This is a genomic window from Streptosporangium sp. NPDC049376 (assembly GCF_044466505.1).
Classification (GTDB): Bacteria; Actinomycetota; Actinomycetes; order Streptosporangiales; family Streptosporangiaceae; genus Streptosporangium.
This window is the reverse complement of the sequence record NZ_JBITMT010000033.1, coordinates 1-56,399: the sequence shown is the minus strand read 5'-3', so window position 1 is coordinate 56,399 and position 56,399 is coordinate 1. Positions and strand designations below refer to the sequence as shown.

The window sequence follows — 56,399 nt, the reverse complement described above, 5'->3', positions numbered from 1 at the left end:
TGGAACCGCGGCGACGACTTCTCCCACGGAGAGGAGACCAGGTCGGCCCGTCCGATGGAGCCGCTGACCTCACCCGGGGCGCGGGTGTCGGGGTCCTGCCAGCGCACGGTCGCGGTGGCGAGCTGGCCGGAGGCGCCCTGGCGCAGCCGTACCTCGTACAGGGCCGTCACCGTGTGACCGGGGCCGACCTCGCCGCCGTCCTTGCTGTCGTCACGGAAGTCCTCGGCCGCGATCCGCCTGTTCTCGTAGCCGATCAGGTTGTAGGACTCGACCGTGGCGGGGTTGAACACGACCTGCGCCTTGGCGTCGCGGGCCCGCAGGTCGAGGGTGGCGGCGAGTTGCTCGACGAACACCTTGCGCGCGTCGTCGACCGAGCTGACATAGACGGCGGCGCCGTCCCCGTTGTCGGCGAGCTGCTCCATCAGCTGGTCCCCGTAGTCACGGCCGACCCCGACGCACAGCAGGGTGATCTGCTTGCCCGCGTACTCCTCGACCCGGTCCAGGATGCCCTGCCAGCTGGTGTCGCCGTTGTTGGCCAGGCCGTCGGAGAGCAGGATGACCCGGTTGGTCGCCACCGGCCTGAAGGCCTTCGCCGCCTCCTGATACCCGGTGGTCAGCCCCGCCTCCAGGTTCGTCGAGGCCTGTACGGCCAGCCGCTCGACGGCCGCGTCCAGCTCCTGCCGTTCGGTCGCGGGGGTCATGGACAGCACGACCTGGGCCTGGTCGCTGAAGGCGACGATGGAGATCTTGTCCCCGGGCCCGAGCTGTCCGATGAGCCGGTGCAGCGCCTCACGGACCAGGTCGAGTCTGCCGGGTTCGCCCATCGAGCCGGAGACGTCGACCACGAAGGTCAGGTTCGCCGGGCGTCGTTCCCGTGACTGCGCCTGACGGGTGCGCAGACCGACCCTGAGCAGCGCCGTACCGTTGCCGGGCATCCGTGCGCCGTCCAGCTGTACGGAGAAACCGTCGTCCTCGGGTTCCCGGTAGTCCTGGCGGAAGGAGTTGACGAACTCCTCCGGTCTCACCCTGTCCCGCTCCGGGAGTCTGCCCTCCCCGATGGCGCGTCTGGCGTAGTCGTAGGAGGCGGTGTCCACGTCGAGGGCGAAGGTGGAGATCTGGTCGACGGTGGTGTCGTTCATGTCCTTGGACGTGCCGGTGTCGTTCTCGCGTTCCTCGGGTGCCTGGGCGTTCGCGTCGCCCCTGGGCTGGGTGCTGGGCGACCTATTCGCCGAGCTCCCGCAGGCGGCCGTGACCCACAGGGCGAGGACGGCCAGGACGACGGCGAGCGTGCGTGGTTTCATGTTCGCCTCCACAGAGATTCACAGGGATTCGCCGTGATTTATCTGGATTTGCATGGATTCACGGAGGTTCGCGGGATTCGCGCGCCATCCCGTACGACGACCCCCTCATGACCTGGGCCTGGCGCTTGACCCAAGCGAGCGCAAACCGTGCCCGGCGCGTGATCGGCCTCTCCCCGCTCGACACCTCAAGTGACCACACGTTTTCCTCATTAATCAGGCTTCGTGCGGAAAAAAGGGGACATAGGATTCGGGATCATGCGCGTGTATCTCGGACTGGCGGCCAAGCGTCCCGAAGCCGGAATTCCCGAGGTGGTGCTGCACACCGTGCGCGCCTCGATCGAGACCGCCTTCCCCGTCCCGGCCGAGGTCATCAGGCCCCGCGAGTGGCACAGGCCCGGCGTCAGCCTGTTCGCCTGGACCAACGAGCCCGACGACTCCCGGACTCCCCCGCTGCTGGCCACCGGCCACGACAGGGTGACCGGGGTCAACGGCAACCTGGCCGTGCCCGGCGACGTCGACCGGCTCGCGGGCGCCCCCGAACTGAGCGCCGAGGCGGTCGGCGGCTGCTTCTCGGTCTTCCGCGCGACCGGTACCGAACTGGCCGCCGCGACCGCGATCCACCGGGTCTGCCCGGTCTACTACGCCGAGGCCCCGGACGTGCACGTGATCGGCAGCAGGGCTCTGCTGGTCAGCCTGGCCGCCTTCGGCGAGCGGATCGAGTGGGACGTGCTCGCCCTGCAGTCGATGATCCGGCAGGGCTACTTCCTGTCCGACGAGACGCCCTACCGGGGGGTCAGCGCGCTGCCGCCCTCCTCGACCGTCACCGTCAGGGGCGGCAGCCGCACGGTCACCGAGGCGCCGCTGCCGGTCGCCGTCGCCGCGCCGTCCTCGGCCAGGCGGCGCAGGGCCCTCATCGGGGGGCTGGCCGACGCCCTGCTGACCTCGGTCGAGCCGCTGCGCGCGGCCGGCGAGCCGGTCAACCTCGCCCTCACCGGCGGCCGGGACAGCAGGCTGGCCGCCGCGGTGCTGCACGCGGCGGGGATTCCGCTGCGCGCGACCACGAACGGCCTCGACAGCCACCCGGACGTGATCCTCGCCGGGCGGATCGCCGGGGCACTCGGCGTCGAGCACACGGTCATCCCCCCGGCGCGCACCGAGCGCAGGGACGCCGTCCTGGTCGAGCACCCGCTCGCCAGGACCTACGAGACACTGCGGACCTGCGAGGGGATGACCTCGGCCTACGAGTCGATCGTCGGCTACCTGCCGTACAACGCCAGGCCGACCATGTCGGGGCAGAGCGGGGAGGTGTTGCGCGCGGGCAGCTTCCTGCTGCTCCAGAGCGACCTGAGTCCCAAGGCGCTGCGGCGCCGGATCGACACCACCTTCATGCGGGACAAGGCCCTGTTCAGCGCCGAGGCCAACGACCACGCCCGTGAACTGGCCCGCCCCTGGCAGGAGCGCGAGGGGGTCGAGGCCCTCGACCAGATGTACGTCTTCTACCGGATCGGCCGCTGGCAGGCCGGTTCAAGGGCGGGATCGCAGCGCCGGGGCGACCCGGTCTGGCCCTTCCTCGACAACCGGGTGGTGCGCGCGGCCCTCGGGCTCGACCAGGCGTGGCGGCTGTCGGAGGAGGTCGTCCACGAGCTCATCACGACCTTCGCCCCGAAACTTCGCCACATCCCCATCGAGGGCAAGCCGTGGCGCTTCACCGCCGACAGGCGCTACTACCCCTGGCAGCGTAAGCCGGGATTCCTGACGGCTCCGAAGACCGGGGGCGGCTGGAGCTGGCGCACCAGCCCGGGTGAGGCGCTGAGCGGCGTGCTGCGCGACCACATCCTGGAGCACCTCGACCTGCTGGCCCCGATCGTCTCCCCCGACGAGGTCCGCAAGCTGTTCGCCGCGCCCGTGGTCACCAAGCCCGCCCAGGTCTGGCATCTCTACACGGTGGCCACGATGCTGTCGGGCGCGTACCCGGGCAAGGCCCCCGAGGGACTCGACGAGATCCACGTCCAGGTCCCCTCCTGACCCGGCTACGTAAAATCACCCCTAGACAGCGGAGAGTTTTCCTACAACATTAGTGGGATATTGATCTCGGCCTAGGAGTTCCCGTGGCACTCATTCAGCCCGATCCCACCTTCTATCCGTCGGCCCGTGACGCCATGCAGGCGCCTCGGGAGGAGCTCGCCTACGTCGCCCTGCTGGACGCCGAAGGGCAGGGCCGTCCCGACGGGCTCGCCACGATCGACCTGTCGGACGGGTCGATCGTCAGCGTCGGCGACATGCCCCACGCGGGCGACGAGCTCCACCACTTCGGGTGGAACGTCTGCAGCGCCGCCCTGTGCCCGTACGCCCCGCACCCGCACGTCGAGCGGCGCTACCTGGTCCTGCCGGGACTGCGCTCCAGCAGGATCTACGTGTTCGACGTCAAGGACGACCCCCGGCGGCCCAGGCTCGTCAAGACGATCGAGCCGGAGACCGTATTCGACAAGACCGGCTACAGCCGCCCGCACACCGTCCACTGCGGCACCGACGCGATCTACGTCAGCGCGCTCGGCAACGTGGACGGCGACGCGCCCGGCGGCGTCTTCACCCTCGACCACGACACCTTCGAGCCCAAGGGCCGCTGGGAGGTCGACCGGGGCCCGCAGGAGCTGCACTACGACTTCTGGTGGCACCTCGGCCACGACACGATGATCACCAGTGAGTGGGGCACCCCCAACCAGATCGAGGCGGGCCCCTCGCTCGACCTGCTGGTCGGCAGGAAGTACGGCCACAAGCTGCACGTCTGGGACCTGACCAAGCGCAGGCACCTGCAGGAGATCGACCTCGGGGACCAGCACCAGATGGCCCTCGAACTGCGTCCCGCGCACGACCCGTCCAAGACCCACGGCTTCGTCAACACGGTCATCAGCGTCGAGGACCTGTCGGCCGGCATCTTCACGTGGTACCAGGACAACGGGGTCTGGAAGGCGGAGAAGGTCATCACCATCCCCGCCGAGCCCGCCGACCCCGAGCTGCTGCCCGAGCCGCTCAAGCAGTTCGGAGCGGTTCCGCCGCTGGTGACCGACATCTCGCTGACCCTCGACGACCGCATCCTGCTGGTCTCCTGCTGGGGCACGGGCGAGTTGAAGGCCTACGACGTCTCCGACCCGTTCTCCCCCCGCGAGACCGGTTCGGTGCGCCTCGGCGGCATCGTCGGCAGGACCCCGCACCCGGCGCGCCAGGGACGGGCGCTGAACGGCGGCCCGCAGATGGTCGAGGCCAGCAGGGACGGCCGGCGGGTCTACTTCTCCAACTCGCTCTACCGCTCCTGGGACGACGTCTTCTACCCCGACGGCATCTCCAGCTGGATCGCCAAGGTGGACATCGGCGACGACGGCTCGCTCTCCCTCGACGAGGGCTTCTTCGTCGACTTCGCCGCCGACGGCCGCCGGGCACACCAGATCAGGCTGCAGGGAGGCGACTCCTCCTCCGACTCCTACTGCTTCCCCTCCTGATCCCGCGACGACCGCAGAAAGGAGTCGGCCTCCTCCATGAACGCTCTTGCGGGCCCCGCCCCGAAGAACAGGACGGAGCGCGCGAGATGGACCTGACGTCCGTGCTGGTCCTGGCCGGTCTCGGCGCCTTCCACGGCCTGAACCCGGCCATGGGCTGGCTGTTCGCCGTCGCCCTCGGCCTGCAGGAACGCTCGCGCTCCGCGGTGCTGCGCGCCCTGCCGCCCATCGTGCTCGGCCACGCGGGCTCGGTGCTGGTCACGCTCGCGCTGGTGTCCCTCGCGCGGCTGGCCGTGCCTCCCAGGGCCGTCTCCTACGGCGTGGCGGCCGTGGTGTGCGGGTTCGGGATCTGGCGGATCGTACGGCGGCGCCACCCCCGCTGGGTCGGCATGCGGGTGAACCGGTGGCAGCTCGCCGGGTGGTCGTTCCTGATGGCCACCGCGCACGGGGCGGGCCTGATGGTGCTCCCGGTCACCCTGCGCGGTGGCCACGGCGCCGCCGTACTGGCCTCGCAGAGTCTGCTGGCCACGGCGGTCCACACCCTTGCGATGCTGACGACGGTCACGGCCGTCGCCCTGCTGGTCTACGAGAAACTGGGGGTGGCGGTGCTGCGCAAGGCGTGGTTCAACCTCGACCTCGCCTGGGCCGTGGCCCTCGTCGGCGCCGGGGCCTTCGCCGCCCTCACCTGACACGTTTGACCCTGACACCGTGTGAGCCCGTACACCTGGAACCATCATGTTCAGCATCGGAGACTTCGCCCAGCTCGGCCGCGTTTCGGTACGCATGCTGCGCCACTACGACGCGCTCGGGCTGCTGCGGCCCGCCCACGTCGATCCGGCCAGCGGCTACCGCTTCTACCACGCGGCGCAGCTCTCGCGCCTCAACCGCGTCATCGCGTTGAAGGACCTGGGCCTCACCCTGCAGCAGGTGAGCTCGATCCTCGACGAGAAGGTGACCGTGGCCGAACTCCACGGCATGGTACGGCTGCGCCGTGCGGAGCTTGAGGAGCGGATCGCCGCGGACACCGCGCGGCTGCTGCGGATCGAGGCGAGGCTCCGGACGATGGAGAGGGAGGGCCACATGGCCGTCGAAGAGGTCGTCGTCAAGCATGTCCCGCCGGTGCGGCTGGCGGAGGTCAGCGCCGTCGCGGCGAGCTACGACAGTGAGGAGATCGGCCCCGTCATCAAGCCCCTGTACGAGGAGTTGTTCCAGCGCCTCGAAAGGGCGGGGGTCGCACCGTCCGGGTACGGCATCGCCCACTACGAACCCACCCAGGACGGCTCGGTGGTCGTGCACGCCGGAGTCGAGGTGACGGCCCAGCCGTCCCCGGGACACGACTTCGAGATCGTGGACCTGCCCGAGATCGGGACGGCCGCGACCATCGTCCACCGGGGGTCGATGGACCACGTCGACTCGACCTACCAGATCCTGGCCCACTGGGTCGAGGAGCACGGCTACCGCAGTCTGGGCCTGGCCAGGGAGATCAGCCTTGAGTGCCCGGCCGACCACGAGAAATGGGTGACGGAGATCCAGCTCGCCGTGACGGCCGGGTAGCCCTGACCCGGTTCGTCCAAGGAGGGGATTCGTCGCTCACCTGGACGGATCCCCTTCTCCACGGTGACGCCGATCCCGGTCCTAGATCCACGCGCCCGCGGCGACCAGCGGCGCCAGCGCCAGGACGGTCCAGGCGAACCAGCGCCGGATCCGGTCGGCGGGCAGCCGCGTGGCCAGGCGCCCGGCGACCAGCGAGGTGAGCAGCGCCCCACCGGCGAAGAGCAGCACCAGGCCGTAGTCCAGCCGCGTGCCCACGTGCCCGGCGAACCCCGCCACCGAGTTGACCGCGACGACGACCAGCGAGGTCCCCACCGCATCGGTCGCGGTCAGGCCGAGCAGCAGGGTCAGGGCGGGGACGACGGCGAACCCCCCTCCGACGCCGAACACCCCGGTCAGCACCCCGACACCGCCTCCCGCGGCCAGCGCCCTCGGCAGGCACCGACGGCGGTTCACCCGCCCCGCCGTGGTACGGCAGGCACCGCCGGTCGACTCCACGTCGCGCAGCATCCGCACGGCGACCACGACCATGATGACCGCGAACGCGGGCAGCAGCAGTTCGCCGGGCAGCCCACGGCCGAGTACCGCCCCGGCGAGGGCGGCAGGCACGCCTCCCGCGGCGAACACCGCCGCGACGCTCCAGCGGACCTGTCCCCGGCGCAGGCGTGGGACGAGCGCCCCCACGCTGGAGATCGCCACAACCGCCAGCGAGGTCGGGACGGCCACCGCCACCGGCTGGCCCGCGCCGTAGACCAGCACCGGCACGGCCAGCACCGAGCCACCCGCGCCGAGCAGTCCCAGGCTGACGCCCACGACCACCGCGCCGGCCAGCACCAGGGCCACGGTGAGAGTCATCGCCGACAGGCCCGCGCGAGCGCGGCGGCGGGATCACCGGCACCGGCCCTGTTGTACGGCAGGCGGGCCAGCAGCATGCCCATCATGCAGTTGTCACTGGCTCCCGCGTAGCCGAGCCCTGCGCCGACGAACGCCGTGACGAACAGGGCCGGTGCCCACCAGAGGCTCAGCGTGACGGAGCCGAGGACCAGCAGCCCCGCGACCAGGCGGACCTGCCTCTCCAGGCTCCAGCGGCGCCGTCCCCGGTTGACGGGCGCCCCCGAGGTGATCCAGGCGTTCAGCCCGCCGGTCATGACGGCCGTCCCGCGCAGCCCGGCGGCGGTGAGCTTGTCCTGGGCCGTCCTGGCTCGTCCGCCGGACTGGCAGACGAGCACGCTCCGGCCGGTCATCGCGCCGGCCAGTTGCGGCAGATACGCCTCCAGCCGGTCGAGGGGCACGTTGACGGACCCGTCGATGTGCGCGCTCTCGAACTCGGCGGGGGTTCGCACGTCCAGCAGCAGCACGGCGCCTTCGGTCTCCCGGGCCGCGGTCAGCGCCCGGACGGTGGCCACGTCGACGGCGTTCACCGCGCCTCCCCCTTTCCGGCCAGGGCCGCCGCCACCTGCGAGGCGCCCGCGTCGCCGAGCACGACCGGGTGCAGGCCGTGGCGGGTGAGGACGGTGGCGGCGATCGAGGCCCGGCGGCCCGAGCCGCAGACGACCAGCACCTGCCGCTCGCCCCGCAGCTGTTCGGGGACACCCTGGGTGAGCAGGTCCGGCAGGAATCGCTCGACGGCGCCGGGCAACGGGTCGGCCCGCCGTTCGCCGGGCATGCGCACGTCCAGCACCCGGGCTCCGGGCATCCTTTCGAGGAAGTCGGTCAGGCCGAGCAGCTCGAAGCCGGCGCTCGCGTGCCCGCCGAGGTCGCGGACGACGCCGCGCACGTCGTCGACGCCGATCCTGGCCAGCTGGGTGAGGGCCTCGGTGACGTCCTGATCGGGTTCCGCCACCAGCACGATCGGTTCTCCGTACGGCACCAGCCAGCCCGCCCAGCTGCCGAAGTCGTCGCCGGGCGCAATGCCGGTCGATCCCGGCAGGAACCCCGCCGCCTGCACCGCACGCGGGCGGACGTCCACGACGTGCGCGTCTTCGGGGATCTCCTCGACCGTTGTCTCCGGCGGACGCAGGGCCGGCATGGCGGGCGCTCCGAGAAGGTTGGCCGGTCCCATGTGGGCGTAGAAGGCCGGGATGGGCATCGGCGCGGCCAGCAGTTCGTCGGCGAAGGCCTCGGCGTCGGGCAGCGCGAGCAACGGGTTGTCCCGTCGCTCGTCGGCGATCGTGGAGGTGTGGCGGCCGACGCCCGACACGCTGCAGAAGGATCCCTCGCCGTGCGTCGGGAACAGGCCCACCTCACCGGGCAGCGCGGCCAGCCGGTGCAGCGAGCCGTACTGCAGCCTGGCCAGGGTGCGGGCGCGCTCGGGTCCGAGCAGGTCAGGCCGCCCCGCGGAGGAGACCAGCAGGCTGCCGCCGGAGAAGACCGCGACGGGCTCGCCGTCGATCAGCACCAGGTAGCCGGTGTGCTCCGGCGTGTGGCCGGGCGTGTGCATCGGGCGGATGGTCAGGCCGCCCCCACCGTCGATGTCCTCCAGATGGAAGGCCGGGGTGTGCGGGTACGCCGCCGCGGCGGCCGCCGGGAGCACCAGTTCGGCGCCGGTGCGCAGCGCCGCCTGTCCGCCTCCCGAGACGTAGTCGTTGTGCAGGTGGGTCTCCAGCACGAAGCGCAGCTCGACGTCGCGTTCGGCGGCCACGTCCAGGAAGCGGCCGATGTCGCGTTGTGGATCGACCAGGACACCGCGCCCCTCGTGGACGAGCAGGTGACTCTGGTCGCCGAGACCGGGCGTGCGGAACGAGATGACCTCCATCGTGGTCCTTCCTTTGGCAAATACCCCGGGGGGTATCAGTGAGACATGAGCAGGGACTGGGTACCCCGGGGGGTATACATGGGACACACGGCGAGCGGGTGTCCCCACCGCTCGCCGCCCTTCGGTTCAGGCCAGGGCCAGGAAGAGCTTCTCCAGTTCCTCGACCCTCATCGGGGCCTCCTCACCACGGGCCTGGGCGTCCTGGCAGCATTTCAGGCCGCTGGCCACGATCTTGAACCCCGCCCGGTCGAGCGCCTTGGACACGGCCGCGAGCTGGGTCAGGACCTTCACGCAGTCCTCCCCCGCCTCGATCATCGAGATCACACCCGCGAGTTGCCCATGGGCACGGCGCAGCCGTGTCACGGCGTCGCCCACCATCGATTCCGTCAGCTCCATACCCCCTAGGGTATGTATGGGTGTCCGTTTCGGCAAATCAGCGCATGTCAACGGCCGAAACTCCCGCTAGGAACGGCGTGGGTCGTAGTTCCGGAACTCGATCAGGCGGACATTGCTCTCCGGCAGCAGGGGCACCCCGCTGCCGGAGTCCAGCACCACCCGGCGCCCCAGGGGCTCGCGCAACGTGACGTCGATCCGGCCGGCCCTGCCGACGTCGGGGCAGATCCTCACGTCGTCGTCGTCCCGGACGTCGACGTCCACGACCACCGCCTCGGGCGTCTCGTGGACACGCGAGCCGTACGTCGTGTCGCAGTCGCCGTGCAGGTAGCTCAGCCGGAGCTCGGTCGGCGCGCTCGCCTCGTAGGTGTCCACCTCCTGGATCCCGTCGTCCAGCGGCCGGGGCGGCCCGCCCATCGCGGCCGGGTCGACCGCCACCCGCCGGAACGGCTCCGGCACGCCCCGCACGGTGAAGTCCCACGTCGGAACCCGTACCTCTCCCCTGCCGCTGGGCACCGTGGCCTCGCCCCGCGCCACCGCGACCACGCTCAACGGCCGGCAGCCCTCGGCCGGGCACTTCTCGTCGGCGAAGGACTTGGGCTTGCTCAGCCCCGCGTAGGCGGCATCCGCCGTCAGGACCGGCACCTCCAGCGAGCCTCCGTCGGCCCAGCGCAACCTCGCCGGGGCGGGCGTCCCGGACGGCAGTTCGGTCTCCAGCCTCCAGACGCTGTTGATCGCGCTCCGTCCGACCCAGCGGGGTGTGTGCCTCCAGTCCGGCTCCAGGGTCAGGTTCCGCAGCGGGACGAACCCCGAGACCCAGGCCTCCCGCTCCGCCGAGCCCCGCCAGTGTTCGACGACCTCGCGGGCACGGGCGGCGAACTCGTCGTCGGTGACCGGCGCGCGTCCGGGACCGCAGGCCGTCACGAGCACGACGAGCAGCGCGACCGGGAGCAATCTCATGATCAGTAGACGCGCGACTGGGATGACCGGTTCGCCCCGCGAACGACTGTTACGGTGCTCCCCATGACGCACCCCGACCCCCTGATCGGCCTCATCCACCGCACTCCGGCCGCCGCCGAACTGCTGACCTGGCCGTTCGACTTCGACGTCTCCCGCACCGACCACGTCGAGAAGGTGACGCTGCAGTCCGGAGAGGCCCTTGAGGCGGTCGCCGGTGACGGCGCGGGCGGGACGTACTTCCTCTGCGGGGACGCGGCCGGGCGGCGGCCCGTGCTCTACGCCGACTCCGAGGGGCAGGCCGGGCTGATCGGCGGTGACCTGACCTCCGCGATCCAGCTGATCGTGCGGGTCCCGTACTGGAGGGACTGTGTCTGGCGCGTCTCCGGCGGGCTCGAAGCGATGTCGTCGGTGGTTCCGGAGCTGGAGGAGGAGTACGCCGACCACGACATCGACCTCGACGCGTGCCGTACCTCGCTGACCGGACTGCTCGGGCTGCGCCTCCCGTCGACGACGGACGCGCTGACCCTCCTCATGGAGACGGTGGCATCGCCCGGCTTCGTCCTGCTCAACGAGTGGGGAGGCGCCTACGAACCGATCAGCGGGTGACCCCGGACCCCGTCAGTCCCTTCGAACCGCCCTGGGCCGAGGCTGAACACGGCCCGACCGGGTCCTACCGGCTCACGCTTGGCGGAGCGATCCGTGAGATCGTCCCCGGGATGCGCGGTGGTCCAGCGAGACGGCGGCCCCGGCGCACCGGCCTCCTTGTTCGGCTCGCCTCCGAAACCGCGCCGGTTGAGCGCCCGGCGGTCCCGAACCCCCCGGTGCCCGGCCTGCGGCCGCTGTGACGGCCTTTCGCACACGCCCTGCCGGACGTCGTCACCACCGCACGATTGCTCGAAATCGACCATATGACCGCTCCCCCGCCCGGCTACGGCCGGAGAAATCCTTCGGGTTCGGATTTGGCAGCCGACCGCCCATGTGTGGCAGAAAAGCTCCTGGATCGGCCGGTCGCACATAATTATGATTTCGATAAATCACCGACCCGAGGGAAGCGAAATGGTTCGTATGTTCAGAGCCGCGGGCGATCTTATGCTCATGATGGCGGCGCCGCGGGCCGAGGCGTCCGCCGACCCGACATATCTGCAGTGTTACTGCAATGACACGTGCGGGCTGATGCAGCGGATCTGCGGCCCCAGCGGCTGCAGCGACTGGTACCTCGCCGGAGGGTGCACCAAGCCGACCGGCGTCTACTCCTGCTGAGGTTTCCCCAGCTCAAACCCCTGGAGGTTCACATGACTCGTCTGCTGAACAGGGTCGGGGACACGCTCCTCTCCCTGACCGCCCCCCGGGCCGAGGCGTCCGCCGACCCGACATATCTGCGGTGCACCTGCAAGAACTGCGAACTCTGGCAGCAGATCTGCGGCCCCGGCGGCTGCAGCGACTGGTATCGCATCGGAACGTGTACCGCCGGAGGCTGCGATCACGGACCGTGGTTCTGCTGAACGGCGAATCCCGTGACGGCACGCATTTCCTCTGAAATGTTCCCGCAATCACACCGCCCCCGTTCAGCGGGAGGCTCGTGACATCGGTGGCATATTTGAGTTTCATATGCCGCCTGTCTCTCACCCTGGTTTTCCTCGCCGCCGTCGCCGGTAAGTTACGCGGGCGAGGTGATCTGGCGCGGTTCCGCGCCGCGGTCGGTGAGTTCGGTGTGGCCCCGCGCTGGAGTTCCGCCGTCTCGGGTGCGGTGATCGCGGGCGAACTGGTCTCCGCGTCGCTGATGCTGATCGACGCCACCGCTCCCGTGGGCCTGGGACTCGCCGCGATGTTGCTGGCGGCCTTCACAGGAGCGATCGGCTCGGCCGTACGGCGGGGCGCGACGACGAGCTGCCGGTGCTTCGGCGCGTCCGATCAGCCCTTGGGTGTGCGGCACGTGGTGCGCAACGTGATCCTCCTGTCCGTCGCGGCGGCGGGCATGGCAGGGACCCTCCTGGCTTCCGGCGGACTCGACGTGACCGCCATGCTCCTCTCCGGTTTCGTGGCCGTCGTCCTGGCCACGCTGGTCATCGCCTACGACGACCTCGTGGCGCTGATCCTTGTCCGCTGAACGTCCGCTGAATTCTCTTGCAGGTCCTCTCAGGCTGGGAGTGTCGATGGATGCCGTACTGATCGCCGCTGTGGTCGTCGTCGGTTTTCTGGGCTTGCTCAACTTGCTGCTGTCGCTCGCGGTCCTGCGCCGGTTACGGGACCACGAGGCGAAATGGGCACGGGCCGGCCTCGACCGGCTCGTGGAGCGCAGGTCGTCGCCGGAGTCCGGATACCGCGTCGCCGACTTCGAGGCGACGGCGCTCGACGGCGCCACCGTGTCCCTGCGCGATCTGAGAACTCCCCTGTTCACGGGCTTCTTCTCCACGGGGTGCCCGTCCTGCCGGGAAGAGGTTCCCCGTTTCGTCGAGTACGCCGCCGCCATGCCCGGCGGCCCGGAGCGGAAACTGGTGGTCGTCTCCGGCACCCTGGAACAGGGCGCCGACATCATCGACGCCGTAGGCCGGGTGGCGCGGGTGGTCGTGGAGCCGCAGGACGGTCCGGTGACCGGCGCGTTCGGCGTACAGGGCTCACCCACGTTCGTCCTGCTCGACCGGGACGGCACCGTGCGCACGAGCGCGGTGAGCGTCCGCGAGCTGGCCTCACCCCAGGTCCCCGCGCGGTGACGAGCGGACTCGGCCTCACCGCCGGCCACGTCGGCGGTGAGGCGACCTGGCGGGAGAGAGCGGTCGCCGCCCTGGGCGTCGCGTGGCACGCCGGACCGGCCCTGCTGCTGACCTATCTGGCCGCCGCGCTCGTCACGGGCGCCGCGCCGGTCGGCGTCGCCTGGCTGACCAAGTACGTTCTGGACGGGCTGTCGGCCGAGCGGGTGCCCGTCGGCCGGTTGGTGACGCAGGCCGTCCTGCTGGCGTGCCTGGGACTGCTCACGGCGACGCTGCCGTTCCTCTCCCGGTACGTGCAGGCGGATCTTGGCCGGAGCATCCGGTTCCGCACCCGGGACCGGCTGTATGAGGCGCTGTCTCGTTTCGAGGGTATGGCCCGGTTCGAGGATCCCGAGTTCCACGACCGCATCGGCCTGGCACGGCAGGCGAGCGGGACGGCGCCGCAGATCGTCCTCGACGCGGCGCTGGGAGGCGTACGCGCCGCCGTCACCATGATCGGGTTCGCCGGAACGCTACTGGCGGTGCGTCCCGTCATGGTGGGGTTCGTGGTGCTCTCGGCCGTGCCCGCCGTGGTCTCCGAGCTGGCCCTGAGCCGCAGGCGCGGTGAGATGCTCTGGACGACCAGCCCCAACGCGCGCCGGGAGTTGTTCTACTCCCAGCTCATGACCGACCGCGCGGCGGCCAAGGAGATCCGGCTGTTCGGCCTGGGCGACTTCATGCGGAAACGGATGCTGGCCGAACTACGACAGGTCAACGGCGCGGAGCACGAACTCGACCGGCGGACCTTCCGCGCTCAGGTGGGCCTGGCCGCGCTCGCCGCCGCGGTGTCCGGCGGCGGGCTGGTCTGGGCCGTCCAGCTGGCCCGGGTGGGCGAGCTGACCCCGGGCGACGTGGTCGTCTTCGTCGCGGCGGTCGCGGGTGTGCAGTCCGGGCTGTCCGGGCTGATCACGTTACTGGCGAGCGGGCACCAGGGGCTCCTGCAGTTCGGCCACTATCTCGCCGTCCTGAACGCGGGGCCCGACCTGACGAGGCCGGACTCCCCGCTGCCCGCCCTGCCGCTGAGGGACGCGATCGAGCTGAAGGACGTCTGGTTCCGCTACGACGCCGACAAGCCGTGGGTGCTGCGCGGCGTCGATCTGCGCATCCCCCGCGGTGCCCTGCTCGCCGTGGTCGGCGTGAACGGCGCCGGCAAGAGCACCCTGGTGAAGCTGCTGTGCCGGCTGTACGAGCCCACGCGCGGGACGATCACCTGGGACGGGGTGGACATCCGTCTCATTCCGGTGGCGGAACTGCGTGACCGGATCGGCACGGTCTTCCAGGACCACATGAACTACGACTTCACCGCCGCCGAGAACATCGGCATCGGCGACCTGACGGCGCTGGAGGACCGCGACAGGATCCGCGCCGCCGCGACCGCCGCGGAGGCCCACGAGACCGTCTCGGGCCTGCCGTACGGATATGACACGCTCCTGAGCAGGATTTTCTTCATGAACTCCCGGTCGGACGGCAGGACGGCGGGTGTGACACTGTCCGGCGGCCAGTGGCAGCGGCTCGCCCTCGCGCGCGGCCTCATGCGGGGCAGGCGGGATCTGCTCGTCCTCGACGAGCCCAGCTCGGGCCTGGACGCCGAGGCGGAGCACACGATCCACCGGCGGCTGGTCGAGCACCGGCACGGCACCACCAGCGTGATCATCTCTCACCGGCTGAACGCCGTCCGGATGGCCGACCGCATCGTCGTCCTCGCCGACGGCCGGATCACCGAACAGGGAACGCACGAGGAACTGATGGCCGTGGACGGCGACTACGCCCGGCTCTTCCTCCTGCAGGCGCTGGGTTACGACACCGGGCAGGAACCGCAGGCGGTCTCCTCGTGATCGGACTTCTCACCTCGGTCTCCGTCCTCGCCGCGTCCGCCGTCCTTCTCGCCCGTCTGCGGCGGCGCTGGGTGCTGGTGACCGTGAGCGGCACCAGCATGACGCCCACCCTCCAGCCGGGAGACCGGCTCCTGGTACGGCGGTGCCGCATCACCGGATTGAAGGTCGGCGACATCGTGGTCCTGGAGCCGCCCCGCCCGGTTCACCCAAGGGGCGTCGTCGTCGTCGCGCCCGCACGACCGCGTACACGGTGGAAGGTCAAACGGGTGGTGGCGCTGCCCGGCGACCGGATCCCGGTGTCGGCGCGCGCCGCGTCGGACGGCCGGGAGACCGTCCCGGAGAACTCGCTGATCGTGTTCGGCGACGCCGGCGAGAGTCACGACTCACGTCAGGTCGGCCTGTACTCCGGCGACCGGATCCTCGGCGTGGCCGTCCGCAGGAGAGCCGGGCGGCTCCCGCGGCCGTGATCGGAGGCGGACCGTCACCACCGGACCGCGAAACGCCCCTCGACGGCCTCGCCGTCCCGGAAAGCGAAGATCCCACCCGATCGGACCGATCAGGCGGGATCTTCGTCGACCACTTCGCTGTGGAGCTATGGGGATTCGAACCCCAGACCTCCTCCATGCCATGGAGGCGCGCTACCAGCTGCGCCATAGCCCCTTGTGTGGTGCAGAAGAAATCTTAGCCGACTTCCGGGACCCCTCGTGCCATCGCGGCGGCGACGAGGGCGACCAGGACGGAGGCGACGGCGCTCACCGCGACGATCGTGAAGGACAGCACGTAGGCGCCGCGGGCGGGGACGGCCGTGCCCGCGACGGTGATCGAGGTCAGCAGCGCGGCCGTCACCGCCCCCGAGGCGCTGCCTCCGATGGAGCGGACCAGGGAGTTGACCCCGCTGGCGATGCCGCTCTGGTCCATCGGCACATGCTGTACGGCCAGCGCCCCGAGGGCCGCGTAGGCGACCCCGAACCCGAGCCCCTGCAGCGTGTTGGCGACGATCAGGTCCGAGACCGAGGCGTTGAAGATCGCGAACCAGCCGAAGGCCGCCGCTGTGATGGCCGCGCCGACGGCCAGGGAACGCGCCGGGCCGAGGCGTCCGGAGATCCGTCCCGCCATGAAGGACGACACCAGCATGGTGACGGTGCTCGGCAGGGCGTAGAGGCCGACGTCGAGGACCGATCCGCCGAAGCCGTACCCGGCCGAGGAGGGGGTCTGGACGAAGCTGGAGACCAGCGTGAAGGAGCCGAACATCGCGAAGCCGAGCAGCAGCGCGGCCAGGTTGGCCGGCAGCGACCGGCGGCCGACGAGCAGGTCGAGACGGACCATCGGCGCCCTGAGCCTGAGCTGGCTGAACACCCACACCGCGCAGACGACCGCGGTGGCCGCGAACAGGGCGACCACCTGGGGGGATCCCCATCCCCAGTCGTTTCCCTTGGACACCGCGAGCAGCAGGCAGACCAGCCAGATCGACAACAGCAACGCGCCGACGAGGTCGAGGCGGCCCCCGGCGCGGGCTCCGCTGTCGTGGGCGCTCAGGGCGATGAGAACCATCGCGACCACGCCGAGTCCGGCGGTGATCCAGAAGACCGGGTGGTGGCTGGGCGTCCGGTCGGCGATGACGCCGGTGACGATCATGCCGAGGTTGCCGCCGATGCCCATGGTCGCGCTGACCACGCCGATCGCGGTCATCACCTTCTGGGCCGGGAAGCTGTCCCTGATCATGCCGATGGCCAAGGGGATCAGCGCCGCGGAGGCTCCCTGCAGAGCACGGCCCACGATCAGCACCGGCAGCGTGAGCGAGACGGCGCAGATCACGGAGCCCAGGACGAGCAGGCCGACGGTGAACAGGATCATCCGCTTCTTGCCGTACATGTCCCCCAGGCGGGACAGCAGTGGCGTGGCCACCGCGCCGACGAGCAGCGATGCGGTGAAGACCCAGGCGACCTCGTCGACCGAGACACCGAAGCCGGCCATCATCCTCGGCAGCAGCGGAATGACCACGGTCTGCTGGACGGAGACGACCATCCCCGCCATGGAGAGGGCGAGCAGGGTGAGCCAGAGCTGTCTGCTCCGGATCGCGGCACCGGGTCCGGCGACGGCCACTCCTGCCATGCTCCCCCTCTTTTCCCATCGGCTTGCGGCAATGAGATGGTAAATGCTCGTCAGAAAACGTCATCTACTGGGTCATGTCGCGTCACAGGTGGCGTGATACGCCTTGGGCGCCATGTCCGTGGACTCCCGGGAGCGCCGCCTTCAGCCCGCGGTGGTGCGCATGGTGAGCTCGGTGCCGTCCTGGGACAGTTCGAAGGACACGGTGACGGCGCCGAGCCGGGAGGTGCTCGGCAGGTGGGTGCCGCCGCACGGAATGGTCACCTCTCCCTCGGGCAGGCCACAGCGCCAGGTACGGCGCGCGGTCAGTTCGCGCCCGGGGCTCTCGATCCGGACCTCGGCGTCGGCCGCGACCCACTCCTTCAGCGTGTCGCAGACCTTCCCGGTGATCTCCGGAAGGCTCTCCTGCAGCCCTTCCGTGACGAAGCCCTTGCGACGCAGCGACTTGCCGAGGCGATAGACGTCGAGGCTGCCCCCGGGCAGGATTCGCGAGGAGGCGATGGCCGTCTGGTCGAAGTCGGGGTTGCCCAGGCCGTCCGCGGAGATCTCCTTGCGCCACCGGTCTGCCAGCGCCGCGTTGAGCGCGAGCGCGGCGAGGTGGCAGGCGGTGTGCCCCGTGGAGAGCGCGTGACGGTACTCGGCGTCGACGGCGAGTTCGACCTCCCCGTCGGGGACCGGCTCCCGGGTGACGTGGACGACCAGCCAGCTCCACCCGGAGCTGCCGCGCCGTACCGGGATGTCCTCGCCGAGGTGGATCCGCTGCTCGCCGTCGGCCACCGCCCCGGTCACGCAGTCGGTCACCGCGATCCCGGCGATGGTCCCCCGGTCCGCGGGCTGGTCGGGCCAGGTGTGGTCGAGCGGATGGAAGGGGGTCTCGGCCACGACCGTCCCGTGCTCCTCCCCCACGGGGACCCTCGCCACGACTGTGGAGCGGCCCCCGGTCTCCCCCGCCGGATAGCTGACAAGCGTCGATCCCTCGATCACCGTTTCCCCCTTCTGCCCCTGTTGGTTCCTTCATCATCTCAGCCAAACGAGTATGGCCCGCGCCACCCCTGAGGAGGCACGGGCCATACGGCGGAGGGAGGGGGGGATCAGAGGGCGGGGACGCCCTTCTCGTCCTCCAGATAGCGCGCCCTGCCCGCGTACCAGCCGGTGGCCAGCTGCACGCCGACGACCGCGAACAGCAGCAGGAACGACAGCGTCCAGCCTCCGCTGGCCTCGTGCATCACACCGACGACCAGAGGACCCGCGCCCGCGATGAGGTATCCGGCGCTCTGTCCGAAGGCGGACAGAGCGGCGGTGGCCTCGGGGGTCCGGGTGCGCAGGGCCAGCATGGTCAGCGCCAGCGGGAACGATCCCATCCCGATCCCGACCAGTACGGCGAACAGCCAGGCCAGGTTGACGGGAGCGAGCCACAGGCCGAGGAAGCCGATCGTGTAGAAGACCACGAAGGCCGTCACGACGGGCCGCTGGTCGGCGAACTTCGAGGCGATCCACGGCACCACCATGGAGACCGGGATGCCGATCGCGGTGAAGACGCCCAGCGTCAGCCCGGCCTGTCCGGGGGTGTAGCCACCGTCGATGAGCATCTTCGGCAGGAAGCCGAACATGATGTAGGCGACCATGCTCTGCGTGCCGAAGTAGGCGGCGACGGCCCAGGCGAGCCTGCTCCTGACCAGGCTCCGGGGACCGAGATCGCTGCTGCCCGTGTCCCGCTCCGGCTCACTGCGCGACAGCGCAAGCCACGGAATGGCGGCGACAGCGGCCAGCGCCGCCCACACCCCGAGGGCAACGTGCCAGTTGCCGTCGGCGGCCCGTTCGATCGGGACGGTCGCGGCGGCCGCGAGCATCGTGCCGGCCGCGAGGGCGGTGGTGTAGACGGTGGTCATGGTCCCGGCCCGGCCGGGGAAGTGGCGCTTGATCAGGGTGGGGATGAGCACGTTGCCCACGGCGCCGCCGGACAGCGCCAGCGCGCTGCTGAACAGGAAGACCTCGGCCGAGCCGACCATCGCGCGGATGAGCAGTCCGGAGCCCAGGGCGACCAGGGCGGTCAGCAGCAGCCGGTGTTCGCCGATCCTCCTGGCCAGGGCCGGTGTCACGGCGCCGACCGAGGCGAAGATGAGAACGGGTAGTGTGGTGAGGAGCCCGACTCCGACGCCCGACATGCCGAGGCCGGAGGAGATGCGGTCGAGCACCGGTCCCACACTGGTGACCGCGGTGCGCAGGTTCAGTGCGGCGAGGACGATTCCCAGCACGAGCAACCAGGCGAGAGATCCCGTCGTTCCACCGGTGCGGCCCCGAGTCTGATGGGTTAGCACGCTCATGCGGGGTTCAGTCCTCCTTCAATCGATTCACCCAATCGTAGGATGATTGGCTGACTCCAACTGTAACAGGACCTAAAACTTGGTTTGTTCCTGGCAATGCGCGCCCCGCCCAAAGCCCTGACACTGTGAAAGCCGGATCACGCCCTCCTTTACAGGGCGTGATCCGGCTTCCTTCCCGTCAGTTCAGGGCGATGACCGGCTCAGACGCGCGGGCCCGGCATGGCGGGCGGCTCCTCGCCCGGCCGCCTGCCCGCCCCGGGCAGCGGGCCGCCACCGGGAGGGGCGAGCGGGGAGGACGGCGGATACTCCCTGCCGACCGTGCGCGGCGGAACCGGATCGTCGTATCCGTAACCGCCGTTCCCAGCGCCGCCCTCCGGCCTGTCGGTGACGGTCGCGCCACCGTCGGCGCCGTAACCGGCCGGACGGTCGTGCGGCGCGGGGACCTCACCGCGCCAGGAGCCGCTCTCCCCGCCGCGCGACTCGATGAACGTCTTGAAGCGTTCCAGGTCGCCCCGGACCCGGAGCCGGACGAGCTGCAGCCAGTCACCCGCGGTCTCGACGAAGCCCTCCGGCTCGTACTCCATCTGGAGCGTGACACGGGCGGTCTCCGGGGACAGGTGGTGGAAGGTCACCACCCCCGCCTGGTGCGGGCCGTCCAGGGACTTCCACGCCACCCGCTCGTCCGGGTGCTGCTCGGTGATCTCGGCCTCGAACTCACGGTGGACGCCCGCGATCTCCACGGCCCAGGCCGTACGGGTGTCACTCAGCTGCCTGACCGATTCGACGCCTTCCATGAACTCGGGAAAGGTCTCGAACTGGGTCCACTGGTTGTAGGCCGTCCTGATCGGGACGTTCACATCGACGGACTGTTCGATCGTGCTCACAGGTCTGCCTCCCTCTCGTGGGTTCGGTAGGCCGACCTGCCCGACGATCCGCGGACATAACTACTTACGCCGCAAAAGCCAGTAAAGGCCCACAAGCGGCAGCACGAGGGGGATGAACACGTAACCGCTGCCGTAGCCTGACCAGACCGTCGCGTGCGGGAAGGCCTCGGGGTCGGCCAGGCTCAGCGTGCCGACGACCAGCACGCCCGCCAGCTCGACGCCGCAGGCCGTCAGGGCGAGGCCCCGCCTCCCCCTGACCAGCGCCACGGCCAGCACGAGGTAGACCAGCGCGGCGAACGCCGACAGCGAGTAGGCCAGCGGCGCCTCACCGAAACGGGTCGCGATCTGCACCGCGGCACGCGCGCCCGCGGCCAGGGCGAAGACACCGTAGACCGCGACCAGCGCGCGTCCCGGCCCCGAGCCGATCACCGGTTCGCTCATGCCGTCCCCTGCCAGATCTGCAGCAGCCGTCCCACCATGACGCAGACCGCGAAGGCGCCGACCGCGACCACCGCCGACCCCCAGCGCGAACGCTCGGCGAGGCCGAGGAAGACCGCCCCGGGCGGGATCACCAGCGTCCCCGCGAGGTAGCCGATCAGGGTCGCCGTCTCCGCCGGCCCCCTGCCCCCGATCACCCCGGCGACCGCGAGGCCCGCCTGGACGAGCAGGCCGAGTTCGAGCAGCGCGAGCATGACGAGCAGCACGGTGCCCATCGGCCTGTTCCGGCCCGCGGCCACGATGGCGGACAGCACGATGACCAGGGCAAGGATGATCAGGGCGGTCGCGAGCGGGCCGATCATCGGGACATCACCGTGGCAGGAGGCATGGGCAGTAGGTTACTGCCCGGTGCCGCCGCCCTCCTCTCCGCTTCCGCATACCCTGGACACGTGGAGACGATCCTGGTCAGCGCCTGTCTCATGGGACGGCGGGTCCGCTACGACGGGGCCGCCAAGACCAGCGGTGACGCGCTGCTGGCCGCCTGGCGGGCCGAGGGACGGCTGGTGCCGTTCTGCCCCGAGGTCGAGGGCGGCCTGCCCGTGCCGCGTCCTCCCGCCGAGATCGAGGGCGGGGCGGGCGGCGCGGCCGTGCTCGCCGGGGCGGCCCGGGTGCTCACGGCTGACGGCACCGACGTCACCCAGGCCTTCCTCACCGGGGCGCGGGCGGCGCTCGCCGCCGCGCTCTCCTGCGGCGCCCGGGTGGCGATCCTGAAGGAGGCAAGCCCCTCCTGCGGAAGCCTGACCATCCACGACGGCACCTTCGGCGGCGGGCGGCTGGCCGGTGCCGGGGTCACGACCGCCCTGCTCGAACAGCACGGCGTCTCGGTGTTCGGCGAGGACAGGATTCCCGCCGCCGCCGTACGGCTGCGCGAGTTGTCGCGATCCTGAGGCGTTCTCAGTACTCCCACACGTCGGTGCGGCTCTCCCCTCCGACGCAGTAGATCGCCGAACCGTGCTCCCCCTGGACCAGGTCCACCCTGATCCATCCCTCGGCCTGGGTCACCTTGGCCTCGTAGCCCGGGTTGGGGTTGGCGGAGACCACCCGGCACACGCCCCCCTCGATGCTGAAGGCGACGGAGCCGTTCTTTGAGCTCACCGTCTTGGTCCCGCCCTCGGCCGCGAGGTGGGGCGTGGGGCTGGGAGTGGCGGAGGCCTTCTCCGGCTCGGGCGTGGCGGTCGGCGCCTTGGCCGGGGGCTTGGTCGTGGTCCGGGTCGGGGTTCCGGTCGCGGTCGGCTTGGCCGGGGAGTCGTCCGTCTGGCGCTCGTGGCCGGAGATCCGCCTGGATCCGACCGACCCCTTCGTGTCGCCCCTCGGCAGACCGGTGGCCCGCGGGTGGGAGGTGCCGCGGCGGCCCAGGGGGGAGACGTAGGCCCCCGGGGTGCGCCTGCCCTGGGGAGAGGCGCTCGGCGGGCCCGTCACGACGGCCGTGCCGGTCGGCGGCTTCGAGGGAATCGCGACGGCCCCTATCCGGGACAGCTCCGCGTCCAGGGACTCGACCCTCGCGTCGTCGAAAACCTGGCTGGTCAGCACGTCACGGACACCAAGCCAGGTGATCCCGGCAGCCAGGACCGTGGCAGCACACCAGACCACAACGAATCCCCAGGTTTGCCTCATGCGGTGAATTATTACCTCATGTGCTTCTTTGTTCACTACGGTTACGTCGTATGGCGACGGTTCTCGTGGTAGAAGACGACGAGTACGTGCGCTCCGCGATGATCCAGGAACTGGGCAGGCGCCAACACGCCGTGCGCAGCGCGGGACGTGCGCTCGACGCGTTGCGGGAGATCACCCAGAATCCCCCCGACGCGGTGATCCTCGATCTCGGCCTGCCCGACCTGGACGGGTCGGAGGCGCTGAAGATGGTCCGCAGCGTCTCCAGCGTTCCGGTCATCGTGGCCACGGCCAGGGACGACGAGGCGGAGATCGTCCGCCTGCTGGAGGCGGGCGCGGACGACTACCTGGTCAAGCCGTTCTCCGGCGACCACCTCAACGCGCGGCTCGACGCGGTGCTGCGCAGGGCCCGGGCCGCGGGGCCGCCCCCGGTGCTGCGCGTCGGCGCGCTCTCGGTCGACCTCAACCGGCGTGAGGCCTCCCTGGGCGGGGAGCCTCTCTCGCTGACCCGGCGGGAGTTCGACCTGCTCGCCTACCTCGCGGCCCGCGCCGACCGGGTCGTCCCGCGCAAGGAGCTGCTCACCGAGGTGTGGCAGCAGTCCTACGGTGACGACCAGACCATCGACGTCCACCTGTCGTGGCTGCGGCGCAAGCTCGGTGAGAGCGCCTCCGCCCCCCGCTATCTGCACACCGTGCGCGGCGTCGGCGTCATGCTGATCACACCGTCGTGAGACGCACCCTGGCCCTGCTCGCCCTCGCCGGCGCCTCGATGATCGCCCTGGCCTTCCTGGTCCCGTTCGGGATCATCGTCAGGGACATCGCGCACGACCGGGCGATCGCCGAGGCGGAACGGCAGGCCTCGGCGCTGGTCCCGGTACTGGCCATCACCACCACGCCGGCCCGGCTGGCCCGCGCGGTCGCCAGCACGGGCCAGCCGGAGCGCATCGCGCTCCACCTGCCCGACGGAAGGAAGATCGGCACCCCCAGGGCCTCGGCGCTGACCGTCGCCACGGCGGTCCGGCTGACCCGCGCCGCGACCTCGGACGAGCTGGGCGACGACTCCCTGCTGCTTCGCCCCGTCACCCTGGAGAACGGCAGGACCGCGGTCATCGAGATCTTCGTACCCGTCCAGGAACTCACCAGAGGGGTCGCCGTCTCCTGGGCGGTGCTGACCGGGGTGGCGCTGGTGCTGATGGCGGGCTCCGTGCTCGTCGCCGACCGGCTGGGGGCCCGGCTGGTGCGCGCCTCCCAGCGTCTCGGCAACGCGGCGACCTCCCTGGGAGCCGGTGACCTCACCGTCAGGATCGCCCCCGAGGGGCCCACGGAGCTGGTCGCGGTCGGCGAGGCGTTCAACGCCATGGCCGACCGGGTGATCCAGTTGCTCGCCGCGGAACGGGAGATGGCGGCCGACCTCTCGCACCGGCTCCGCACGCCGCTGACCGCGTTACGTCTCAGCCTGGACCACCTGGGCCCGGAGGCCGAACAGAGCCGCCGGGCCCTGGGCCGTCTCGAAGCCGAGGTCGACGAGATCATCGCGGCCGCCAGGCAGCCCTCACGGGCCCCCGCCCTCGTCCACTGCGACGCGGCCCACGTACTGCGTGAGCGGCTGACCTTCTGGTCGGCGCTGGCCGACGACCAGCAACGGCCCTGGCAGCTGATCGGCGCCACGGAGCCGGTCAGAATCCCGGTCGCGGCGACCGAGCTCAGCGCGGTCGTCGACGCGCTGCTCGGCAACGTCTTCCGGCACACCCCCCAGGGCACCGCGTTCACGGTGACGCTGCACCAGGGACCGGACGCGGTCGGCATCCTGATCGCCGACGCGGGCCCCGGGATCGCCGACCCCGAGGCGGCGCTGCGGCGCGGGGCCAGCGGCGCGGGCTCGACCGGCCTCGGCCTGGACATCGCCCGCAGGCTCGCCGAGGGCTCGGGTGGCGCGCTGCGGATCGACTCCTCGGTCCTCGGCGGCGCCCATGTGCAGCTGTGGCTGCGCACCGATCAGTACGAGCCCCTCTTCCGTACGGCCCGGCGCCCCCAAGCCAGACGCTGGCCGCGCAGGAAGGACGCCACGCAGGACGCCCAGGACTGACCCGCGCCGTCAGGCGGGTTCTCCGGAAACACCGGCCCCGGTCATCGCCAACGCCTCCTCACGTGTCATACGGGCGCCCTGGCCGTACGCCTCCTCGTAGGCCCGGTCGCCGAGCGCGCGTCTGGCGGCCCCGGCGAGCCGGACCACGTCCACGTCACCGGCCGACGCGGTTCCACGCACCGCCGTACCCGCGCCCAGCAGCAGGGCGGCCCTGGCCGGGTCGCCCTCAAGCAGCGCGACCCCGGACATCAGCTCGACGACCAGGGCCGTCATCGTCACGTTGTGCAGGTCCGCCGTGGAGGCCAGCGCCCGGCGGTACCACGCCAGCGCCTCCCCCGCGACGCCCTCCGCCTCGGCGGTCAGCCCGAGACCGATCATGATCGTGGCCCGGGCCTCCTCGCCGCCGAACCACCCGGAGGGGCACCCGGCGAGCGCCTCCTCGGCCAGGCTCCTGGCCCGTGCCGTCTCGCCCCGCGCCCTGGCGACGGTGCTCAGCACGTGACGGGTGAGGGCGAACACCTCGGAGGCCCCCGTACGGCGCGCCAGCACGGCGGCCCGTTCCGCGTCCTCCGCGGCCCCCCGGAGATCCCCCGTCTGCAGGCGCACACCGGCCCGCTGGCACAGGATCCCGGCGACGTCCTCCTCGGCTCCGAGCTCACGGGCCGTCCGCAGGGCCTCGTCGCACAACGCCCACGCCCGTTCGGCCTCTCCGCGCCAGGAGGCCAGTTTGGCGAGCTCGGACAGCGCGACCGACGTCCCCCACCGCTCTCCGACCGCCCGGAAACCGGCCAGCGCGGCGGACAGGCTGTCCTCCGCCTCACCGAGCCGTCCGGTGTAGGCCGCCACGAGCCCCTCGCCGAGGTGGTTCAGGGCCCGGCTCCACGGGTCGGTGCCGACCAGCCCGTACCACCGGTCGTCCAGGTTCGCGGTGTGCGCCTCCGGGATGCCCATGGCCATGCCGAGCAACATGGTCATGAAGGGCTGCCTGGGCGGACGGCCGCCGGCCAGCATCGTCGCGACGGCGTTGCCCAGATGGGCGTCGAACTCGCCGCGCGGCCCGCCGGAGGCGATGCTCAGGACGCCCACGGTGTACTCCTCCTCCAGCCCCTCCGGAGGATGCGGGCCGATCCCGCGCAGGAGCTCCTCGGCCCGCGCCGCCCCCTGGCTGCGCAGTCCCCGCAGCCACCAGTAGGTCGTCAGGCGCGCCAGCAGCCGCAGCGCCGTCCCCCGCTCCGCCTCCCCCGCCTCGGTGGCGTGGCGGAGCGCGGCGTGCAGGTTGTCGCGCTCGGCGTCCAGCGCGGCCAGGCACTCCAGTTGCTCGGCGGTGATCAGGCGTGGCTCGACCCGTACCGCCAGGCCGAGGAAGTACTCCGCGTGCGCGCGCCGCGTCCGCCGGGTCTCCCCCGCCTCAGCGAGCCGTTCCGCGCAGAACGCCCTGATCGTGTTGAGCATGCGGTAGCGGGTTCCCGAGACCTCCACAAGAGACTTGTCCACCAGGCCGGTGAGCGCCTCGACCGTGCCGCCGTCCGGCAGCCCGCACACCGCGCGGATCGCCTCAAGCGTCGCGCCCCCGGCGAAGACGGTCAGCCGCCCGGCCAGCGCCCGCTCCTCCGCCCCCAGCAGGTCCCAGCTCCACTCGACCACCGCCCTGAGCGTGCGGTGCCTCGGCTGCGCGGTACGGCTGCCGCGCGACAGCAGCCCGAACAGGTCGTCCAGCCTGGCGGCGACCTCGCCGACCGGCAGGGAACGCAGCCTGGCCGCGGCCAGCTCGATCGCCAGGGGCTGACCGTCGAGTGCCCGGCAGATCCGTCCCACGGCCTCGGCGTTGTCCTCCCCGACGGTGAACCCGGGCAGCACGGCGGCGGCCCGGTCGGCGAACAGTTCGACAGCCGGGTAACCGGGCATCTCCCGCGCCGGGGTTCCCCTCGGCGGCACCGCGAGCGCGGGGATCGGGCACAGGCTCTCGCCGGTGATGCCCAGCGCCTCCCTGCTCGTGGCGAGGACCCGCAGCCGGGGACAGGCGCCGAGCAGCCGCCCGGCGAGCGCCGCGACGGCCTCGACGAGGTGCTCGCAGTTGTCGAAGATCAGCAGGACGCTCCGTGCGGCGAGCGCCGCGACCATCCGCTCGACCGCGTCGCCTCCCGGTCTGCCGAGTCCGGGGGTGAGCCACGCCTCGCGCAGCCCGAGGGCGTCGAAGACCGCCTGGGGCACCTCCGCGTCCCGGCTCAACGGCGCGAGGTCGACGAACCGGACCTCCCCCGGGTGCCGGGTGGCCACCTCGACCGCCAGCCGGGTCTTGCCCGCCCCTCCCGGCCCGGTGACGGTGACCAGGCGTGCCCGTTCGAGCAGCGCGCCGACCCGCTCAAGCTCCCGCCCTCTGCCCACGAAGCTGGTGAGCTGGGCCGTGAGCGCGTGCCTCTCCGGAGCGGCGGGCACCACCGGCCCGGAGAGAAGGGAGAGGTCCGCCCTCAGCACGGCCAGGTGCGTGGCGGCCAGCTCCGCCGACGGATCGGCGCCGAGTTCCTCGGCGAGGAGTCCTCTGGCCTCCTCGTAGACGGCCAGGGCCTCGGCCTGCCTGCCACCGCCGTACAGCGCCCGCATCAGCTGACCCCGCAGCCGCTCCCGCAACGGGTGCGCGGCCACCAGGCCGGTCAGCTCGGCCACCAGCGCCCGGTGCCCGCCCATGGCGAGCTCCGCCTCGACCCGCTCCTCCACGGCCGAGAGCCGCAGTTCCTCAAGCCGTACGGCCTGCCCGCGCGCGAACGGGGCACCGTCCACGTCGGACAGCGCGGGCCCCCGCCACAGGGCCAGCGCCTCGCGCAGGAGGCCGGCCGCGCGCGGGGCGTCCCCCTCCTCCAGGGCTCGCCGTCCCCGGGCGGCCAGTGCCTCGAACCGGTGAACGTCCACCTTCTGCGGGCTCACCGCGAGCCGGTAACCGGCGGGGGTGAACTCGACCGTCCCGGCGTGCCCGAGCAGTCTCCTGAGCCGGGAGACCTGAGCCTGCAGTGCGTTGGCGGCGTTGCCACGCGTCTCCTGACCGTAGAGGCCGTCGATCAGCCGCTCGACGGTCACCACCCGGCCCGCGTCGAGGGCCAGCAGCGCCAGCAGCGCGCGCGTCCTGGGCCCGCCGACGGGGACCGGGCCGCCCTCGGCGTCCCTGATCTCCGTCGCGCCGAGCAAGCCGAACCACATGTCATCGATTATCGTGCGCCGGCCCCGCCCCACGGATCAGGGCGTCTCAGGCCTGTCTGCCCACTGCCGAAGAACTGCAGAAAACACGAGATCCCGCCCGATCAGCTGATCGGACGGGATCTCGCCGGTCCTGTGGAGCTATGGGGATTCGAACCCCAGACCTCCTCCATGCCATGGAGGCGCGCTACCAGCTGCGCCATAGCCCCTGGTCACCGCTCCGAGTGCTCTCGTTGCGGCGCTTGGGAAGCATACAAGGACACCCGGGGGTTCACCTAATCGACGACCGTACGGCTCTCGCCCTTCACCGGGCGTGAGCCGTACGAGGGGTCAGCTCTGCGTCACCTCGGGGCTGTCGTCGCTCTGGACGGGCTCGGGGAGGGTTCCGGCGTTGTGCTCCATCAGGCGCCAGCCCCTGCGTCCCTCCTCCAGCACCGACCAGGAGCAGTTGCCCAGGCCGCCGAGGGCGGACCAGAGATCCTCAGGCAGGCCGAGCAGGTGGGCGATGCCGAGCCGGATCGCCGCTCCGTGAGAGGCGACGACCAGCAGGCCGTCTTCGTCGAGCCGTTCGGCCCATCTGCGGATGGAGGTCGAGACACGCGCGGCGACGTCGGCGACCTCCTCACCGCCGGGGGCCTCCCAGGCGGCGTACTGCTCGGGCCACCCGGCGGAGATCTCCTCGCGGGTGAGCCCCTCCCACTCACCGCCGCCCCGCTCCCTCAGGTCCTTGTCGACCGACACGCTCAGACCGGTGAGACGGCCGAGCGCGGAGGCGGTGTCGTAGGCCCGCTGGAGATCGGAGGCAACGATCATGGTGGGGCGGAGCGCGGCGAGCAGCGAGGCGGCCCTGGCCGCCTGGGCGACGCCGGTCTCGTCGAGCGGGATGTCGCTGTGGCCCTGGAAGCGGTGTTCGACGTTCCACAGCGTCTGGCCGTGTCTCAGGCAGACGACACGGCGGCTCACTCAGTTACCGCCGGGCGGGCACGCTGGGCGGCGGCCTGCGCGACGCTGTCGGGCAGGGCGATGGCGGGGCAGTCCTTCCACAGCCGCTCCAGGGCGTAGAAGGTGCGGTCCTCCTCGTGCTGGACGTGCACGACGATGTCGACGTAGTCGAGGAGAACCCAGCGGCCCTCACGCTCTCCCTCACGGCGGACGGGCTTGGCGTGGGCCTCGACGCGCAGCCGCTCCTCGATCTCGTCGACGATGGAGCGGACCTGACGGTCGTTGGTGGCGGAGCAGAGCAGGAAGGCGTCGGTGATGACGAGCTGGTCGCTCACGTCATAGGCGAGGATGTCGTCGGCCAGCTTGTCGGCCGCGGCCTCGGCGGCGATCCTGATGAGCTGGACGGATCTGTCGGTTGCGGTCACGGTTTCGGTTAGTCCTCCAGTAGTCGGCGCTGTCACCTATCAGGGTGCCCGATCGAACGCCTGTCGAAGAGCCGCCTTCGGGTACAACGCCTATCGTGTGCCACCCGATTCCACGTCGCAAACGGATTGATGGTCCGGCGAAGAGCGCACATGACGGTAAAGGCCGCGTTTGTTGATGTACTGCACAATACCGTCAGGGACCAGATACCAGATGGGTTGTCCGGAAGAGACACGTTCTCTGCACTCCGACGACGAGATGGCCAGCGCCGGAATCTCCAGCAGGCTCACCTTGCCCTCGGGCAGCCCGGGGTCGCGCAGGATGTGACCGGGCCGGGTGGCCCCGACGAAGTGCGCGATGGTGAAGAGCTCGTCGGCGTCGTGCCAGCCCAGGATCTGCGACAGCGCGTCGGCCCCGGTGATGAAGTACAGCTCGACGTCGGCTCCCCCCGCCGCGGCGATCTCCCTGAGGGTGTCGATGGTGTAGGTGGGCCCGGGGCGGTCGATGTCCACCCGGCTCACCGAGAAACTCGGGTTCGAGGCGGTCGCGATGACCGTCATCAGATAGCGGTCCTCCGCGGCCGAGACGGTCCTGTCGGCCTTCTGCCACGGCCACCCCGTCGGCACGAAGATCACCTCGTCGAGGTGGAAGTGATGCGCGACCTCACTGGCGGCGACGAGGTGCCCGTGATGGATGGGGTCGAAGGTGCCGCCCATGACTCCCAGGCGTCTCTTCCCCGTGCCGTTGGCCGCTTTCATCATGAAACGGACCATACGCGTAAGCCGTACCCGGCTTTTAATCACCCCCCGCGCATGCCCGGCGGGCCCGACGTAGCATGCCGGACATGACCACCACCCCGGATCGCAATCGCGTGCAGCTTCCCGGCGTAAGCTCACGTGCCTACGAACATCCCGCCGACCGGTCCGCGCTGGTAGCCCTGCGCTCGCTCAGTGGGTTCGACACGGTTCTCAAGCAGATGTCCGGCCTGATCAGTGAGCGCCGCCTGCGCCTGATCTACCTCGCCTCCGCGGTGCGCACCGGCGAGACCCAGTTCCGCACACTGCACGACATGGGCCGTGACGCGGCCTACACCCTGGACCTGCACCGCATTCCCGAGGTGTACGTCCAGCAGAGCCCGCAGGTGCAGGCCATGGCGATCGGGTTCGACGACCCGTTCATCGTCGTCACCACCGGCCTGCTCGACCTCATGGACGACGAGGAGCTGCGTTTCGTCGTCGGCCACGAGACCGCGCACATCCTGTCCGGCCACGCGGTCTACCGCACCATGCTGGACATCCTGACCCGTCTGGCCACCCGCGTCGCCTGGATCCCGCTCGGCTACATCGGGCTGCGCGCGATCGTCGCCGGCCTTGAGGAGTGGCACCGCAAGTCGGAGCTGTCGGCCGACCGCGGCGGTCTGCTCTGCGGCCAGGACCCGGAGGCCGCGCTGCGCGCGCTGATGAAGCTCGCCGGCGGCTCCCGCCTGCACGAGATGAACATCGAGGCCTTCCTCGACCAGGCCCGCGAGTACGACACGGCCGGTGACGTCCGCGACGGCCTGCTCAAGGTCCTCAACCTGCTCGGCACGACCCACCCGTTCGCCGTCTCCCGGGTGGCCGAGCTGGACAAGTGGCGCCGCAGCGGCGAGTACGAGACCATCCTCTCCGGCGACTACCCCCGCCGGGCCGACGACGCGAACGCCAAGATCTCCGAGGAGGTCAGGGCCGCCGCCCGCTCCTACCGCGAGTCCTGGTCCCAGTCGCAGGACCCCTTCATCGGCGTCCTTCGCGACGTCGCCGAGGGCGCGGTCAACGCGGGTGAGCGCATCTTCAACCGCTTCGCCCGCCGCGACGGCAACTGAGGGCGTGGCTCCCTGAAAAGGTCTGGAAGGCCGCCTTCCGGGCCTTTTCCGAAGGCCACCCCTTCCGGAGGCCCCGTGAGGCGCTCCGGAGGCTAGATCAGGAACGCGAGCGCGCGCACCGCGGCCGCGCACAGGGCGACGAACCCGCCCAGCAACGCGAGCATGCGCAGCCCCTCCTTGTGAAGCTCGGGGAACCTCGCGCCGACCCGCTCCACCTCCCGGTTGACGATCATGCCGCAGAGGACGCCGAACACGACGCCCGCGAGGATCACCGGGGCAGGCTGCAACCACCACTCAGGCGGCGGTGAACCCCCGCAGGCCAGCCACAGGGTCACCCAGGCCGCCGCGGCGGCGGGAACCCCCGGCCAGGCGAGCACGGTCAGCAGCGAGATCGCGAAGACCGGCGGGAAGGACGCGGCCCGCAGGACACCCCGCGACCTGGCCGTCCTGCGTCCGCGCGCCAGCCGGTGCCCGGCCCAGACCGAACGGACCAGCGCGGCGCAGGCCCCCGTCACGGCGAAGGTGGCCACCGGCCAGATCACGGTCGCCACGACACACGGCACGGCCAGTACGGCCAGCAGCAACCCCAGCGCCGCACTGCCCTTCTGGGACGGCCTGCCGGGCGCGGAGTCCTCTGCTGTGCTTCCCGCCCGCGGCCTCCTGACCATCCGCCGGACGGGCCTGTCCCCGGACGGCTCACCGGTCACGGGCTGACGCGTGACCCCCTCGTGCCCCTGGACGGGCCGTCCGGCCCGCGGCGGCTCCTCCGTCCTGGTGCCCGTCCCACGCGGGCGTGCCTCCGCTCTGCGCGCCGCACCCGCCGCGGCGGCCACCGGAACCTGCCGCGTCGCGCCGCGCGGCCGCTGCTCCGCTCCCGCGGCCCTGGCCAGGCGGCTGAGACGGGCGGTGAGAAGGGCCGCGGTCGGGCGCTTGGCCGCCTCCCGGTGCAGGGCCGCCCGCACCAGTGGGAGCAGCGCCGCCGGGACACCGGCCAGGTCGGCCTGGCCGTTGAGGATGGCGTACATCTGCGCCTCGGCGGGTCCCCTGCCGAAGGTGGGGCGCCCCGTCGCCGCGAAGGCGACGGTCGCCGCCCAGGCGTGCACGTCCGCGGGCTCGCCGACGGGCTCGTCGGCGAACACCTCGGGAGCGGCGTAGCTGGGGGTGCCCAGGAAGGTTCCGGTCAGGGTGAGCCGGGTGGCGTCCAGCACCTGGGCGATGCCGAAGTCGATCAGGACCGGGTCGTTCTCCACGTTGATCAGGACGTTGGCGGGCTTGAGGTCACGATGGACGATCCCGGCCGCGTGGGTGATCGACAGGGCGGTGGCCAGGCCGTGGGCCAGGTTGATCAGCGCCGTCCCTCCGAGCGGGCCGCCGCGCCGTACGCGGTCGAGGAGGGTGTCTCCCTCGATGTACTCCATGACGAGGTAGGGGCGTTCACAGGCGAGGTCGGCGTCGAGGACCCGCGCGACGTAGGGGCTCTCGACCCGGCGCAGCGCGCGCACCTCGCGTTCGAGGCGTATCCGCGACTCCGCGTCGGCGTCGACGGCGTCGTGGAGCATCTTGAGGGCGACGCTCTCACCACGCTTGTTGGTCGCGTGGTAGACCTCACCCATGCCGCCCCGGCCTAAGCGCTCAACCAACGTGTAGGAGCCGACGCGCCCGAGACGACCCACGTGACCTCCTGCGTCGGCCACATGGCCCTGGGGGGACCGCTGTGCCTACCGGGTCGCACGTTCGCCCGTGCTTCCCTGCTCTCCAGCCATAGGAGTCCTCACCCTAGCGGGCGAATATGACGATTTTCCGGAGGCGCGCCGTACGAGGGGAAAGATCCGTGCCGATTCAGGGGCGGGAGTCCTCCAGGAGGCTGTCCAGCTCCGCCGTCGGCTCGGCCGACAGGTCCCGCCTTCCGGTACGGCGCCAGCGCACATGCCCCCTGCCCTCAAGCCACAGCATCAGGCGGTCGAGGCACACCAGCACGACGACGACGAACAGGAACGCGATCACGGTCTCCATGGGGCCCAGTCAAACCATCCTGGGCCCCGATCACCCGGAGCGACACGCTCTAACCGTTCGTAGCACCCGAGGAGGCGATGACCGTGCCCGCACCGGTGCGCAGATGCCCCTCACCGGTGTAGACCCACTTGGTGGAGGTCAGCTCCGGCAGGCCCATGGGCCCGCGCGCGTGCAGCTTCTGGGTGGAGATGCCGATCTCGGCACCGAACCCGAACTCGCCGCCGTCGGTGAACCTGGTCGAGGCGTTGACCGCGACCGCGGCCGAGTCGACCAGGGCGACGAACCGCCGGGAGGCCGTGACGGAGCGGGTGACGATGGCGTCGGTGTGGCCCGAGCCGTACCTCCTGATGTGCGCGACCGCCTCCTCCAGGGAGTCCACGACGGCCGCGGCGATGTCCAGCGAGAGATACTCGGCCAGGAAGTCCTCCTCCCCTGCGGGCACCACGCCGTCACCGTGGGCGGCGATCCTGGCGTCGCCGTGCACCGTCACGCCCTCGGCCGCCAGCGCGGCCAGTGCGCGCGGCACGAAGGCGTCCGCGACGTCGGCGTGCACCAGGAACGTCTCGGCGGCGTTGCACACCGAGGGGCGCTGCGCCTTGGCGTTGACCAGGATCTCCAGGGCGAGGTCGAGGTCGGCCTCGGCGTCCACGTAGACGTGGCAGTTGCCGACACCGGTCTCGATGACCGGGACCGTCGACTCCTCGACCACCGAGTTGATCAGTGAGGCCCCGCCGCGCGGGATCAGCACGTCGACCAGGCCACGGGCCCGCATGAGCTCCTTGGCCGACTCCCTGGACTGCCCGGGCACCAGCTGTACGGCCCCGGCCGGGACGTCGGTGCCCGCCAGCGCCTCCTGCATGATCCTCACCAGGACCGTGTTCGACTCGTAGGCGCTCGACGAGCCGCGCAGCAGGGTCGCGTTGCCACTCTTCAGGCAGAGCGCGGCGGCGTCCACGGTCACGTTGGGACGGCCCTCGTAGATGATGCCGATCACGCCGAGCGGCACCCTGAGCTGGCGCAGTTCGAGGCCGTTGGGCAGCGTGCCGCCCCGGATCACCTCACCGACCGGGTCGGGCAGGTCGGCGACCTGGCGTACGGCGTCCGCGATGGCGGCGACCCGTCCCTCGTCGAGCCTGAGCCGGTCGATCATGTAGGCCTGGACGCCGTTCTGTTCCGCCCGCTCGACGTCGAGCGCGTTCGCGGCGACGATCTCGGCCGACCTGGCGACCAGGGCGTCGGCGATCGCGCGGAGCGCGACGTCCTTCGGGGCCCGCGGCAGCGGGGCCAGCTCGGCGGCGGCCTCCTTAGCCGCCAGGGCTACCTTCAGGAAGTCCTCGGACATGTCGCGCTCCAAAAGAACTAGTGGTGGGACTCCAGTATGACGATGTCGTCACGGTGGATGAGCTCGCGTTCATATTCCGGACCCAGGCTGGCGCCCAGCTCACGCGTCGAACGGCCGAGCAGGTCCGGGATCTCCACGGCGTCGAAGTTGACCAGTCCCCTGGCGACCACCCCGCCGAGCGGCCCGCACAGATCGACCGGGTCACCCGCGGCGAAGTCTCCCTCGACGGCGGTGACCCCGGCGGGCAGCAGCGACTTGCGGCGCCCGACCACGGCGTCCACCGCACCCGAGTCCAGGTGGAGCCTGCCCCGCCCGGTGGTCGCGTGCGCCAGCCAGAGCAGGCGGGTGCCCGGATGACGGCCGTCGGGGTGGAAGCAGGTGCCGATGTCGGCGCCCGCGAGGGCCTGCGCGGCGTGCGCGGCCGCGGTCAGCACCACCGGCACGCCCGCACCGGTGGCGATCCTGGCTGCCTGCACCTTGGTGACCATCCCACCGGTGCCGACGGCGCCGCCCTTGCCCAGCTCGACCCCGACCAGGTCCTGCGGGCCGCGCACCTCCCGCAGCCTGCTGGCACCGGGACGGCGCGGGTCGCCGTCGTAGAGCGCGTCCACGTCGGACAGCAGCACCAGGGCGTCGGCCCGCGTCAGATGGGCGACCAGGGCGGCGAGCCGGTCGTTGTCGCCGAAGCGGATCTCGTCGGTGGCCACGGTGTCGTTCTCGTTGACCACCGGGACGATGCCGAGTTCGAGCAGCCTGCTCAGCGTGCGCTGGGCGTTGACGTGGTGCGAGCGGCGCATCATGTCGTCGGCGGTCAGCAGCACCTGGCCGACCCGCAGGCCGTAGCGGGCGAAGGAGGAGGTGTAGCGGGCGACCAGCACCCCCTGGCCGACCGAGGCCGCGGCCTGCTGGGTGGCCAGGTCACGCGGCCTGGCCGAGAGACCGAGCGGGCCGAGGCCCGCCGCGATCGCCCCGGAGGAGACCAGCACGACCTGCGTCCCCGCCGTACGGCGCGCGGCGAGCACGTCGACCAGGGCGTCGACCCGGTCGACGTCGATCGTTCCCTGCGGGGTCGTGAGCGACGACGAACCCACCTTCACGACGAGGCGCGAGGCCGTACGGATTCGATCGCGCACAGAGTCCACGAAACGCTCACCTTTCCCGGAGTCGGAGGGGCCGCGGAGATCACCGCTGGACAGCAGGCTATCCGAGCCTGTTGTCCGTACCGCGCGGCCCCTGGTGCACGGCCTCGGCGTTGAGGGTCGGCTGCCAGTCGAAGATGTAGCCGCTCTCCATGGAGCCGATGATCACCTCGGCACCCGCCTTCGCACCGGCCTTGGTGAGCTCCTCCTCGACCCCGAGCCGTTCGAGACGGTCGGCCAGGTAACCGACGGCCTCGTCGTTGGTGAAGTCGGTCTGGCGGATCCACCGCTCCGGCTTCGCCCCGGTGACCTGGAAGGTGTTGTCGTCGACCCGGCGCACCGTGAAACCCGTGTCGCCGAGCTGCTTGGGCTTGAGGACCAGGCGGGTCGGCTCGACCACCGGCGCGGCCTTCCGCGCGGCGTCGACCATCTCGCCCATCGCGTAGGTCAGCTCCTTGAGGCCCTCGTGGGTGGCCGCGGAGATCGTGAAGACCCGCATGCCCCGCTCCTCAAGCATCGGCCTGACGATGTCGGCCAGCTCGCGGGCGTCGGGGACGTCGGCCTTGTTGAGCACGGCCAGACGTGGCCGGTCCTCCAGCTTGCCGTACGCCCTCAGCTCCGCCTCGATCGCCTCGTAGTCGCTGATCGGGTCGCGGTCCGGCTCCATGGTCGCGCAGTCGATCACGTGCACGAGGGTGTTGCAGCGTTCGACGTGCCGCAGGAACTCGTGCCCCAGCCCCTTGCCCTCGGACGCCCCCGGGATCAGGCCGGGCACGTCGGCCACGGTGAAGATCGTGTCGCCCGCGGTGACCACGCCGAGGTTGGGGATCAGCGTGGTGAACGGGTAGTCGGCGATCTTGGGTCGGGCCGCGGAGAGGGCGGCGATGAGCGAGGACTTGCCCGCGCTGGGGAAGCCGACGAGGGCGACGTCGGCGACGCTCTTCATCTCCAGCATCACGTCGAGCTCGTCGCCGGCCTCGCCGAGCAGCGCGAAACCGGGGGCCTTGCGCTTGGTCGAGGCCAGGGCGGCGTTGCCGAGCCCGCCGTGGCCGCCCTCGGCGATCACGTAGCGGGTGCCGGCGCCGATCATGTCGACCAGGACCTCGCCGGTCGTCGCGTTCCTGACGACGGTGCCGTCGGGGACGGGCAGCACGACGTCGTCGCCGTTCGCCCCGTCACGGTTGGACCCCTGGCCCTGCTTGCCGTTGGCCGCCTTGCGGTGCGGGCGGCGGTGGTAGTCCAGCAGCGTCGCGGTGTTGGCGTCGACCTCAAGGATCACGTCGCCGCCGCGGCCTCCGTTGCCTCCGTCGGGGCCACCGAGCGGCTTGAACTTCTCCCGATGGACAGAGGCGCAGCCATGTCCCCCGTCACCGGCCTTGATGTGCAGGACCACTTGGTCCACAAAGTCCGGCATGCCTGCTCCCTACCCCCATATGCGGAAATACCCGTTTTAAAACGCGAACAGGGGTGGACCGCCTATGCGATCCACCCCTGCCGTTGACGTCTGTCGGTGCGGATCTACTCCGCGACCGGGACGATGCTCACTGCGCGGCGACCGCGCTTGACGCCGAACTTCACGTGACCCGCGGCCAGCGCGAACAGCGTGTCGTCGCCACCACGGCCGACGTTGTCGCCGGGGTGGAAGTGGGTGCCACGCTGGCGAACGATGATCTCACCGGCGTTGACCAGCTGGCCGCCGAAGCGCTTCACACCGAGCCGCTGGGCGTTGGAGTCACGGCCGTTCCGAGTGGACGACGCGCCCTTCTTGTGTGCCATCTCGCAAAACTCCCGAAACTCAGGCCTGGTTGATGCCGGTGATCTTCACCTGCGTGTAACGCTGGCGGTGACCCTGGCGCTTCTTGTAGCCGGACTTGTTCTTGTACTTGAGAATCCGGATCTTCGGACCCTTGGTCTCGCCGAGGATCTCGGCGGCGACGGTGAACTTGCCCGCCTCGGTGGTCACATCGCCATCGTTGACGACGAGCACCGTCGGCAGCGAAACCGTGGAACCGACCTCGCCGGCGACCTTGTCCACCTCAAGGACGTCACCGACGGAGACCTTCTGCTGCCTGCCGCCGCAACGAACGATCGCGTACACCGCGGAACCCTTCTTCTGACTGTTTGCTCGCTGGATGCTGCGCCCCGCATCCGGCCGTGGGCATTGATTGTGACCGACGAACCAGGTAGGCGCGCGAACAGGGCACGCCATGAGCGCACCGGTTCACCAGGGTACCGGATTACCGGTCTCCTGGTCGAACCGGGCGGAACGTCGGTAGGCCGGGCCAGGCCCGTCCCTCGTGGAAATCCTGTGGAACGGGTCTAGTCGGCCGTCTTGGCCTTACGGGAGCGTCGCCGCCCCCGGCCCGAAGCCTGTACGGCTTGCGCGTCCTCACCTCGGACGTCATCAAGCGCATCGGTCACCGTATCACGGCCGGACACCTCGCTGGCCGCGACGGCGTGGCCGTCCTTGACGAGCTTCTCCGCGACGGCCTTCTCCACGGCCATCTTGCCCTGGGTGCCACGCGGCTCGGGCTTGCTCTCCACCGGCTCGGTCGAGACGTGCAGGCCACGGCCGTTGCAGCACTCACAGACGGTCGAGAAGGCCTCGAGCAGCCCCTGCCCGACCCGCTTACGGGTCATCTGGACCAGGCCGAGCGAGGTGACCTCCGCCACCTGGTGCTTGGTCCGGTCGCGGGCCAGGCACTCAAGCAGGCGCCGCAGCACCAGGTCCCGGTTGTTCTCCAGCACCATGTCGATGAAGTCGATGACGATGATGCCGCCGATGTCCCGCAGCCTGAGCTGACGGACGATCTCCTCGGCCGCCTCCAGGTTGTTGCGGGTGACGGTCTCCTCAAGGTTGCCGCCCTGGCCGGTGAACTTGCCGGTGTTGACGTCGACGACCGTCATGGCCTCGGTCCTGTCGATCACCAGCGAGCCACCGCTGGGCAGCCAGACCTTGCGCTCCATCGCCTTGGCGATCTGCTCGTCGATCCGGTAGGCCGCGAAGACGTCGCCCTGCTCCTGCCACCTGACGAGCCGGTCGGCCAGGTGCGGCGCCACGTAGTGGACGTACTCGTCGACCGTCTCCCACACGTCGTCACCCGCGACGACCAGTGAGGTGAAGTCCTCGTTGAACACGTCGCGGACCACCCGGACCGTCAGGTCGGGCTCGGACGACAGCAACTCGGGCGCGCTGGCCGACTTGGCCTTGCGCTGGATGTTCTCCCACTGGGCCGACAGCCTGGCCACGTCGCGGCCGAGCTCCTCCTCGGAGGCCCCCTCGGCGGCGGTGCGGACGATGACGCCCGCGTTCTCCGGCATCACCTTCTTCAGGATGCCCTTGAGCCGGGTGCGCTCCTTGTCGGGGAGCTTGCGGCTGATACCGGTCATCGAGCCGTCGGGCACGTAGACCAGGTAACGGCCGGGAAGGCTGATCTGTGAGGTGAGCCGCGCGCCCTTGTGCCCGATGGGGTCCTTGGTGACCTGCACCAGCACCGACTGGCCCGACTTCAGCGCCACCTCGATCCGCTTCGGCTGGCCCTCCAGGCCCACGGTGTCGAAGTTGACCTCACCGGCGTAGAGCACCGCGTTACGGCCCTTGCCGATGTCGACGAAGGCCGCCTCCATGCTGGGCAGGACGTTCTGCACCTTGCCGAGGTAGACGTTGCCCACGTAGGACTGGCTCGCCTCACGGTTGACGTAGTGCTCGACCAGCACGCCGTCCTCAAGGACCGCGATCTGGGTACGGCCACCGGTGCGGCGCACGACCATGACGCGCTCGACCGACTCCCTGCGGGCCAGGAACTCCGACTCGGTGATGATCGGCGGACGCCGCCTGCCGAGTTCCCTGCCCTCCCTGCGGCGCTGCTTCTTGGCCTCCAGGCGGGTCGAGCCGCGCACACTCTGCACCTCGTCGGCGGAGGTGCTGCGACCGGCCCTGGGCGCGCGGATGCGCACGACCGTGTTCGGCGGGTCGTCGTTGAGCTCACCCGCGTCGTCGGCGCCCCTGCGGCGGCGACGGCGGCGACGGCGGGAGGTGCCGCCGCTGTCCTGCTCCTCCTCCTGGACGGCCTCTGCGGAGGTCTCCTCCTCCTGCGGCTGCCGCTGCTCGGAGTCGTCCTCGTCGGCCTCGTCGAGCTCACGCGTCTTGCCCCGGCCGCGGCCGCCCCTGCGGCGGCGGCGGCGACGGCTGCCCTCGAACTCGTCCCCCTCCGAGTCGTCGTCCTCGGGCTCCTCGGCGCCCTCCGCCTCATCCTCCACGGCCTCGGGCTCAGACTGCGGCGGCTCGGGCGGCTGCGGCGCGGCGGGGCGGGCGGGCGGTTCCGCACGGTAGGGGTCGGGCGCCTGGAACAGCGGCTGGAACACCGCGGCGGGCGCCTGGAAGGTGACGGTGGGAACCTCGAAACGTTCCTGTGCGGCCAGGCCGAACGGGTCGGCGAACAGACCGGGACGCTCCTCGGCGACGTCCTCGCCCGCGGGCTCGTCGTCCAGCGGCTCGTCGGCGGGCATCGCGAGCAGGAGCCCCTCGGCGACCTCCTCGGCCTCCTCAGCCGGAACCGACTCGGCGACCGGCTCGGGGAGCGTCTCCTCCTGGACGGCCTTCTTCCGCGTACGGCTGCGCCTGGCGGGCGCGGGAGCCTCCTGCGCCGGTTCCTGGGCGCTCTCCTCAGCCGCGGCGACCGGCTCCGCCGTCTCCTCGGCCGTCTTCTTCGTACGGCTCCGCCGCGTGGTCGTACCCGTCGCCGCGGTCGTCCTTCGTCTGGTGGCGCGCTTGGGCGCCTCCTCCTGAGCCGGCTCGGGCGCCGTCACCTCAGGCGTCGCCGTGGCGACCGGCTCCCCTACGGGCTCGGGCTCCGGTTCGGGTCTGGTGACCACGACCACCGGCGGGGCGGTCTCCGGCTCCTCCGGCGGAGGGCCCGCCGGCCTGCTCGCGGCCCGCCTGCGCGGTGCCTGCTTCGGCTGTTCCTCTGTGTCCCCGCCAGGGCCTGTGGCCCCGGTTCCGGGCTCGTTGTCGAGCATGCGGGCGTTCTCCCGTCAGCTCCCGGGCGCGTCTCCGCGCCGCGCGGGAGCTCTCGTCTCTCGCTGTACGCCGGGCCCGCGGGTCCGGCGCCAAGTCCTATAGGTCGCCGCCGACGTGCCCGCCCACCGGTTCCGTTTCGCCGCCGCGCGTGGTGTCGCGGTCCAGGCCGAAGGGATCGGCGGGCTCACCGGTCATCACGTCGAGCGGTCCCTGCGCCAGCCTGGTCACCTCGGGGGGCACCGGCGGCGCGAAGCCAGCCACAAGACGCAGTCCGGTAAGAACGTCGTCGGGTCGAACGGCAGGAGTAGCGTGCCGTACAACCATGCGAAGTATGACACATGGCTGACTGGACCCCTGACCTGCTGTTGTCCCAATTCCCTCAGTTGCCTCACGGGTCTCAAGACCCAGCACCGCCTCCCGGGCGTCGAAGCGGCGCAGCCCCTTCTTCGTCAGGCGCTCGACCTCGACGCGCTCGGCGGCCTTGAACTCCTCGACCGCGACGGCCGCGAGGGCGGCATCCGCCTGCGGCAGCCGTACCTCCCACGCGGAGCATTCGAGCCGGTCGGACAGGTTCTCCCCGGCCGCCTCGACGACCGCCAGCACGTCGAGGCCCGGCGGGAGCGAGTCGTCCAGGGCGGCGCGCAGCCGGTCGGGGTCGCATCGCCGGGTCACGGCGATCTCAAGGTATTCGGCCTCGCTCGCGACTCCGGTCGGCGCGGCGGCGCCCACGTAGGAGATCCTGGGGTGGGGTGAGAAGCCCGCGCTGAACGCCACCGGCACGTCGGCGCGGCGGACGGCACGTTCCACCGCCCGGGAGATGTCACGGTGACTGGTGAAGCGCAGACGGCCGCGCTTGGCGTATCGGACGCGTAGACGCTGCGCGACCGGCGCGGGCGCCGGCCCATCGGGAACGGGTTTCAGAGTGGTTTCGTCCTTCCCAAGTCGTGATGGTCGCCTTTGTCAGCGGGCCGTGCTCACGCACGGCCTATCTCAGACAACCGTCAGTGGCAGCAGCTTCTTCCCCGTGGGCCCGATCTGGATCTCGGTGCCCATGGTCGGGCACACGCCGCAGTCGTAACACGGGCTCCAGCGGCAGTCCTCGACCTCGACGTCGTTGACGGCGTCCTGCCAGTCCTGCCAGAGCCATTCGCGGTCGAGGCCCGCGTCGAGGTGGTCCCAGGGGAGCACCTCGTTCTCCTCGCGCTCCCGCGTGGTGTACCAGTCGACGTCGATGCCGACCTTGGTGGCGGCGTCCATCCAGCGCTGGTAGGAGAAGTGCTCGCTCCAGCCGTCGAACCGGCCGCCGTCCTGCCACACCGCGCGGATGACCTCACCGACCCTGCGGTCGCCTCGGGACAGCAGCCCCTCGACGATCGAGGGTTTGCCGTCGTGGTAGCGCATGCCGATGGCGCGGCCGTACTCCTTGTCGCCGCGCAGGGCGTCCTTCAACGCCTTGAGCCTGTGGTCGACCACCTCGTGGGAGGCCTGGGCCGCCCACTGGAAGGGGGTGTGCGGCTTGGGCACGAACCCGCCGATGGAGACCGTGCAGCGCACGTCACGCGACCCGGTGGCCTCGCGACCGGCCTTGATGACCTTTCTGGCCAGGTCGGCGATGCCCAGGACGTCGATGTCCTCCTCGGTCGGCAGGCCGCACATGAAGTAGAGCTTCACCTGCCGCCAGCCCTGGCTGTAGGCCGTGGTGACGGTCCTGATCAGGTCTTCCTCGGTGACCATCTTGTTGATCACCTTGCGCATCCGCTCCGATCCGCCCTCGGGGGCGAACGTCAGGCCGGAACGGCGGCCGTTGCGGGAGAACTCGTTGGCCAGGTCGATGTTGAAGGCGTCGACCCGGGTCGAGGGCAGCGACAGCGAGGTGTTGGTGCCCTCGTAGCGGTCGGCCAGTCCCTTGGCGACCTCGCCGATCTCGGAGTGGTCGGCCGACGACAGTGAGAGCAGGCCGACCTCGTTGAAGCCCGAGGCCTTGATCCCGGCCTCGACCATGTCGCCGATCGTGGTGATCGAACGCTCCCTGACCGGGCGGGTGATCATCCCTGCCTGGCAGAAGCGGCAGCCGCGTGTGCAGCCGCGGAAGATCTCGACGCTGAACCGCTCGTGCACGGTCTCGGCCAGCGGGACCAGCGGCTTCTTCGGATAGGGCCACTCGTCGAGGTCCATGACCGTGTGCTTGTGGATGCGCCAGGGCACGCCCGAGCGGTTCGGCGCCACCCGCTGGATCCTGCCGTCGGGGTGGTATTCGACGTCGTAGAAGCGGGGCACGTAGACCCCGCCGGACTCGGCCAGGCGCATGAGCAGCTCGTCGCGCCCGCCGGGCGAGCCCTCGGCCTTCCACTCGCGGATCACCTCGGTGATCGCGATGGCGACCTGCTCGCCGTCCCCGAGCACCGCGGCGTCGATGAAGTCGGCGATCGGCTCGGGGTTGAAGGCCGCGTGACCTCCGGCGAGGACGATCGGGTCGTCCTCGCCCCGGTCGGCGGCGTCGAGCGGGATGCCGGCGAGGTCGAGCGCGGTGAGCATGTTGGTGTAGCCGAGCTCGGTGGAGAAGGAGATCCCGAACACGTCGAACGCCCGCACGGGGCGGTGCGCGTCGACGGTGAACTGGGGCACCCCCTCGGCCCGCATGAGCGCCTCCAGGTCGGGCCAGACCGCGTAGGTCCGCTCGGCCAGGGTCTCCGGCATCTCGTTGAGGATCTCGTAGAGGATCTGCACGCCTTGGTTGGGCAGGCCCACCTCGTAGGCGTCCGGATACATCAGAGCCCAGCGGACCGTCGCCTCGTCCCAGCTTTTGACGGTCGAGTTGAGCTCACCTCCGACGTACTGGATCGGCTTCTGCACCCTGGGCAGGAGCGCTTCCAGGCGGGGAAACAACGACTCGACAGGCATAGGCCAAGACTATCCGCCTAGAAAGGGTGCCACTGGCGATCGTCGCCCGCCCTCAGCGAGTCGAGGCGGTGCCGAAGCTCGGCGAAGGCGGTCTCGTCGCGGTGCGCGTTGCGCAGCACGGCGGTGAGGGTCTGCAGCTCGCGCATGTCGCGCAGCACCGGATACCCCTCCCACCTGGTCGCGTCGTAGCCGTAGGCCTGGCTGAAATTGCTCCGCTGGCGCTCGGTCAGCCCGAAGCGCACGCCCGCGAGCGTGGGAATCAGGTCGATCTCCCTCGGCCCGGCGCACACCCCGTCCCAGTCGCACAGCAGGAACCCGTCACGGGTGCGGATCATGTTCCCCCGATGGGCGTCCCCGTGCACCAGCCCGTACGGCAGCGCGAACTCAAGCCGCTCGTAGTAGGTCTCGGCCAGCGCCTCGCAACGTTCCAGGAGCCAGGCGCGGTCGGCCTCCCCGAGGGCGAGACCGGCCAGGATCGACCTGCGCACGGTGCCGAACGGGTCGTGGGTCGGCAGTTCGAACGGCACCGGCGGAAGGTCGTGCAGCCGCCGCAGCAGCGGCCCGAGCTGAGCCGGGTCCGGCGGGGGGCCGATGTGCTCCTCGTGGTGCCAGAAGGTGGCCAGGAACCCCTCGGCGACGATCGGCTGCTTGATCTCAAGCGGCCTGATCGTGGGGAAGCCCTGTTCGACCAGCCAGCGCGTGACCTTCACCGAGGTCACCAGGCGGTCGAACTTCCCGGGGGTGTTCGCCTGCGCCAGCCGTACGACGACGCGCTCGGCTGGCAGGTGGTAGACGGTGTTGGCGAAGTCACGCAGCAGCGTGACCCCGTCCGCGTCCAGATCGGCCTTCCGGCATGCCTCGTTGAGTGCCATGGCTGCCCTGGTGAGGAGCGAGCCCTCCGCGGCAATCGTCATCGTCCACTCCTGTCTGAAATGGCGTGGCGGGCCCGCTGGGGCAGACCCACCGCGCAGAAACTCTCGATCTGCCTGGCCAGCTGCTGCCCGCCGGGCCGGGATGCCAGCAGCTCACGACCTGTGCTGAGGGTCGCGCCCAGGCTGCTGATGCGTCTGTCCGGCGCGAGCGCGAGAATCGGCTCCATCGCCTGTTCGGCTCCCGCGGCGTCGCCCTCCATGATGTGGGCGACCGTCAGGTGCGCGCTGGCCATGGACTCACATCCGTAGGAGCGGTTCTCCGGCTCCCCCGCGGCGTACAGCGCCAGCGACTCGCGGGCCGCCTCGATGGCCGAGGCGGGCGCGTCGAGGTGCAGGTGGGTGACCGCCGCGTAGTAGCGCTCCTTGGCCGGGCGGAAGGCGAACTCCCCGCCGATCTCGTCGTGCAGCTCGTCGGAGCCCGCCGCCCTGGCGTCCTCGGCCCTGCGCAGCTGGTCGGCGGCCTCCCTCCTGCGGCCGAGCATGGCGTAGGAGCGGGCGCACAGCATGTGCAGGCGGGCCGCGCCCGACCCCGCACGCAGGTAGCTCAGGCCCTCCTCGGCGTATCTGGCGGCGTCGCCGTAGCGTCTGTCCCACAGCGCGACGGAGGACTGCATGCCACGCGCCCAGCCCATGAGCGCGATGTGCCCGGCCACCTTGCCGTAGGTCCACGCGGCCCGGGCGAGGGTGTCGGCGGGGATACGGCGGTCCATGTCCATGCTGACGTTGGCCATCAGCCCGCACAGCGCGCCGGTGAGGAAGTACAGCTCCCTGGCCTGCCCGGGGTGGATGCGCTTGTCCAGCGCCTTCCTGGTGCGCTCCTGCAACTCGCGCATCTCGACGAACAGCGGCAGCGGCGCCTCGGCGACGTAGCGCTTGCCGACCCAGATGACCTGTGTCCGCAGCCGTTCCAGCGCACCCGTGCCCAACTCGCTCGCCTCCGCCTCCTCCGCGTGCGCACCGGCCTCGTCGGCCGCGACCGTGATCATGTCGAAGGCGGGCGGCGCCGACGGCACGGCCCGAAGCCCCTCAGGTGTGTAGTCGTTGGCGAAGCCGAGCTGGACGGGGCCGGTCTCGAAGAGCCTGCACAGCAGATCGGTGTAGTCACGGTCGGGTCGCGCGCCCGCCTCCCACTCCCGCCACGAACGCTCGGTCAGGCCTCGTCGCTTGATGCCCTCCCTGTCGCACAGGGCGTGGAAGTGCTCTATGGCCTCCTCGACGGTCCACCCGTGGGCGAGCCTGCGGCATTTGAACAGGCTCTGCTGCGGGCAGCAACTGTGGATCTCCTCGACCATCTGCTGTATGACGGCCGCGGACGGCGGTCCCGGCAGAGCGGCGAGCGTACGGTTGCGGATGATGGTGGCGCAGGCGAGGGCGGCACGGTCTCCGCCCCTCGAACTCTGGGTCATAGGCTTTTTCGGCCCTTTCCCGATGGGGTCGCCCCCACGCTAGTGGTCTGATCGACATCGGGTGGACCTGAGAGCATTTCGCCGGTTAAGGGGAGTTTCTCCCTCATGAACCGTTACCGCCGAAGGGAACCACCGTCCCACCGTTGCGCAGCTGAGCCTGGAACAGCTGCCCGCACAGGCTGCTCGGAGTTTCGGCGAACCATACCGCAGGTGGGTTCCCGGCCGAAACAGCGGCCCAGCGACCCTTGCTGAACACGATCCGATAATCGGGGAACGCGGTACGTAGCAGTTCCAGTGCCCGTTGCCGCTCGGCGAGCTCCGATGTCACGGCCCCTCCGTCATCGCGAGTTCCGTCATCGTTCCCAGAATGTTCGCTTGACGCACGGAAATCCAGTGAGAATCCAGGGGTGCGAACATGCGGACGGCTCTCATGTTCGCCGATTCAGAATGGTTGCTCGCGAATGTGGATGGCCTGGAGCAGGCCTATGGCGATCATATTGGCGAAGGTCGCAGTACCACCATACGAGACAAACGGCAGCGGAAGACCTGTAATCGGCATGATTCCAATCGTCATCCCGATGTTGACGAAGGCCTGGAAGGCGAGCCAGCAGACGATCACCCCCGCCACCAGCGTCCCGAACCGGTCGTCGCACAACCGCGCGATCCTCATGCCGCGCAGCAGGATCACCCCGATCAACGCCACCACGGCGACCGACCCGAGGAAGCCGAACTCCTCCCCGGCGACGGTGAAGATGAAGTCGGTGTGCTGCTCCGGCACGAACCGCCCCGTCGTCTGACCCCCCTCGAACAACCCCTTGCCGAAGAGTCCCCCCGACCCGATCGCGATGAGCGACTGGGTGCTGTTGTAGCCGACCCCCCGCGGATCGCTCGCGGGGTTCAGAAAAGCGGTGAACCGCGCGATCTGGTACGGCTCAAGCACGTCGAGCAACCAGACGGCCACCACCCCGCAGACCACGAGCAACGCCAGCCCGAGAATCCACCGTTTCCTGACGCCCCCGATCACCAGCGCCCCTGCCGTGATCACGCCGAGGACCATCGTGGTGCCCAGATCCGGCTGGAGCATCACCAGCCCCATGGTGAACCCCGCGACCCCGAGCGAGAGCCCGATGTCCAGCGTGCGGGGCCTGTCGGTGCCCCTGACCGGTCTGGCCAGCAGCATGGCGAGCATCAGCACCAGCCCGAGCTTGGCGAACTCCGAGGGCTGGAAGGCGAACCCACCCCCCAGCATGATCCACGAGTGGGCGCCGTTCACCGTCGAGCCGAGCGGCGTGATCACCAACACCAGGCCGACCAGGCTCATGACGTAGACCAGCGGCGCGTAGACCCGCAGCGACCTGTGGTTGACCATCACCGCCACGCTGGTCAGCGCGATCCCGATGGCCACGTTGAGAATGTGCTTCTTGACGAGGCCGGTCGAGCCGGGCGCCCAGGTCCTGGTCGACGACCAGACCAGCAACGTCCCGATCACCGTCAGCGCGGCGACCGCGACCAGCAGCACCCCGTCCATCCTGCGCACCGCGGAGGAGGCCGCGACCGCCCTGCGTGTGAGGGAGCCACCGGCCGGCACGGCCATCGTGCGGTTCATCGGGCCACGGTCCCGTCCCGCTCGATCATCGGCAACCTGGTCGCGGGCCGGTGGTCGGGCAGCGCCGCGCGCACCGGCTTCCCCTTGCCCTGACCGTCCTGCGGCGCGATGCCGTAGATGCCCTCGTAGATCTTCCGCGCGGCCGGAGCCGCGGTCTGACCGCCCATCCCGCCCTGGGAGACCATCACGACGATCACGAAACGCGGTTTCTGCGCCGGGGCGAACGAGGCGAACCAGGAGGTGTCGTTCTTGCCGTACACCTCGGCGGTCCCTGTCTTGCCGCCGACCCTGACCTTGTCCATAGGGAACCCGCCGAAGGCGCCGGCGGCCGTGCCGTCCGAGGCGACCTCGCTGAGCGCCCCCCTGATGTAGGACCGCTCGGCCTGGGAGAGCGGCAGCTTGCCGACGACCGGGACCTTGATCTCCTTGACCATGGTGCCGTCCGGCCGTACCAGCGCCCAGCCGATACGGGGGCTGCGTAGCTTGCCGTCACCGACGAGCGCCGAGTAGGCCGCGGCGAGCTGCAACGGAGTCACCAGCACGTCACCCTGCCCGATGGAGAAGTTGGCCGCGTCTCCGGGCCGCCACTGGTAGCCCTCCAGGCAGTTCTCGTACGCCAGCTGTTTGAGGAAGGCCGCCCGCGACGGACTTGACCTGGCGACCTCCGGATATCCGCTCTTGGCCCGCCTGCAGTTCTCCGTCTTGGTCGCGTCCCACAGCTGCTTCTTCCACTCGCGGTCGGGGATGCGCCCCGCCGACTCCCCCGGCAGGTCGATCCCCGTCGGCCTGCCGAATCCGAAGGCCCGCGCCATCACCGCCATCGGTTCCTTCGTCTTGCCCCTGGGCCGCAGCCCCCCGTCACGCAACCACTGCTCGTACGCCGCCCGGTAGAAGATCGTGTCGCAGGACTTCACCAGCGCCGTGTGCAGGGTCAGGGTGCCCATCCCGATGCCGTGGAAGTTGTTGAACGGTCTGCTGCCGACCATGAAGGACCCCGGGCAGTCATAGTGCCCGTGCAGCGGATACCCGTCCCTGAGCATCGCGGAGACCGAGGAGATCTTGAACGTCGAGCCCGGCGCGAACTCCCCCTTGATCGCCCTGGACACCAGTGGCCTGCCCGCCTTGCCGGACAGCAGCCGCTGGTACTCGGGTTCCGAGATGCCTCCCGTCCACACCGCCGGGTTGTAGGTCGGCGCGCTGGCCAGCGCGACCACCCTGCCGGTCCGCACGTCGAGCACGACCCCCGCCGCTCCGTCCGCGGACGGCGCCGACTTCATCGCCTCCGCCAGCGCCTTCTCCGTCACCGCCTGCACCCTGGCGTCGATGCTGGTGATGAGCGTGTCACCCGGGGTCGGCTGCACCTGCCGCTCCACCCCGATCACCTTGCCGAGCCGGTCGACCTGCACCCGTCTCAGCCCGGGAACCCCTCGGAGCTCCTTGTCGTAGACCGCCTCAAGACCGTCACGGCCCACCAGGTCGACCCCGGAGAAGACCGCCTTGAACCCGTCGCGCCTCTCCATCTCCTCCTGTGTGATCGGCTGCAGGTAGCCGAGCACCTGCGCCCCCGCCGAGTTGCCGGGATACTCCCTGACCGCCTGCACCTCGGCGGTCACCCCGGGGAACTCCTCCTGCCGCTCCAGGATCTGCAGCGCCTCACGCGTCGTGACGTCGTCGTCGATCGGAATCGGCTGGTACGGCGAGCCCGGCCAGCACGGCCTGGTGACCCCCGGCCCGCACGCCCTGATCCGCATGCGCAGCTCCGACGGCTTACGGTCGAGCACCGCCGCCAGACGCTGCAGCACCTCCCTGCCGTTGCCCTCCATCCGGTTGAGGCTCGTACGGTCGACGGAGACCACGAGCCTGGTCCGGTTGCGTACCAGCGGACGCCCCGCCGAGTCGAGGATCTGCCCACGCACCGCGGGCACGACCACGTCACGGGTCCGCGTCTCGGTCGCCGCCTCGACGAACTCGGCCCCGCGCACCACCTGCACCTGCCACAGCCGTACGGCGAGCAACGCCAGCAGCGAGGCCACCAGGACCTGGATCACGACCAGCCTGGTCCGTGTCCTGATCATGCCCGCCTCCCGCGAGCCGGGACCGGCGTCCCGCCCCAGCCTCGCCGTCCGCTCATCTACGTCCCCGAACCAGATGCGTGACCGGCCGCAACTCCCGCTCGCGCGGCCCCTTGACGATCCTCATCACCAACCACACCATCGGAGGCGCCGCCAGCAGGTTGTAGCCGATCGCCCAGGGCAGCGGAGAGGCCAGCACGTCCCCGCCCGCACCGGGCTCCCCGAGCAGCACGCTGACCACCGCGACGGCGGGCGGCCCCGCCGCGGCGCAGGCCAGCGCGACCGGCAGCCTCGCGTCGGGACGGCTCTCCCCCGCCCTGCCCGCGGCGAACCCGATCAGGCACAGCACCAGCGCGTACTGCCCGAGCACATGGGCGGCAGGCGGCAGCACGTCACCGGCGAACCCTGCGCCGAACCCCATCACCGCCCCCGCGGCCGCGCCACGGACCAGGGCGTACCCCACGACGGTGAGCAGCACCAGGTCGGGCGCGGCCCCGCCGGGCAGCGGAATCCGGTTCACGAACGTCACCTGAACGACAAGGGCCAGCAGAAGCACCGCGACGGCCCCCAGGTCACGGCTCACCCTCCGCCTCCTCACGCGGCCCGTCCCCACGCGGGGCCTTTCCCCGTGGCACAGCCGGCAGCACGGTGTCCCGCGGGGCACGCTGGGGCGCCTGCACCACCACCCCGACCACGTCCAGCGCCGTCAGATCGGCGTACGGCCGCGCGTAGGCCACCCTGGTCAGCTCCCCCGGAGTCGCCACCACACGTTCGACCACCCCGATCGGCACCCCCGCCACGTACGGCGCGCCCCGCTGGGAGCCGAAGCTCACGATGCGGCGTCCCGGCACGATCTGCGCCGAGGAGTCGAGCAGACGGAACCGGAGCAGACGACCGTTCTGCCCGATCCCGTGCACCAGCCCGATCTCGTTGCTCCCCTCAAGGCGCGCCCCCGCCGCGGAGGCCGGGTCGCTGAGCAGCACCACCGTCGAGGTCGAGGTGCCCACCTGCACCACCCTGCCGACCAGGCCGTCGCCGTTCAGCACGGTCATCTCGGAGCGCACCCCGTCGGCGCTGCCCACGTCGAGCTGTACGGCCTCCTCGAAGCCGGGCGTGCCACGCCGGGCGATCACCTGGGCGGGCACCAGCCGGTATCCGGCGGCCCCCGCGACACCGAGCAGACGGCTCAGCTCCTGCGCGTGCCCACGATCCAGCGCCTGCGCCGTCAGGTCCCGTCTGAGTCGCTGGTTCTCCGCGCGCAGCACGTCGATGCGGCGCTGCGCGTCCGGTGCGGCCGCCATCGTCTCGAAGAAGTGCCCGACCGGCCGGACCAGCCCCGCCCCGAAGTTCTCCGCGGCGCCGAACAGCTCGGCGCCAACTCCTCTGAGCGGGCTGAGCGGGGAGTTCGCCCCCGCCCGGTGGTCGACGGTCATGAGCACCAGCGCCGCGGCCAGCAGCACTCCCAGACTCATCCGTGCCCGGCGCGTGTCCCTCATCAGTGTCGCGGTTCCGACACCAGGACCTGCTGCAGCGCCTCGAAGTCCTCGACGCACTTACCCGAACCGAGCGCGACGGAGTCCAGCGCGTTGTCCACCAGGTGGATCGGCATGCCCGTCTCGTCCTTGAGCCGCTCGTCCATGCCCTTGAGCAGCGCGCCGCCCCCGGTGAGCGCGATCCCACGGTCCATCAGGTCTCCGGAGAGCTCCGGCGGGCACTTGTCCAGCGTCGTCTTGACCGCGTCGACGATCACGTTCACCGGTTCCTCGGTGGCCTTGCGGATCTCGGCCGCGGAGACGACGACCGTCTTGGGCAGGCCGGTGACCAGATCACGACCCCGGATCTCGGCGTGCCCCTCTTCGGGAAGCGCGCAGGCGGAGCCGATGGCCATCTTGATCTCCTCGGCGGTCCGCTCACCGAGCATCAGCGAGTACTCCTTCTTGGCGAAGGTGATGATCGCCTGATCCAGCTCGTCACCGCCGATCCTGATCGACTGGCTGGTCACGACCCCGCCCATCGAGATGATCGCCACCTCGGTCGTCCCGCCGCCGATGTCGACCACCATGTTGCCCGTGGGCTCGTGCACCGGAAGTCCGGCCCCGATCGCGGCGGCCATCGGCTCCTCGATGATGTAGACCCCCCGGGCCCCCGCCTGGTAGCCGGCCTCCTTGACCGCCCGCTGCTCGACTCCGGTGATCCCGCTCGGCACCGCGATGATGATGCGCGGCTTGGCGAACTGACGGCGCCGGTGCACCCGCTGGATGAAGTAACGGAGCATGCGCTCGGTGACGTCGAAGTCGGCGATCACACCGTCCTTGAGGGGGCGGATCGCCATGATGTTCCCCGGTGTCCTGCCGATCATTCGCTTGGCCTCGATGCCGATGGCCACGATCTTTCCCGTGGTCGTGTTTATCGCGACGACGGAGGGTTCGTTGAGAACCACACCGCGGCCCCGCACGTAGACGAGAGTGTTGGCGGTGCCGAGATCGACCGCCATGTCGCGGCCGAGAAATGCAAGCTTGCTGCTCATGAGGAAGGCGGCCTCCTTCCGTCAGGTCGTCGGCGAAAACTACAGAACGCACTCGAATCGTAACGTGACGTACCCACCACTGAGCGCAATGAGCCCACCAGATCCGGGAAAATCTTAGAGCGTCTCAAACACGCGGAGCCCCGTCACCCTCCCAGGCGACGGGGCTCCGCGAAGCCGGAGACCTAGAAACGGTCCGGGAAGAAGAGCTTGATCTCGCGGGCGGCGGACTCGGGAGAGTCGGAGCCGTGCACGACGTTCTCACCGATCTCCAGGGCGTGGTCACCACGGATCGTGCCGGGAGCCGACTTCACCGGGTCGGTCAGACCCGCCAGGGCACGGAAGGCCTCGACCGCGCGAGGACCCTCGGCGACCAGCGCGACCAGCGGGCCGGAGGTGATGAACTCGACCAGCTCGCCGAAGAACGGCCGCTCCGAGTGCTCGGCGTAGTGGGCCTTGGCGGTGTCGGCGTCCAGGGTGCGCAGCTCAAGCGCCGCGACCTTCAGGCCCTTGCGCTCGATCCGGGCGATCACGTCACCGACGAGACCACGCGCGACACCGTCGGGCTTGATCAGGACAAGAGTGCGCTCGGACACTGAGGTTCTCCTTTGAACGGGGATGACTCGCGGACTGCGAGGAACGCGCGAAGTTTATCGCCCTCGGCCCGGTTCCCCGTGGTCGGCGACGTCATGGGCGGTCCACCCCGTCTCCCAGCGCCCCCTCGGGGGACGGAGTCGGCGGCGGCACGACCGGCAACGTCCCCGGCTCGGGTGCGCCCGCCGCTCCCGGATCTCGCCCGGGACCGGTCTCGGGAACGGCCCCGTCGGGCCCCTCCTCCTCGGCCTCGTCGGCGGATCGGTCATCGCCCGTGGACCCCACCGGAGATGGGGCCGAGTCGGCCGGCGGCGCGGGCGCCGGGACCGAAACGCTCCTCTCGTTCCCCACCGCCCCCTCCTGCGACGCCTCGTCTTCGACGGCCCCGGCACGGACCACGACCGTACGGCGGGCCAGCGCGGCGCCGAGCACGATCGTGGCGACCACCAGACCGCCACCGACGAGCGCCCACAGATGCAGCGCCCCGACGAACGCGTCCACCATCGCCTGCGGGGTCTCCGCCTGCCGCAGCATGGTGAGCTGGACGCCGGTCCCCAGCAGGAAGCCGGACAGGATCCCCGGCAGGAACAGCGAGAGAGCGAACAGCGCCACTCCCACTCCCGAAGGACGCAGCACCGCTGTCAGGGCCACGGCGGCACCCGCCGTGATCAGTGCGAAGGGAAACAGGAGCGCGAGCCCCTCCGCGGTGGGCAGCAACGCCCTGACCGCGCACAGCCCGGCGACCAGGACGGCCAGGCCACCCGCGGCGCACAGCGGTGCGGTGGACTCTCCGAGTCTGCTCACCGCGACGGCCGCGGCCAGTCCGAGGACCCCGGCGACCAGGAACGCCGGCCACAGCCCGCTGAGCCCGGGACCACTCAACCCACCCAACTCGACATTGGTGACCTGCGCCGCGGTCGGCAGGACGACGACGCCGACCACCAGCATCGTGTAGGCGGGAGCCCTGCCCGCCCCTTCCCCGAACCCGCTCGCCGAAGCCAGGAGGAAAAGCCCGATGATCGACAGCACCGCGACGAGAACGAGCAGGCCCGGCGGCCAGTCGAACGTCGTGCCCAGGGCCAGTGTCGCCACCGCCGCGGCCGACCCCGCCGCGACCGGCAGGCGACCGCCCCGCATGACCTCGGGACTCGCGGAACCTTCACCGCTCCTTATCCAGAACACGAGATAGACGGCGGCCAGCACCAACGCCACTCCGGTCAGCATGGGGTACGGCTGGAGCGTGACCCTCCAGGACCTGACCTCGTTGAGCGGCCACAGGGCCAATGCCTGCGCGGCCGTGAGGCTCACCGCCAGCATGCCCGCCCAGAGGGCACGCAGGACGGCGGAGCGTTCCCAGACCGTCACAAGACTGGCGGGAAGCAGCAGCCCGGCTCCGACACCGTGCAGAGCCCGCAGCACCCCGACCAGGGACGCCGACCCGGCGTAGCCCCCGGCCGCGTCCGCGAGCGCCAGCAACGCCAGTCCGGCGACCAGGACCGGAACTGCCCTGACCCGGCGTAAGAACAGTGCGGCGAGCGGCACGGTCAGCACCATCGCGGGTAGGGCGAGCCCGTGTGCCCTGACCATCTCGATCTGGGAGACGTCGGGCGGCAGCAGTGCCGCGACCACCGAGATCGTGTTGGGAACGGCGACGATCGCCAGGGGAAGGGTCACCGCGACGAGCAGCCCTAGGATGACGTCGAGCATCAGCGAGGCACGGAGAGGACGCGCCAGGTCAGCGGACCCGGCGGCCACCCCCCGGGCCGGCTGCATGGGAGGGACGGCCATGTTGGCCGACTTTAGCGGGAAGTCACGCCCTCGACACGGCGAGCGACGAATATCGCCGTGATCCACAGTGCGGCGAAGATCGCCCCAAGGAAGAACATGGTCGGAACGAGAAACCCCGCGGCTATGGCCAGAACCTGGATCACGCTTCCCACGATGTAGGCGAAGGGGTGTTTCAACAGACCCACCACCAGGACGCAGAGGACGGCCAGACCCAGCCCGACCGTCACCGCGAAAGCGGGCTCGACCCCCTGGGTGTTGATCGCCACCGGCGTGAAAAGGCCGACGACGATCGCCTCCATGCCCAGCACACTGGCACAGAGCCGCCGCATACCCGGCGTGACGGTGAACATGCCCCGCCTCTCGCTCACGTGGCCTCCTCCGCCTTCAGCAGCAACCTCGCGTCTCCGGCCGTGACCACGGAGCCGGTGATCAACACACCGGCACCGGCGAACTCTCCCTCCTCGTCGGCCAGGCCGATCCCCATGTCGATCGCCTCGTCGAGTCGTTCGGCCAGACGAACCCGGTCGGCTCCGAAGATCTCTCCGGCCAGCGCCGCGAGCCTGTCCGGCTCCATGGACCTCGGCGAGGAGTTCCTTGTCACCACGATTTCGTCCATCATGGGCTCCATCAGCTCGAGAATGCCCTGGACGTCCTTGTCCGCGAACATGGCCACCACACCGATGAGCTTGCCGAAGCCGAAGGACTCGTGGACGGCCTCCAGGGTCGCCTGCACCCCGCCCGGGTTGTGCGCGGCGTCCACGAGCACCGTCGGGCCCCGCCGTACGACCTCCAGCCTTCCGGGTGAGGTGACGTTCAGGAAGGCCTGCCGTACCAGCTCGATGCCGAGGGGTTCCTCCCCTCCTGTCAGCGCCTCGACGGCGGCCAGCGCGCAGGCGGCGTTGCCCGCCTGGTGCGCGCCGTACAGGGGGAGGAGAACCTCCTCGTAGACCCCTTTGAGCCCCTTGAGGCGGAGCAGCTGCCCGCCGACCGCCAGCTCCCTGCCGAGCACGCCGAACTCCAGCCCCTCCCTGGCCACCGTCGCCCCGGCCTCCACAGCCCTGCGCACCAGCACCTCCGCAGCGGGAAGCTGCTGCTGCGCGAGTACGGCGGTCGCCCCCGGCTTGATGATCCCGGCCTTCTCCCCGGCGATCGTCGCGACGTCCGGGCCGAGATAGTCGACGTGGTCCAGGGAGATCGGAGTGATGACGGCGACCGTACCGTCTGCGACATTGGTCGCGTCAAAGCTGCCGCCCATACCCGTCTCGATGACCGCCACGTCCACGGGAGCATCGGCGAAGGCCGCGAAGGCCATCGCGGTGAGTGTCTCGAAGAAGGAAAGCCTGCGTCCCTGAGCGTCGATCATCTTGAGGTAGGGCTCGATGTCCAGATAGACCTCGGTGAAACGCTCCTCGCTCAGCGGGAGGCCGTCGATCGAGATGCGCTCACGCATGGACACCAGGTGCGGACTGGTGAAGCGACCGACGCGCAGATTGCGCTCACGTAGAAGCGTCTCGATCATGCGCGTCGTGCTCGACTTACCGTTGGTGCCGGCGACATGCACGATCGGATAGGCGTCTTGAGGGGAACCGAGCACGTCCATGAGCGCGGCGATCCTGTCGAGAGTGGGTTCGAAGTTCCACTCGACGCCACGTTCCATGATTGCTTGTTCGACCGCTCGATATTCCACGCCTCAAGCCTACTGACCCACAAGCCGCTCTTCCCCCTGCCCCACGGCCTGTGCGTCCCTTCACCACGCCTTCAGAGAAGGTACGGCTCGCTCCCGACACGATGCCGCGACCGTGGGGGCCGTCGGACACCGGCCGCCGGAGGAGCGGCCCTTCGGCCTTCTCCGGCCCCCGACCCGGGACCTCATCGTCCACAGCCAGGGCCGTCCACGACCAGGGCGAACAGGATCAACCTGATCGCCCCGTGGAATCCCGCCGGCAGACAACACCGCCCCCGAGACCGCTGCCGAAGGCCGCTGCCGAACCGGAAAAGAAACAGCCCGACCGCGAAGCCACCCCGCACCAGAGAAAGGGACGGCCCCCGCCTCCCTCAAACACCCACACCCCGGGGCCAGACACCAACAAAAAGGGGCA

General features: G+C 70.6%; 54 protein-coding genes and 2 tRNA genes (1 of these 56 running past the window's edge). 15 read left to right on the top strand and 41 right to left on the bottom strand.

The annotated features are described in order from the left end of the window. Positions 1–1,301: the 5' portion of a von Willebrand factor type A domain-containing protein gene (locus tag ACIBVQ_RS39005; protein ID WP_362918439.1), read on the bottom strand. Its footprint begins 172 nt before the window's first position; 1,301 of the gene's 1,473 nt are visible here — the first part of the coding sequence; it begins with the start codon at positions 1,299–1,301; the stop codon falls past the left edge of the window. Between the two features lie 255 nt (positions 1,302–1,556). Here ACIBVQ_RS39005 and ACIBVQ_RS39000 point away from each other — a divergent pair, with 255 nt between their 5' ends. The 4 genes from ACIBVQ_RS39000 (at position 1,557) to ACIBVQ_RS38985 (ending at position 6,349) form a co-directional block, all read left to right on the top strand. After that, the gene (locus tag ACIBVQ_RS39000; RefSeq protein WP_399183895.1) at positions 1,557–3,326 is read left to right on the top strand and encodes an asparagine synthase-related protein; all 1,770 of its coding nucleotides are present in this window, start codon (positions 1,557–1,559) and stop codon (positions 3,324–3,326) included. 83 nt (positions 3,327–3,409) lie between these two features. Then, positions 3,410–4,798, top strand: a complete 1,389-nt coding sequence (locus ACIBVQ_RS38995; protein ID WP_399183892.1) for a selenium-binding protein SBP56-related protein — start codon at positions 3,410–3,412, stop codon at positions 4,796–4,798. 86 nt (positions 4,799–4,884) lie between these two features. Continuing rightward, positions 4,885–5,484 (top strand): hypothetical protein, encoded by a 600-nt coding sequence (locus tag ACIBVQ_RS38990; RefSeq protein WP_352016317.1) that lies wholly within the window; start codon positions 4,885–4,887, stop codon positions 5,482–5,484. A gap of 46 nt (positions 5,485–5,530) precedes the next feature. Further along, on the top strand, positions 5,531–6,349 hold the full coding sequence (locus ACIBVQ_RS38985) for a MerR family transcriptional regulator (protein ID WP_399183890.1): 819 nt from the start codon (positions 5,531–5,533) through the stop codon (positions 6,347–6,349). Positions 6,350–6,430: 81 nt separating this feature from the next. Here ACIBVQ_RS38985 and ACIBVQ_RS38980 read toward each other — a convergent pair whose 3' ends face one another. From ACIBVQ_RS38980 to ACIBVQ_RS38960, 5 genes are all read right to left on the bottom strand, one after another. Continuing rightward, positions 6,431–7,201 carry a sulfite exporter TauE/SafE family protein gene (locus ACIBVQ_RS38980; RefSeq protein WP_399183888.1) on the bottom strand — a complete coding sequence of 257 codons (771 nt, stop codon included), beginning with the start codon at positions 7,199–7,201 and terminating at the stop codon, positions 6,431–6,433. Further along, the gene (locus ACIBVQ_RS38975) at positions 7,198–7,767 is read right to left on the bottom strand and encodes a rhodanese-like domain-containing protein (protein WP_352016320.1); all 570 of its coding nucleotides are present in this window, start codon (positions 7,765–7,767) and stop codon (positions 7,198–7,200) included. The genes ACIBVQ_RS38980 and ACIBVQ_RS38975 overlap by 4 nt, the downstream gene beginning before the upstream one ends. After that, positions 7,764–9,101, bottom strand: coding sequence for a rhodanese-like domain-containing protein (locus tag ACIBVQ_RS38970; protein WP_399183885.1), 1,338 nt, complete (start codon positions 9,099–9,101; stop codon positions 7,764–7,766). The genes ACIBVQ_RS38975 and ACIBVQ_RS38970 overlap by 4 nt, the downstream gene beginning before the upstream one ends. 126 nt (positions 9,102–9,227) lie before the next feature. Beyond that, entirely contained in the window at positions 9,228–9,497 is a 270-nt protein-coding gene (locus ACIBVQ_RS38965; RefSeq protein WP_352016322.1) for a metal-sensitive transcriptional regulator, read from the bottom strand. A gap of 66 nt (positions 9,498–9,563) precedes the next feature. Then, positions 9,564–10,454, bottom strand: coding sequence for a hypothetical protein (locus ACIBVQ_RS38960; protein WP_399183883.1), 891 nt, complete (start codon positions 10,452–10,454; stop codon positions 9,564–9,566). A gap of 63 nt (positions 10,455–10,517) precedes the next feature. On the opposite strand from ACIBVQ_RS38960, the gene ACIBVQ_RS38955 reads away from it, so the two are divergent. From ACIBVQ_RS38955 to ACIBVQ_RS38925, 7 genes are all read left to right on the top strand, one after another. Further along, a complete protein-coding gene (locus tag ACIBVQ_RS38955; RefSeq protein ID WP_399183881.1) occupies positions 10,518–11,060 on the top strand; it encodes a hypothetical protein in 543 nt (180 codons plus the stop codon). Positions 11,061–11,549: 489 nt separating this feature from the next. Then, a complete protein-coding gene (locus ACIBVQ_RS38950) occupies positions 11,550–11,714 on the top strand; it encodes a hypothetical protein (protein WP_362784356.1) in 165 nt (54 codons plus the stop codon). 32 nt (positions 11,715–11,746) lie between these two features. After that, positions 11,747–11,956, top strand: a complete 210-nt coding sequence (locus ACIBVQ_RS38945; RefSeq protein WP_352016326.1) for a hypothetical protein — start codon at positions 11,747–11,749, stop codon at positions 11,954–11,956. A 95-nt stretch (positions 11,957–12,051) separates the two neighbouring features. After that, a complete protein-coding gene (locus ACIBVQ_RS38940; RefSeq protein ID WP_399183879.1) occupies positions 12,052–12,561 on the top strand; it encodes a MauE/DoxX family redox-associated membrane protein in 510 nt (169 codons plus the stop codon). Positions 12,562–12,607: 46 nt separating this feature from the next. Further along, positions 12,608–13,165, top strand: coding sequence for a TlpA disulfide reductase family protein (locus ACIBVQ_RS38935; RefSeq protein ID WP_352016328.1), 558 nt, complete (start codon positions 12,608–12,610; stop codon positions 13,163–13,165). Next, a complete protein-coding gene (locus ACIBVQ_RS38930; RefSeq protein ID WP_399183876.1) occupies positions 13,162–15,036 on the top strand; it encodes an ABC transporter ATP-binding protein in 1,875 nt (624 codons plus the stop codon). Before ACIBVQ_RS38935 ends, ACIBVQ_RS38930 begins: the two co-directional genes overlap by 4 nt. Further along, positions 15,033–15,503: a S26 family signal peptidase gene (locus tag ACIBVQ_RS38925; RefSeq protein WP_352016330.1), complete on the top strand. Its 471-nt coding sequence runs from the start codon at positions 15,033–15,035 to the stop codon at positions 15,501–15,503. Before ACIBVQ_RS38930 ends, ACIBVQ_RS38925 begins: the two co-directional genes overlap by 4 nt. A 120-nt stretch (positions 15,504–15,623) precedes the next feature. Here the strand turns inward: ACIBVQ_RS38925 and ACIBVQ_RS38920 are convergent. The 7 genes from ACIBVQ_RS38920 to ACIBVQ_RS38890 form a co-directional block, all read right to left on the bottom strand. Next, positions 15,624–15,696: transfer RNA gene (locus tag ACIBVQ_RS38920), tRNA-Ala, on the bottom strand. A 21-nt stretch (positions 15,697–15,717) separates the two neighbouring features. Continuing rightward, the gene (locus ACIBVQ_RS38915) at positions 15,718–17,148 is read right to left on the bottom strand and encodes an MFS transporter (protein ID WP_399183874.1); all 1,431 of its coding nucleotides are present in this window, start codon (positions 17,146–17,148) and stop codon (positions 15,718–15,720) included. 141 nt (positions 17,149–17,289) lie between these two features. Next, positions 17,290–18,129, bottom strand: a complete 840-nt coding sequence (locus ACIBVQ_RS38910; RefSeq protein ID WP_362784369.1) for a metal-dependent hydrolase — start codon at positions 18,127–18,129, stop codon at positions 17,290–17,292. A gap of 107 nt (positions 18,130–18,236) precedes the next feature. After that, on the bottom strand, positions 18,237–19,469 hold the full coding sequence (locus ACIBVQ_RS38905) for a CynX/NimT family MFS transporter (RefSeq protein ID WP_399183872.1): 1,233 nt from the start codon (positions 19,467–19,469) through the stop codon (positions 18,237–18,239). Positions 19,470–19,669: 200 nt separating this feature from the next. After that, positions 19,670–20,353, bottom strand: a complete 684-nt coding sequence (locus tag ACIBVQ_RS38900) for an SRPBCC family protein (protein WP_362918417.1) — start codon at positions 20,351–20,353, stop codon at positions 19,670–19,672. Between the two features lie 60 nt (positions 20,354–20,413). Beyond that, complete coding sequence (locus ACIBVQ_RS38895; RefSeq protein ID WP_352016335.1) at positions 20,414–20,794, bottom strand: hypothetical protein; 381 nt, start codon at positions 20,792–20,794, stop codon at positions 20,414–20,416. Further along, a complete protein-coding gene (locus tag ACIBVQ_RS38890) occupies positions 20,791–21,153 on the bottom strand; it encodes a hypothetical protein (protein WP_362918413.1) in 363 nt (120 codons plus the stop codon). Before ACIBVQ_RS38890 ends, ACIBVQ_RS38895 begins: the two co-directional genes overlap by 4 nt. A gap of 87 nt (positions 21,154–21,240) precedes the next feature. Here ACIBVQ_RS38890 and ACIBVQ_RS38885 point away from each other — a divergent pair, with 87 nt between their 5' ends. Next, on the top strand, positions 21,241–21,738 hold the full coding sequence (locus ACIBVQ_RS38885; RefSeq protein ID WP_352016337.1) for a DUF523 domain-containing protein: 498 nt from the start codon (positions 21,241–21,243) through the stop codon (positions 21,736–21,738). Between the two features lie 7 nt (positions 21,739–21,745). Here the strand turns inward: ACIBVQ_RS38885 and ACIBVQ_RS38880 are convergent, their stop codons facing one another. Further along, positions 21,746–22,465 (bottom strand): hypothetical protein, encoded by a 720-nt coding sequence (locus tag ACIBVQ_RS38880; RefSeq protein ID WP_399183868.1) that lies wholly within the window; start codon positions 22,463–22,465, stop codon positions 21,746–21,748. Between the two features lie 50 nt (positions 22,466–22,515). Between ACIBVQ_RS38880 and ACIBVQ_RS38875 the strand changes: the two genes are divergently transcribed. Together ACIBVQ_RS38875 and ACIBVQ_RS38870 are read left to right on the top strand one after the other, a co-directional pair. Next, positions 22,516–23,193, top strand: coding sequence for a response regulator transcription factor (locus ACIBVQ_RS38875; RefSeq protein WP_352016339.1), 678 nt, complete (start codon positions 22,516–22,518; stop codon positions 23,191–23,193). Continuing rightward, positions 23,190–24,548, top strand: coding sequence for an ATP-binding protein (locus ACIBVQ_RS38870; protein ID WP_362918411.1), 1,359 nt, complete (start codon positions 23,190–23,192; stop codon positions 24,546–24,548). The genes ACIBVQ_RS38875 and ACIBVQ_RS38870 overlap by 4 nt, the downstream gene beginning before the upstream one ends. A 9-nt stretch (positions 24,549–24,557) precedes the next feature. Here the strand turns inward: ACIBVQ_RS38870 and ACIBVQ_RS38865 are convergent, their stop codons facing one another. The 5 genes from ACIBVQ_RS38865 to nadD all read right to left on the bottom strand — a co-directional run bounded on the left by ACIBVQ_RS38865 (position 24,558) and on the right by nadD (position 29,863). Then, positions 24,558–27,740 (bottom strand): BTAD domain-containing putative transcriptional regulator, encoded by a 3,183-nt coding sequence (locus tag ACIBVQ_RS38865; protein ID WP_399183865.1) that lies wholly within the window; start codon positions 27,738–27,740, stop codon positions 24,558–24,560. A gap of 133 nt (positions 27,741–27,873) precedes the next feature. After that, positions 27,874–27,946, bottom strand: a tRNA-Ala gene (locus tag ACIBVQ_RS38860). A gap of 121 nt (positions 27,947–28,067) precedes the next feature. Beyond that, on the bottom strand, positions 28,068–28,700 hold the full coding sequence (locus ACIBVQ_RS38855; protein ID WP_362918407.1) for a histidine phosphatase family protein: 633 nt from the start codon (positions 28,698–28,700) through the stop codon (positions 28,068–28,070). Next, positions 28,697–29,104, bottom strand: a complete 408-nt coding sequence (gene rsfS, locus ACIBVQ_RS38850; protein ID WP_352016343.1) for a ribosome silencing factor — start codon at positions 29,102–29,104, stop codon at positions 28,697–28,699. The genes ACIBVQ_RS38855 and rsfS overlap by 4 nt, the downstream gene beginning before the upstream one ends. A 90-nt stretch (positions 29,105–29,194) precedes the next feature. After that, on the bottom strand, positions 29,195–29,863 hold the full coding sequence (gene nadD / locus ACIBVQ_RS38845) for a nicotinate-nucleotide adenylyltransferase (protein WP_399183863.1): 669 nt from the start codon (positions 29,861–29,863) through the stop codon (positions 29,195–29,197). A gap of 74 nt (positions 29,864–29,937) precedes the next feature. Between nadD and ACIBVQ_RS38840 the strand changes: the two genes are divergently transcribed. Beyond that, the gene (locus ACIBVQ_RS38840) at positions 29,938–30,963 is read left to right on the top strand and encodes a M48 family metallopeptidase (RefSeq protein WP_184715434.1); all 1,026 of its coding nucleotides are present in this window, start codon (positions 29,938–29,940) and stop codon (positions 30,961–30,963) included. A 92-nt stretch (positions 30,964–31,055) separates the two neighbouring features. Here ACIBVQ_RS38840 and ACIBVQ_RS38835 read toward each other — a convergent pair whose 3' ends face one another. From ACIBVQ_RS38835 to ACIBVQ_RS38730, 22 genes are all read right to left on the bottom strand, one after another. Beyond that, a complete protein-coding gene (locus ACIBVQ_RS38835) occupies positions 31,056–32,636 on the bottom strand; it encodes a serine/threonine-protein kinase (protein ID WP_386192440.1) in 1,581 nt (526 codons plus the stop codon). A 166-nt stretch (positions 32,637–32,802) separates the two neighbouring features. Then, positions 32,803–32,976 (bottom strand): hypothetical protein, encoded by a 174-nt coding sequence (locus ACIBVQ_RS38830; protein ID WP_386192443.1) that lies wholly within the window; start codon positions 32,974–32,976, stop codon positions 32,803–32,805. 49 nt (positions 32,977–33,025) lie between these two features. After that, entirely contained in the window at positions 33,026–34,318 is a 1,293-nt protein-coding gene (locus ACIBVQ_RS38825; protein WP_362784388.1) for a glutamate-5-semialdehyde dehydrogenase, read from the bottom strand. A gap of 17 nt (positions 34,319–34,335) precedes the next feature. Further along, positions 34,336–35,460, bottom strand: coding sequence for a glutamate 5-kinase (proB, locus tag ACIBVQ_RS38820; RefSeq protein WP_352016348.1), 1,125 nt, complete (start codon positions 35,458–35,460; stop codon positions 34,336–34,338). Between the two features lie 58 nt (positions 35,461–35,518). Beyond that, positions 35,519–36,871: a GTPase ObgE gene (gene obgE, locus ACIBVQ_RS38815; RefSeq protein WP_399183859.1), complete on the bottom strand. Its 1,353-nt coding sequence runs from the start codon at positions 36,869–36,871 to the stop codon at positions 35,519–35,521. A 104-nt stretch (positions 36,872–36,975) separates the two neighbouring features. Then, complete coding sequence (gene rpmA, locus ACIBVQ_RS38810) at positions 36,976–37,233, bottom strand: 50S ribosomal protein L27 (protein WP_352016350.1); 258 nt, start codon at positions 37,231–37,233, stop codon at positions 36,976–36,978. 19 nt (positions 37,234–37,252) lie between these two features. Further along, positions 37,253–37,555 carry a 50S ribosomal protein L21 gene (gene rplU / locus ACIBVQ_RS38805; protein WP_352016351.1) on the bottom strand — a complete coding sequence of 101 codons (303 nt, stop codon included), beginning with the start codon at positions 37,553–37,555 and terminating at the stop codon, positions 37,253–37,255. A 221-nt stretch (positions 37,556–37,776) separates the two neighbouring features. Further along, positions 37,777–40,476, bottom strand: coding sequence for an Rne/Rng family ribonuclease (locus ACIBVQ_RS38800; protein ID WP_399183856.1), 2,700 nt, complete (start codon positions 40,474–40,476; stop codon positions 37,777–37,779). A gap of 97 nt (positions 40,477–40,573) precedes the next feature. Continuing rightward, complete coding sequence (locus ACIBVQ_RS38795) at positions 40,574–41,320, bottom strand: TIGR03936 family radical SAM-associated protein (RefSeq protein WP_399183899.1); 747 nt, start codon at positions 41,318–41,320, stop codon at positions 40,574–40,576. 147 nt (positions 41,321–41,467) lie between these two features. Then, the gene (locus ACIBVQ_RS38790) at positions 41,468–43,378 is read right to left on the bottom strand and encodes a TIGR03960 family B12-binding radical SAM protein (RefSeq protein WP_352016353.1); all 1,911 of its coding nucleotides are present in this window, start codon (positions 43,376–43,378) and stop codon (positions 41,468–41,470) included. A gap of 17 nt (positions 43,379–43,395) precedes the next feature. After that, positions 43,396–44,292, bottom strand: a complete 897-nt coding sequence (locus tag ACIBVQ_RS38785; protein WP_352016354.1) for an aminoglycoside phosphotransferase family protein — start codon at positions 44,290–44,292, stop codon at positions 43,396–43,398. Beyond that, positions 44,289–45,716 (bottom strand): hypothetical protein, encoded by a 1,428-nt coding sequence (locus ACIBVQ_RS38780; protein ID WP_399183854.1) that lies wholly within the window; start codon positions 45,714–45,716, stop codon positions 44,289–44,291. The genes ACIBVQ_RS38785 and ACIBVQ_RS38780 overlap by 4 nt, the downstream gene beginning before the upstream one ends. Before the next feature lie 103 nt (positions 45,717–45,819). Then, positions 45,820–46,044: a hypothetical protein gene (locus tag ACIBVQ_RS38775; protein WP_184715420.1), complete on the bottom strand. Its 225-nt coding sequence runs from the start codon at positions 46,042–46,044 to the stop codon at positions 45,820–45,822. A gap of 114 nt (positions 46,045–46,158) precedes the next feature. Beyond that, positions 46,159–47,322 (bottom strand): rod shape-determining protein RodA, encoded by a 1,164-nt coding sequence (gene rodA / locus ACIBVQ_RS38770; RefSeq protein ID WP_352016356.1) that lies wholly within the window; start codon positions 47,320–47,322, stop codon positions 46,159–46,161. Then, complete coding sequence (gene mrdA / locus ACIBVQ_RS38765) at positions 47,319–49,397, bottom strand: penicillin-binding protein 2 (RefSeq protein ID WP_352016357.1); 2,079 nt, start codon at positions 49,395–49,397, stop codon at positions 47,319–47,321. The genes rodA and mrdA overlap by 4 nt, the downstream gene beginning before the upstream one ends. Positions 49,398–49,449: 52 nt before the next feature. Further along, positions 49,450–49,977 carry a rod shape-determining protein MreD gene (mreD, locus tag ACIBVQ_RS38760; RefSeq protein WP_386192456.1) on the bottom strand — a complete coding sequence of 176 codons (528 nt, stop codon included), beginning with the start codon at positions 49,975–49,977 and terminating at the stop codon, positions 49,450–49,452. Then, positions 49,967–50,890 carry a rod shape-determining protein MreC gene (mreC, locus tag ACIBVQ_RS38755; RefSeq protein ID WP_352016359.1) on the bottom strand — a complete coding sequence of 308 codons (924 nt, stop codon included), beginning with the start codon at positions 50,888–50,890 and terminating at the stop codon, positions 49,967–49,969. Before mreC ends, mreD begins: the two co-directional genes overlap by 11 nt. After that, positions 50,890–51,921 carry a rod shape-determining protein gene (locus tag ACIBVQ_RS38750; RefSeq protein ID WP_352016360.1) on the bottom strand — a complete coding sequence of 344 codons (1,032 nt, stop codon included), beginning with the start codon at positions 51,919–51,921 and terminating at the stop codon, positions 50,890–50,892. The genes mreC and ACIBVQ_RS38750 overlap by 1 nt, the downstream gene beginning before the upstream one ends. A 182-nt stretch (positions 51,922–52,103) precedes the next feature. Further along, complete coding sequence (ndk, locus tag ACIBVQ_RS38745) at positions 52,104–52,514, bottom strand: nucleoside-diphosphate kinase (RefSeq protein WP_399183850.1); 411 nt, start codon at positions 52,512–52,514, stop codon at positions 52,104–52,106. Between the two features lie 91 nt (positions 52,515–52,605). Then, positions 52,606–54,300 (bottom strand): hypothetical protein, encoded by a 1,695-nt coding sequence (locus tag ACIBVQ_RS38740; protein ID WP_399183848.1) that lies wholly within the window; start codon positions 54,298–54,300, stop codon positions 52,606–52,608. Positions 54,301–54,311: 11 nt separating this feature from the next. After that, positions 54,312–54,668, bottom strand: a complete 357-nt coding sequence (locus ACIBVQ_RS38735; RefSeq protein WP_352016363.1) for a DUF4233 domain-containing protein — start codon at positions 54,666–54,668, stop codon at positions 54,312–54,314. Beyond that, positions 54,665–55,957 (bottom strand): folylpolyglutamate synthase/dihydrofolate synthase family protein, encoded by a 1,293-nt coding sequence (locus ACIBVQ_RS38730; RefSeq protein WP_362784410.1) that lies wholly within the window; start codon positions 55,955–55,957, stop codon positions 54,665–54,667. The genes ACIBVQ_RS38735 and ACIBVQ_RS38730 overlap by 4 nt, the downstream gene beginning before the upstream one ends. Positions 55,958–56,399: the final 442 nt, after the last annotated feature.

Coding starts and splice junctions, on each gene's coding strand:
- ACIBVQ_RS39000 (WP_399183895.1), top strand. CDS start 1,557: ATGCGCGTGTATCTCGGACTGGCGGCCAAGCGTCCCGAAGCCGGAATT.
- ACIBVQ_RS38990 (WP_352016317.1), top strand. CDS start 4,885: ATGGACCTGACGTCCGTGCTGGTCCTGGCCGGTCTCGGCGCCTTCCAC.
- ACIBVQ_RS38985 (WP_399183890.1), top strand. CDS start 5,531: ATGTTCAGCATCGGAGACTTCGCCCAGCTCGGCCGCGTTTCGGTACGC.
- ACIBVQ_RS38980 (WP_399183888.1), bottom strand. CDS start 7,201: ATGACTCTCACCGTGGCCCTGGTGCTGGCCGGCGCGGTGGTCGTGGGC.
- ACIBVQ_RS38970 (WP_399183885.1), bottom strand. CDS start 9,101: ATGGAGGTCATCTCGTTCCGCACGCCCGGTCTCGGCGACCAGAGTCAC.
- ACIBVQ_RS38965 (WP_352016322.1), bottom strand. CDS start 9,497: ATGGAGCTGACGGAATCGATGGTGGGCGACGCCGTGACACGGCTGCGC.
- ACIBVQ_RS38960 (WP_399183883.1), bottom strand. CDS start 10,454: ATGAGATTGCTCCCGGTCGCGCTGCTCGTCGTGCTCGTGACGGCCTGC.
- ACIBVQ_RS38955 (WP_399183881.1), top strand. CDS start 10,518: ATGACGCACCCCGACCCCCTGATCGGCCTCATCCACCGCACTCCGGCC.
- ACIBVQ_RS38950 (WP_362784356.1), top strand. CDS start 11,550: ATGATGGCGGCGCCGCGGGCCGAGGCGTCCGCCGACCCGACATATCTG.
- ACIBVQ_RS38945 (WP_352016326.1), top strand. CDS start 11,747: ATGACTCGTCTGCTGAACAGGGTCGGGGACACGCTCCTCTCCCTGACC.
- ACIBVQ_RS38935 (WP_352016328.1), top strand. CDS start 12,608: ATGGATGCCGTACTGATCGCCGCTGTGGTCGTCGTCGGTTTTCTGGGC.
- ACIBVQ_RS38915 (WP_399183874.1), bottom strand. CDS start 17,148: ATGGCAGGAGTGGCCGTCGCCGGACCCGGTGCCGCGATCCGGAGCAGA.
- ACIBVQ_RS38905 (WP_399183872.1), bottom strand. CDS start 19,469: ATGAGCGTGCTAACCCATCAGACTCGGGGCCGCACCGGTGGAACGACG.
- ACIBVQ_RS38895 (WP_352016335.1), bottom strand. CDS start 20,794: ATGAGCGAACCGGTGATCGGCTCGGGGCCGGGACGCGCGCTGGTCGCG.
- ACIBVQ_RS38890 (WP_362918413.1), bottom strand. CDS start 21,153: ATGATCGGCCCGCTCGCGACCGCCCTGATCATCCTTGCCCTGGTCATC.
- ACIBVQ_RS38880 (WP_399183868.1), bottom strand. CDS start 22,465: ATGAGGCAAACCTGGGGATTCGTTGTGGTCTGGTGTGCTGCCACGGTC.
- ACIBVQ_RS38875 (WP_352016339.1), top strand. CDS start 22,516: ATGGCGACGGTTCTCGTGGTAGAAGACGACGAGTACGTGCGCTCCGCG.
- ACIBVQ_RS38865 (WP_399183865.1), bottom strand. CDS start 27,740: ATGTGGTTCGGCTTGCTCGGCGCGACGGAGATCAGGGACGCCGAGGGC.
- nadD (WP_399183863.1), bottom strand. CDS start 29,863: ATGATGAAAGCGGCCAACGGCACGGGGAAGAGACGCCTGGGAGTCATG.
- ACIBVQ_RS38840 (WP_184715434.1), top strand. CDS start 29,938: ATGCCGGACATGACCACCACCCCGGATCGCAATCGCGTGCAGCTTCCC.
- ACIBVQ_RS38830 (WP_386192443.1), bottom strand. CDS start 32,976: ATGGAGACCGTGATCGCGTTCCTGTTCGTCGTCGTCGTGCTGGTGTGC.
- ACIBVQ_RS38825 (WP_362784388.1), bottom strand. CDS start 34,318: ATGTCCGAGGACTTCCTGAAGGTAGCCCTGGCGGCTAAGGAGGCCGCC.
- obgE (WP_399183859.1), bottom strand. CDS start 36,871: ATGCCGGACTTTGTGGACCAAGTGGTCCTGCACATCAAGGCCGGTGAC.
- rpmA (WP_352016350.1), bottom strand. CDS start 37,233: ATGGCACACAAGAAGGGCGCGTCGTCCACTCGGAACGGCCGTGACTCC.
- ACIBVQ_RS38800 (WP_399183856.1), bottom strand. CDS start 40,476: ATGCTCGACAACGAGCCCGGAACCGGGGCCACAGGCCCTGGCGGGGAC.
- ACIBVQ_RS38790 (WP_352016353.1), bottom strand. CDS start 43,378: ATGCCTGTCGAGTCGTTGTTTCCCCGCCTGGAAGCGCTCCTGCCCAGG.
- ACIBVQ_RS38785 (WP_352016354.1), bottom strand. CDS start 44,292: ATGACGATTGCCGCGGAGGGCTCGCTCCTCACCAGGGCAGCCATGGCA.
- ACIBVQ_RS38780 (WP_399183854.1), bottom strand. CDS start 45,716: ATGACCCAGAGTTCGAGGGGCGGAGACCGTGCCGCCCTCGCCTGCGCC.
- rodA (WP_352016356.1), bottom strand. CDS start 47,322: ATGAACCGCACGATGGCCGTGCCGGCCGGTGGCTCCCTCACACGCAGG.
- mrdA (WP_352016357.1), bottom strand. CDS start 49,397: ATGATCAGGACACGGACCAGGCTGGTCGTGATCCAGGTCCTGGTGGCC.
- mreC (WP_352016359.1), bottom strand. CDS start 50,890: ATGAGGGACACGCGCCGGGCACGGATGAGTCTGGGAGTGCTGCTGGCC.
- ACIBVQ_RS38750 (WP_352016360.1), bottom strand. CDS start 51,921: ATGAGCAGCAAGCTTGCATTTCTCGGCCGCGACATGGCGGTCGATCTC.
- ACIBVQ_RS38740 (WP_399183848.1), bottom strand. CDS start 54,300: ATGGCCGTCCCTCCCATGCAGCCGGCCCGGGGGGTGGCCGCCGGGTCC.
- ACIBVQ_RS38730 (WP_362784410.1), bottom strand. CDS start 55,957: ATGGAACGTGGCGTCGAGTGGAACTTCGAACCCACTCTCGACAGGATC.